Genomic DNA, 57,671 nt, shown 5'->3' with positions numbered 1-57,671 from the left:
ACGGTATGAAGCATCAAGCTGCAGCCCAGCAAATTTGTTGCTGTATTTGAATAAGCTATTGTCACGGCCTGTACCGTCATGATCTTTGCCTACACCCAGTGCCGCATTACCGTAAGCGTTAGTGTAAGCGCTATCTGTCATGTCAGCGACAAGTTCAACCGCACCGTATTGACGGCCAAAGCTAAATGCACCCACATCACTTTTAATACCAGCGTAAGCTAAACGGGTTTTAGTTTGATCTTGTTTCTCGCTTTCAGCTAAATCCCACTGTAGTTCATAGCGGCCAAATGCTGATAGCGTATCAGAAATTTCTGATGTTAATTTCGCGCCAAGTCGGATGTAAGAATCATTACCATAATTAGCATTTTTGTCTTCACCGCTAAAGTCATGACCTGCATAAGCACGCCCATATACGTCAACAGCTTGACCATCATCGTTATAAACTTCAACGGCGCCAACCGTTGATGCGAATAAACTTGGTAATACCAGTGCAAGTAGTGATTTTTTCATTTTAGGTTCCATTCCATTAGATAAAGGTAAAGATAATTTGTTGAGTAGTTGCTTTAATTGGAATCAATACTAAAGGGGATATATGACAAAGATGTGTGATAAAGATGAACAAAAAATGTAAGATAAATGACAGTTTAATTACGCATTACAACAAACTAAGTCTTTCGAATAATTTATTTCTAGTTATTAAAGGTAACCACACAATGCAAAACAACAAGCTCAAATACTTCCTGATAATATGTGCACTTTTAATGTTTACCAATATTCTCGTTGGGACATTAGGTGCACATTTATGGCATTCACAGCTGATGCTGAATAACGGCGTGGCTAATTTTGCGACGGCAAGAGACTACTTATTTATTCATACGTTAAGCATTTTATTTTTGGCACTATTAGATAATAAATTTCCAGAAGGACGTTTTAATTGGGTGGCGAGTTTACAATTAATCAGCATTATACTGTTCAGCGGTAGCCTGATGTTGTATGCATTAACGGGCGAGAAGTGGTTAAGTAACATCACGCCATCGGGTGGCAGCGGTCTGATGTTGTCTTGGTTATTATTCGTATGGCGTGCGTGTAAGATTAAATAATCGTTATCATCAATATGGTTCAAGACTGTATAAAACAGGTGCTACATTAGCACCTGTTTTATACTCGATTCGATTAATCTAATTGACTCACCGTCATCGTTTCAGAAGCTCGTTTCTCAGAAGAATAGCTGATCGCCTGTCCGTCATTAAAATCGACAGCGTTATTACCATCGATAGCTTCACCCGAGGTCGACGTCACCTTCACTACCGTTTTGTCTTTATTTAAACGTCGGCTTAAACGATCGCCCAATACCAACATACACGGCGTTAATATCAAGGTCAGTACCGTCGCAAACGTTAAACCACCCGCCACAGCGGTAGCCAATTGAGACCACCATTGTGTCGATGGCGCACCAAACGTAGTACTGCGATTAACAATATCGACATTCATCTGCAATACCATCGGCATCAAACCTAAGATAGTGGTGATCGTCGTCAACATCACTGGACGTAAACGTTGCGCCCCAGTGCGTAACACCGCGTCAACAGCCGTCAGACCCTCGCGTTTGAGTACATTGTAAGTATCAATTAACACGATATTATTATTCACCACAATACCGGCTAACGAGATCACCCCGATCCCAGACATCACGATACCAAACGGTTCTTGTACTATCATCAAACCGAGGAATACCCCCACCGTAGAGAAGATCACCGCGGTTAAAATTAAGAACGCTTGATAGAAAGAATTAAACTGGGTCACCAAAATAATCGCCATCACCGCTAATGCAATTAACAGCGCATTTTTAAGAAAATCAGCCGATTCTTGTTGGTTTTCGTTTTGACCACGTAAGCGTATTGCCACGCGTGGGTCGAGATCTAATTCTTTCATCAATGTCATTAACTTCGGCAATTGCTCATTTAAGTTATAACCCGGCAATAAATCCGCTTCAATCTTCAGTGCTTGGCGACCATCTACTTTACGCACCGCGTCTTTTTTCTGCTCTGGCGTTAAGGTTGAGAACACACTTAATGGTACTTGCCCTGCCGCTGTTTTCAAACGTAGGTCTTCTAACCGGTCGATGTGACGGTATTGCTCAGAGAAACGCACGCGAATATCCATCTCATCATCAACATCATCGGCGCGATAACCGCCAAGACGTAAACCCGTTGTCACAAATTGGACGTTGTTACCCACTAACAAAGCATCAGCACCATAACGGGCTGCGACACCGCGGTCGACTTTAATCTGCCATTCGATACCGGGTTTTGCGCCATTATCACTGACATTGGTAAAGATACCCTGCGTCGCCACAAAGTCTTTAATTTTCGCCAATGTCGGCTCTAATAATTCTGGGTAACGAGAGCTTAATTCCAACTGTAAGTCTTTACCTTGCGGTGGACCACTTTCATCTTTACGCGCTTCAATTTCAATGCCGGCTAACATCGACGTTTTCACTAAAATATCAGCAATGATCTCATCGGCTTTACGGCGCAGTTGCCAATCAACTAAGTTCACGCGTAGCGAACCTATCTGTTCGCCGTTTTGATCACTCTTACCGGTGCGGGCATAAAGCGTTTCAATCTCAGGCATACCCAGCAATTTAGCTTCGACTTGCTGCATTAACACGTCTTGCTCATAGATAGATAAATCACCTTGTGAGCGCACGATAATATTAAAACCCGGTGGTTCTACATTGGGAAAAAACTCCGAACCTTGACCATAAACGCCATAGGCTTTAATCACTAAAATAGAGAAGAGTACAGCGCCACCCAAACACCACCACGGTTTTTTAATCGCGCCATTCAGCACTTTAATATACCAACCAGTCATGCCCGGCATCTGGGTCACATCGCCGGTTTCAGATATTTCAGTTTGTTTCTGCTCTAATGCGGATAACTTGCGGCGACGACCAAAAATACCACCCAGTGTTGGTACAAAAATTAATGCCATCACTAACGATGCACTGAGGGTGGTGATCAGGGTTAACGGCAAGAACTTCATGAACTCGCCCATCATGCCCGGCCAGAACAACAACGGTGCAAATGCCGCTAATGTAGTCGCTGTCGAGGCAATAATAGGCCAAGCCATACGTTTTGCTGCAAGCGCATATGCTTCTTTATTACTGCGCCCTTCATTCATTTCACGGTCGGCAAATTCGGTCACCACAATCGCCCCATCCACCAGCATACCCACCGCCATAATCAAGGCGAATAGCACAACGGTATTAATGGTATAACCCCACATTGCTAGCATCAAAATACCAGCCAAAAATGACCCTGGAATAGCAATGCCGACGAGGAAGGCACTACGTGCACCCAAGCTCGCAATAATCACAATAACAACCAATATGACCGCTGACAGTACGTTATTTTGCAGGTCGCCGAGCATGTCTTTTACATCTTCAGAACTGTCGGCGGTAAAATCAACTTTGATCACACCTTGCCAATAAGCACTTTCTTGATTTACTAAGGCTTTGACCTTATCAACCGTCTCAATAATGTTCTCGCCCGGTCGTTTCTTGACTTCCAGTGATACAGCGGCTTGACCATCAATACGCGCAAACGAGACCGGATCTTTGTACGAGCGACGAACTTCTGCCACATCACCAAAAGTAATCACACGCGTGCCATCGACTTTGACGGGGAGATCTAATACATCTTTTAACGAATCAAATACCGAGGGCACTTTAACCGGAAAACGGCCTTGACCACTGTCTAGCGTACCGGCGGCAACCAATAAATTATTACGCGAGATAAGGTTATAAATATCATTCTGATCCAGGTTATAGCTTTCCATTAATAACGGATCGACTAAGATCTCAATCATGTCTTCGCGATCGCCACCAACACTGACTTCCAATACTTCGGTAAGCGCTTCAATTTTTTGTTTTAAGTCACGTGACACACTAATCAAGGCGCGTTCTGCCACATCACCCGACAAGATCACCGTTAATGCTGGTTTCTGCGTTGCCATGCTGATCTCTTTGACCACAGGCTCTTCAGAGTCATCCGGTAATTGCGCTTTGGCTAAACTGACTTTTTCACGCACGCTGGCCAAGGCAATATTACTGTCAATCCCGGCATGGAATTCCAGCTTGATGGAAGCATGGCCTTCACTGGCTGTGGAAGTCATTTCTTTAAGACCATCAATGCCGCGAAGTTCTTGTTCTAATGGCCGCAATAACGCCCGTTCACCATCTTCTGGGGAAATACCATGGTGATTAACTGACACGTAAATAAACGGGATCGGCACATCCGGTTCTGCTTCTTTGGGAATATTAAGATAAGTCACGCTACCAGAAATTAAAATAAGCAGCAGTAGCATGATAACGGTGCGACTATGGTTTAACGCAGCAGTAATAATACCGTTCATTATTGCGCCCTCGTTAAGACAGTATCGACTTGGTCACCCGCGCGTACAAAACCTTGACCAACAGTGATCACTTCAGGATTTTTACCTAAACCCGTTAACCAAGAACCTTGGGCATCGGCTTTAAGAATATCGACGGGCGTAAATACCACGTGTTTATCAACGACCGTTTTCACCCCAATCACGCCTTCTTCATCCAGCGCGAGGGTTGATGGTGATAACTTCACCGCCCACTCTTGGCGCAAGGGTAACGACAGCTCGGCACTGCCCCCTGCCGATAGGGTTAAATCAGTATTATCAATCGCGACTTCAATGCGGAAAGTATTGGTTGCGGCGTTTGCTACCCGAGAAATGTAACGTACTTTCCCTGTGATCTCTTGGCCACTGACCAAACGCACTTTAGCAACTTGCTGTAATTTAACGTTATTAACATCAAGCTCGGTGACATCCGCTTTGATAATCAGTGGGTTAATATCGGCGATAATGGCAATCGGATCACCTTTGGCTAAATAGTCGCCGACTTCGACATGACGTTCATTCAAAATACCGGAGATAGGCGCAATAATGACTGCTTTTTCTAACTGTAATTTAATTGTGAAGACATTGGTTGAGGCATCCATGAGTGCGCTCGCCGCTTCCGCTAACCGGGCTTTACCTTGAAAACCTTGGGCGGCAAGTTTCTTCGCGCCTTCATATTCAATTTCACGTTGTTTATATAACGTCTTAGCACGCATCAATAACTGTGGTAGATCGTTTTTTTCCATGCGCACAATAATGTCACCTTTATTGACAAAACTACCGCGTTTGGCCAGTACGGCCTCTACCCGACCAGCGATTTCAGCGCCAAGATTGGTTTCACGATCGGCAGCGGTGCGGCCATAAAGAGAGATAGAACGAGCGACCAACTGGGCATTAAACTGCTGAGTACGTACTTGGGGAATAGGTTTGGTGACGACTGCGTTGGCAGTGTTACTCGTGGCGTTGTCTGTTTGCTCGCCTTGTCCACCAGTCGTGCCCGTTGTCATCCATAACATAAAGCCAGCCGCAATCAGCGATGCTTGAAATAATGGCTTTTTAACAATAGCCAGCGCAGTAAAGTGAGTCATTATCATTCCTTTGAGCATTATTGAACCGATATCATGCAACAGATTTAATCAGATAGGAATGGTTATCATATAAAAATAAGACGATCGGTCACAAACATTAAAAAATAAGCTATAAGCACTAATTTCTTTATAATCAAAAAGCAGTAACAGGTAATGAGGGTATTAGCAGCACGATTAAGAACACGCTGAATAGCACTATTAATTGCAGACGGGAAGATATAGAAGACATCAAAAAAGAAGGCGTAAATAAAAAGTGCCGCACTTAACAACCGCTAAGTACGGACACTATTTTTAATTAAAACCAAGGCTTAGCTTAAAGCCAGAGCTTAAATTGAGAAGCTTGAACCACAACCACAAGTAGTTGTTGCGTTCGGGTTGTTCACTAAGAAGCGCGAACCTTCTAGGCCATCAATGTAATCAACAGTGCCATCAACTAAATATTGTAGGCTCATTGAATCAACAACCATCGTCACGCCGTTCTTTTCGATAACAGTGTCACCAAAATTAATTTTCTCATCAAAAGTAAAACCATAAGAGAAACCAGAACAACCACCACCAGTAACATACACGCGTAATTTAAGCGCGAGGTTTTCTTCTTCGGTGATCAATTCTTTCACTCGTGCTGCAGCGTTATCACTAAAATAAATAGGTAATACCATCTCATCTGCACTTGCTTCCACAGCAACAGGTGTAACAGCTTGTTCAACAATCTCGTTATTGTTAGCCTGAGTTGCACCAACGTCTGTAAATAGTTCCATATCTGATCTCACTTAAACTCGATTTATACATTCAATTATCTAATACCTGACTATTTCAGTCAACTATTCATTGTCGGCTCTTGATCACTGATGTCGATAATGGGCCTTTATTATCCCGAGATCACGTCACTGCTTTGCAATACAGCGCTCCAATCAAAGTTTTGTTTTAACTTGAGTCCTGAATTCCAACGATTCCCCTTTACCTTGCCAACGAAAGCCACACGCTCGGGTACAAAACCCAGCGGTAATTTTATTGATGCTTCTATGGTTTGGAAATAACGGAACGAGAATGTCAGTTTTTGCTCTTTTTCATCCACCAGTTCACTCCAACGGTATTCTGCTGGTTGACCTTCTTCACTGCCATAAAACACCAAATCGGCAGTGGCTTTAATGTGACGCTTTTTCTTTTGTACCTGCATCAATACAATTTGCACAAAATAATAGTTGTCGCTGATTTCGGGAATAAAGGTCAGGCTCTCTAATTTAACCCCATTAATCACGTCTTCAGGCGCCATGATACGTTGATAAAATAGCAGATCGCGTTTTAGTTCAGCATTTTCATTAAACAGAATACGTTGTTGTTCCGTTAGCTGGTCAACTAAAATCTGCGAGGTTTGCAGTTCAACTTCAACTTGCGCTTTAACTTTGCTGGTTTCTGCGAAGTCGGTATTAAGACGGGCAATTTCATCATCTTTCATGGTGATTTTGGCTGCTGATTCCATGCCTTTCAGATAAGAAAAACCATAACCCAATAATATAGCGAGCGCCAATAATACGATGTAACGCGGTTTAATAAATTTAAGCATGTCGGCCTTTTGCGTGAGGAAACATAAAAATAAAGCGCTATTTTAACGATTCTGCCGATGAAAACAAAGACAAGTTAAATGTAAGTCGCTAAAAATGTGAAAAAGCTACGTTTAAACGGGTTAACAGGTATAATAACGCCCTAAAATATTTTTACTATTTCTTACTATATTGTCTCTGACTGTAGATAAAAGGATTGCAGATGTCTAAATCAAGCCAACTTTTCACGCAAGCTCAAGCTATTATTCCTGGTGGCGTTAACTCACCAGTGCGCGCATTCAATGGCGTTGGTGGTAGCCCACTATTTATTCAACGTGCCGAAGGCGCGCGTATCTACGATGTAGACGGCAATGCCTATATTGATTATGTTGGTTCTTGGGGTCCAATGATCTTGGGTCATAACCACCCTGCAATCAAATCAGCGGTACTTGCTGCTGTTGAAAATGGCTTAAGCTTTGGCGCACCGACTGAGATCGAAGTGATCATGGCGCAAAAAGTCCAATCTATGGTGCCATCAATGGAGCAGATCCGTATGGTGAGCTCTGGTACAGAAGCGACGATGAGTGCGATCCGTTTAGCACGTGGTTACACCAACCGTGACAAGATCTTAAAATTTGAAGGTTGTTATCACGGCCATGCAGACTCGTTATTAGTTAAAGCAGGTTCTGGCGCACTGACATTAGGCCAACCTAGCTCTCCAGGTATCCCTGCTGATTTTGCTAAACATACATTGACGGCAACGTTCAATGACCTAGCATCCGTTGAAACACTTTTTGCTGAATACCCAGAAGACATCTCGTGCATCATTGTAGAACCGGTTGCTGGCAACATGAACTGCATTCCACCACAAGACGGTTTCCTACAAGGTCTACGTACCATCTGTGATAAATACAATGCAGTACTTATCTTTGATGAAGTAATGACAGGCTTCCGTGTTGCAACGGGCTGTGCACAAGCGCTTTATCAAGTAAAACCAGACCTAACAACATTAGGTAAAGTGATCGGTGGCGGTATGCCAGTGGGCGCGTTTGGCGGTAAACTTGAAATTATGCAACACATTGCGCCAACAGGTCCTGTATACCAAGCCGGTACATTATCAGGTAACCCAATTGCAATGGCTGCTGGCCTCGCTGCGTTAAACGAAATTGACAAGCCTGAAGTGGCAGCGCAATTAAGTGCGAGCACGAAGCAACTTGCTGAAGGTCTTAAGGCTGCGGCAGCACGTCAAAACATCCCATTAGCGGTAAACTATGTTGGCGGTATGTTCGGATTCTTCTTTACTGACCAAGCTGAAGTTACTGGTTTTGAAGGTGTATTCAAATGTGACGCAGAACGTTTCAAGCAATTCTTCCACCTTATGTTAGCTGAAGGTGTTTATCTTGCGCCGTCTGCATTTGAAGCAGGTTTCTTATCGACAGCACATTCCAATGCCGATATTGAAGCGACAATTGCAGCTGCTGAACGTTGTTTTGCTAAACTAGCTTAACAATCACACACCTAAAAGTATGATGAAAGTACCATTTTCATCATTTAATTAAGCCCTATTTTAGGGCTTTTTTTTGTATTTTTTTTACCTAGTAAAAGTACTAGTTAAAAATGAGCCTGGCTACTTTAGTTAAAATGACATAAATAGCGTATTAAACATGATTATTTAACTGCAAAATGTATAATGGCCAACAAAAATGACCGTAAACAAGCGGTTTCATAAGAAATTAATATTCGCGCTAAACTTTTTTCCTTCCCGGCCGAAAGTATTAACAACGACTTAATAACGTTAGGAATTAATGAATTAATGACTAATACTTATTAACTAAGGACGCTTGCTGTTACTTTGCGCGATATATTACATAAATGAACATGGACTCATTATGAAAAAACAACTACTTGCACTAACTCTTCTTACTGGTCTTTCAAACAACGTAATGGCAGACGCTATTGGTACCTATTTTGGTGCTGACGTATGGCAATCAGGCGTTGATGGCACAATTCAACTTGATAACCACTCTGCTGTTACTAGCTATGAAGATACTTACAACTACCGTATGTATGTGAAAGTGGAACACCCAATTCCATTAATTCCAAATGCTGCACTTAGCTTTTCAAATATAGATGTTGAAGGCAAAGGATCTAACGAAAAAATCAGCCTTAAAACTGTCGATTTCACGCTTTATTATGAATTCCTAGACAATGACCTAGTATCACTTGATGCGGGTGTTACATGGCGCCAACTGAACGGTACTTACGAAGATGGTACTACTGACGTGTCATTCTCGGGTCCATTACCTATGGGTTATGTTTACGGTGAAGTTGGCCTGCCAATGTTCCCACTTAAAGCATTCGCAATGGTAAATGCGATTGGTATCACTGGCGATGTATACGGCGATGCTGAAATCGGTCTAGCGTTCATGCTAAACCCAGGTTATGTATTAGATTGGTCTATCCGCGCGGGTTACCGTATTCAACAACTTGACTTTAAAGTTGATGACGTAAAAGCTGATGCAACAATTGACGGTGTATTCCTAGGTTTAGAAGGTCACTTCTAAACACCAAGCATAGTTAAATAAATAGCTAATATAGATAAAAGGCGAGCATCAAGCTCGTCTTTTTTGTTTTCAAATTTAGACCAGATCTCCCTACCTAATACAAACGCTTACGTTCAACACATTCGCTTACATTTCATCGATTGAATCGAATTTTCTTAAATGCTTTAATAATTATTCATCTTATTATAAGGATTTAAAATGAAAAACTTATTCGTACTATCTTTGCTTGTTCTTGGTTTATCTGGTTGTTCTGGTATTCGTCAAACAGACCAAACATTTGATACACATGCCGAGAATTTGAATCTATTGTTTATGCAGTTCCCAGGTGGTGATACCCAAGAGCGTGCAATGGAATTAACGCCGCAAAATGCTGAAATTGTGTCTATTAACTCAACCGTTTCAGACACTTCATCAGTGCTAGGTGTACTAAACCGCATCGTTGGTGTTGATCAAACTAAAGTTGCAGGCACGATCAAATAAAAAAACAGTTCTGGTTCGCTACACCCTGTATAGCGAACCAATACTCAAAGCGCTATTCTTAACTCACAATCCCTCAGCTTAATTCACCGCTAAACTATCTGCACCACGTAGCTTCATGTAATCGCCAAATACCGTCAATGCACCGCTCGAACCGGTTAATGTCGAGGTTTTGTTATCATCACGTCCCACCCAGACCGTGACGACATCGCGATTATCTAATCCGACAAACCAGCTATCACGCAGTTTATCGGTAGAACCGGTTTTACCGGCAAAATTAGTGCCAGGGAATTGCCAACTTAAACGGCGCGCGGTACCTTGTTTGGCGACCAAGGTCATATTATAAATCGTCAGGTCGGTATATTTACGATCAAAACGACGCTTACCTTTTAAGTCTTGTTGATAAACCAAATCGCCGTCTTCATCTACCACAGCCACCAGCGCGGTTAACTTGTGGTATTCCCCTGCTGTCGCGATGGTTTGATACATTTGTGATACTTGAAACGGTGACATATTTAACGCCCCTAACAGCATCGATGGATAGTGATTATCGACCTTTTTAATACCCAGACGTTTTAAACTTTCAATCACATTATCAATCCCCAGCGCCATGCCTAAATTAACGGTTGGCACGTTGAGCGATTGCATCAAGGCTTGATACAGCGGCACTTCACCACGGTATTTACGGTCATAATTTTTCGGTTGCCAATTATTACCATACTGATTATTTAAACGCAGCGGTTTATCTTCTAACGGGGAGTTAAGATCATAACCTTGTTCAAATGCGGTTAAATAAATTGCCGGTTTAACCACTGAACCAATCGAACGTGACGCATCAAGTGCACGGTTAAATCCGGCATACTGGGTATTACGCCCACCGACCAGTGCAGTCACCCGACCATAGTGGCGGTCAGTAACGACCATTGCCGTTTCTAAGCCCGAAATGTGACGGGCTTTCTCTAATCGTGGCAAACTTTGGGTTATCGCCTTTTCAGCAGCACGCTGCGCAAGGGGATCTAAACTAGTAAATATTTTCAATCCTGATTGATCATACAGCGCATCTCCAAATGTAGTTTTGAGCTGACGACGTAATAAAGACATAAATGCCGGGGCTTTAGATACACTCATGTGCCCACGCGGAATAATACCCAATGGACGCCCGATTGCAGCGCGATATTCAGCAGTACTGATTTTACCGTTTTTAGATAATAAGCGGATGATCATGTCACGACGTTCAAGCGCACGTTCAGGGTAACGCCATGGGTCATAAAACGACGGACCTTTAACCACGGCAACCAAGAATGCCATTTGATCTATGCTCAATTCCGGTACCGGTCGACCAAAATAAAAGTAACTCGCTAAACCAAAGCCATATACACCATCACTGTAATTTTGGCCTAAATACACTTCATTAAGGTAACCACTTAATACCGCATCTTTACTTAAACGATAATTAATTAATAACGCCATGTAGGCTTCGTTAAACTTACGCCAAAAGCTACGCTGACGGGTTAAAAAGAAGTTTTTGACTAATTGCTGCGTTAAGGTACTGCCGCCTTGCACAGTGCGCCCGGCATTCATATTGGCAAATGCAGCACGTATAATTGCAACGGGTGATACACCGCTGTGATGGTAGAAATTACGGTCTTCCACCAGCAATAAGGTATCAATTAATAGTTGTGGGTAATTTTGTAATTCCACCAAGATACGGTCTTCTTGGTTAGGTGCTTGCAAGGTATCGAGTAACATAGGATCGAGATTAACTGAATTAAGGTATTTACCGGTTTTCTGATCGCGAATACTGACTAAGTGGTTATCTGCAAAGGTTAAAAATAGCGCTTGATTAGGCTCGATGCCATCAAGATAGGTGAAGCTGCGGCGTAATAATTCGACTTTAGTCTTCGACACGGCAAACTGTCCCGCAGTGCGTGGCTTTGCGACTTTTAAATAATTCAGCAATACCAGTTCTTCAACCAGCTTGTCGTGGGGTAAAAACATGCCGGGGGTCAGTTCAAGACTGCGCGCATAGATCTGCGCAGGGGTTTTCCAAATAGGACCAGAGAATCGCGCTTGGATCTTGCTGTCTAAATACATGCCATAAAGCACAAAGATGGCCGAAAATGCCAAGCTAAATTTAAACATAAAAATGGCAAGACTGCGTGTCCAAGGTCGTTGTTTAGCTTTACTGATTTTTTTCTTGGTGGTTTTTTTTACGGTCGGTTTTTTAGCTGCTGTTTTTGCTGCTGAAAGTTTTGCGACTGGTTTTTTTGTTGCCGGTGCTTTGCGTTTGCTGACCGGTTTTTTTGTGTCATCAGTTACGGGACGTTTAGCCAAGAGAAAGGGTCCTAGAAATTGCATCAAATACGGTCAGACTTGACCTAATACGCTGAAAATAAAAACGCGTAATAAAGAATCGTTAGTTTACCCTGTTCCCTCGCCCCAACTCAACTAGTCCGAGGTTATTTAAACGGCCTTAAGCATATATAATTCATTTTCCGTTAACGCGTCAACCATCCCAAGGGGCTTTACAGCTTGTAGTTTAAACCCAGCCTTTTTATAAAATGCTATCGCGTTTTTATTGTCTATCATGACGGTTAATTCAAGCTGTTTTAATTTATGCAGCCGCGACCACGCCTCAACATGCAGTAATAATTGCCGACCGAGTCCCATGCCTGTGCTCGCTTGCTCAATACCGATCACCAAAGATACACTATCGCTATTACCAGTAGTATCACCGCTAATATAACCGATAATACCAATCGCGAAACCCAGTAGCTTGGCGCAGTCTCCTTCGATCACATACAGCACTTGAGTTGCTGAATTGATGAATAATGTCAGATGTTCACAAAGTTCAGCGGCGCTATTTTGTTCACCCATCGCCATAAACGGGGTTTCGTCATTCAGTTGCGAAAATAGCGCGGTCAAAGCTTGCGCATCACTGACTTTGACGGGTCGGATTATCATGATAAATACTCTCTACTAACACCGAAGGTTATAACGCCTGAAAATGACGAATTAAAAATTGAAAGTTGAAAATTAGCAATTGCAGGAAACAAGCGTATCATAGGCGCATACCCAAGCTACTTCAAGATACGCAGTAAGTCAGACGAGCGCGATTACACAACAACGTAACGTTCGCTCTGCTCTTTAGCGTATTGTAAAATAACACCAAGGTTTATTAATGCTCGTAATCTCTAGCAATGTATCAATTCCCGATTCAGAAATTGATATTCAAGCCATTCGCGCACAAGGTGCCGGTGGCCAAAACGTCAATAAAGTATCAACGGCGATCCATTTACGCTTTGATATCAAAGCGTCGTCATTACCTGAATTTTATAAAGAAAGGTTGTTGGCATTACGTGATCACCGCATCACCAAAGATGGCGTAATCATTATTAAAAGTCAGGAATCTCGCAGTCAAGATTTTAACAAACAGGTAGCGTTTGAACGCTTAGTTGAATTGATTAAACAGGCGACAGTGATCCAAAAGGCCCGCCGCGAAACCAAGCCAAGTCGTAATGCCAAAAAGAAACGTATGGACACTAAGACTCAGCGTGGCAAGACCAAAAATATGCGCGGAAAAGTGAGCCTTTAACTTTGCGCCCAAGCCGCATGATAATTACTTAACGCCAGTTTGAATGCTGCTTGTTGCTTTTTCTCAATCGCAGTGGCGATCGGTATATCCGCTGTCATGGCATTCACCGCACGGCCTCGCACATGTAGTTCATAATGCAGATGCGGTCCAGTAGTACGGCCTGTATTACCTGACAGCGCAATTTTCTGGCCACGTTTAATTCGTTGACCTTTTTTCACTAATATCTTACTTAGGTGTAAGAAACGCGTACGGTATGTTTGGCCATTAGTGATCTCGATATACAAGCCGGCATACTTATGATTAAGCACACGCGATACCACACCATCGCCAGTAGCATAAACAGGCGTGCCAATAGGTACAGCAAAGTCAGTACCATTATGCGGACGTAACAACCCAGTCACCGGATGTCTACGGTTGGGATTAAAGCTGGATGATATACGGTATTTACTGCTAACAGGACGACGTACAAAGGCGCGTTCAATACTTAAACCCGCTTCATCATAATAAGCACCTTCATACAAATAGGCGCTAATATTACGACTGCGGTTATTAATACTCACCGCGTCAATACGATTTTCACCAGTACGTTCATCACCGATATATTGACGCGATACCAATACTTTGAAAGTATCTCCACTACGTAAATCACGGCTGAAATTAATTTTGTCTTTTAATAAGCTGGCAATAAATTGCGCTTCATATAACGATAATCCGGCTTTTTTAGCTGAGCCGGCAAAACTGTATTCAACCTTGCCAATATAACTGTGCTCACGCCATTCACCCTCTAGGGTTATTTGCTCGAACTCAAAACCATCATCACCCGAGCGTTTATAAACCACTTGATGCGCGAGACTGATGTGTAATTCAAGGCGTGTTAATTCACCTTCAAACTCGGTAAAGACTAACGTTTGCCCAGGTTTAATACTGTCCAGTGCCAGGACGTTTAAATCCACTTCCAGAATTTGATATAAACTCATTTGGCTTAAATCTAACTGCTCGAAAATACCGCCTAAAGTATCACCCTTTTGAATCACGTAATTAATTGTTTTTGGATACGACTTAGCCAGTTCAGCCGCGATTGATGCTACAGCTGATTCAGTCACCGTTGCACCCTGTGCATTGGCATCATAAAGCCGTGATGCTGGATCATAGGTAAGATCGGTTGCCGCAGGTATCGTGCTATCAACTGAAACAACAGGCGTAACAGATACAGCTTCTGTTTCTGCTTCTGATTCTGATTCTGATTCTTTATTCGATTTTTGATTAGATAGCAGCGCAGCACTCGTTATTTCTGGCTCCTCTGCGGTCATAGGCGCAGCCTTTATCTCAGCACTTGCTTCGACTTTATCACCCACAGGTAATAACGCGACAATGCCCAACAATACGCTGGTTAATAGCACCCACGTCAGCACTAATTGTAATTTACTGTTCTTAATTAACGACATTAATGAATACCCAATACTCGTTCGAAATAGCCGTAATTAGCATAATAAGGCCGAAATGGTATACCACAATAAAACAAAGGCATAGTATAGATAGCGTAAAAGTGTGTAAATCAGTTGAAAAATTCGCAGTTGACTATTAACTCACAACCACATAGCTCGGATCTATTTGGAAAATGCCCAGTACTATGAGTAGATTACCAACAACCGTTAACCAAAAAATGCGCTTGAAGCTAATTTTACTTATTTTATGCGAAAACAATTTTTGGCCGAGCAGCGCGCCAGGCCAACCGCCTAGCAATGCCAGTAAGTGTAATGTTCGCTCAGGCGTGCGCCATGCTTGTCGCTTCGCAGCCCATTTGTCTTTGCCATATACCAGCAGCGTGATGATGCTTAATACTACATAGCTGTAACCTAGCCATACCAACATGTCATTATCCCCTTAAGTTCAAACTAGCTCTGAAGTCGATACCATTTCAAATATAAAAATCGCAGATACAAAAACGGCAAGCGCGATGCTTGCCGTATTAATCTACCTAATTATAACCTGCTCTACCAGTCTGTTTAACAAATACCAGCCTGTTTAACAAAATAGTCGTTTCAACGTTAGTAAGCAGTAGCGTTTACCACTGATCGGCAGCCCACTGTTGTTGCTCGTCAGCATCCATAAAGCTCCATGCTAATATACGGCTGACTTTTTGGCCTTGTGACATAGGTATCACGCGGATTTGTTTTACATCTAGCGTATTTAAATATTCTTCAAGTTCTTCGATATGTTCGCCCTTTGAGATAAGGCTGGTAAACCAACATACTTGCTCAGTAAAGTCTTTACTCTCTTTGGCCATGTCTTTCACAAAACGAAGTTCGCCACCTTCACACCAGAGTTCCGAGTGCTGACCACCAAAGTTCAACTTAGTGGTATTGGTTGGCGCTGCTTTACCTTTGTGTAAATTGATAATTTTACGTTCAGTGCCTGCGGCAGCGGCTTCCATTGATGCATGGAACGGAGGATTACACACAGTTACTGAATATCTATCACCATGCTTAATCACACCTTTGAACATACTGCCTGGTGTTTTCTTCAAGACAATTTTAATGGCTTTGTTTAGACCTGGATTTGCTTGTACGATAACGTTAGCGGTTTTTGCAGCCACTTTATCAACATCAGTACCAACAAAACCCCAGCCATAGCTGCGATGACCAAGAATAGGGTAAATACAGTTAGCGCCTGTACCTATGTCTAATGCTTTCACACGTTTACCAGTCGGCACTTCGCCATTATTCATTTCTGCCAACAAGTCAGCAATATAGTGAATATAATCAGCACGACCTGGAATAGGTGGACATAAGTAGCCCGCAGGGATCTGCCAATTCGGTACTTGGTAAAAATGTGCTAATAAGGCAGCGTTCAAACATACAACGGCTTTATCATCACTAAAATCAACCGTTTCTTCTCCACTCGGATTTTGCGTTATGTGCGTTTGTAACGCTGGATATGTTTTAACTAAGGCAGTTAAATCATAACGTCCCTGATGTGGATTACGGGGATGCAATGTGGCAATTTTTTTAGTCATGATAAATCTTCTTTTATTTTGCTGGAACGAACACGGGCGGATAATAGCAGATTCCGATTAATTATGGCTGCTTTCCTACATATGTTTTTTAACCCGGCGGGTCGGCATCGCTTCCAGTGGATTATCTGGCCAATAATGTTTCGGATAACGACCCTTCATTTCTTTTTTGACGTCGTTATAACTGCCACTCCAAAAACCGAGTAAATCTTGGGTTATTTGTAACGGACGTTGAGCGGGAGACAATAATTCGATCACAATCGGCACCCGACCATTAGCCACTGCTGGTTTATTCGCTTGGCCAAACATCTCTTGAATACGCACCGGTAAACTCGGGGCATTGTTATCGTTGTAACGTAGTTTAATTTTTGAGCCTGTCGGCACGGTAAAGTGAGTCGGCAACTCTTTATCTAAACGCTGTTGTAGTGACCACTCCAAACGTGATAATAACGCATCCGTTAACGGTATTTTTTTCATCTGTGCAGGACCAGTCACGCCCGTTAAGTAAGGTAACAACCAATTTTCTAAATCGTCAATCAAGGCCATTTCACTGTAATCAACAAAACCTAATTCAGGTAGCCATTGATGTGCGCAACGTAAACGTGTCAGTAAGGCTTTATTTTGCTCGTTCCACGGCAATACCGACAAACCCGCTTTGCGAATACCGGCCAGTACGGCAGTTTGCTTTTGCGCTGGGGTAATATCCGTTAATACTTTACGGGATAATACTAACTTGCCTAAACATTGACGCTGCTCAGCAATTAATTTCTGCGCTTTTAAATCCCATTGTACAAACGCCTGCTGGCTAAACAGTTGCGGTAACCAAGTTTGTAGTTCCGCGAGATCGATGGCACAGGCGTTATACACCATGGCATCGGCGCCTTGCTCGGTTAATGACAAGTCCGCTACAACCATTAACTCGGTATTGGTAAGGCTGGCGTCGTTCATCAATTTAACTCCGAGCCCGTTACTTAACATATACGGTACATCTGAACCGTGGCCAGCTTGCCCCCGTCCCGTACTATCACGACGCTGAGCGATACGATCTGGATACGCTAACGCTAATAACAACCCAGTATAGGCATTAGTATCTGCGCTATTATTGCTAGTATGGCTGCTACTTTTGATAAAACTAAAACGCTGAGCCCATTGCTGCGCTTGACGCTGTGCTTGTTTAAAGTGTCCCGCTGCCATTTGTTGCAGGCCAAAGTCTAAATCAAGCGGTAAGCGTTCACTGCCTTCCAATAAGGCGATTAAACGACAAGCTAACCAGCTAATACCCGGTAATTCATCTTCCCATGTTTGCGCCGTTAATAACATGTGCGCTAACCGTGGTGACATACCAAATGCAGCTAATGCTTGGCCATGTTTACTGCAATTTCCCGACGCCAGCGCGCCTAAATCAGTTAACAAGCCTTCGGCATAATCGACGTTTGCCTGCGAGGGTTGATCCAATAGCGCCAATTCGGCAAAACTATTAACGCCCCATACCTTTAACTCTAAACAGGTTGAGGTTAAATCTGCGGCGAGAATTTCTGGTTCTATTTGTGGTTCTAAACGGCTGTGGTCTTCTTCGCGCCATAACCGATAACAATGTCCAACTTGTAGTCGCCCTGCTCGTCCAGCACGCTGGGTGGCTGATGCTTGGCTAATACGCTTTGTTTGTAAGCGGCTGACACCAGAACGTGGCGAGAAACTCACTTTACGCTCGAGACCGGAGTCAATCACCACCGAAATACCTTCAATGGTTAAAGATGTTTCCGCAATATTGGTCGCCAATACAACTTTACGTTGCCCTGCGGCCAAGGGGTTAATAGCCGCTTGTTGCTGTTGTTGCGTCAATTGACCATATAACGGCAACACATGCAGACGTGCATTAACCAGTTCTTGTAACTGTTGCTGACAACGTTTAATTTCACTCACGCCAGGCAAAAACACTAAAATATTACCGTCTTGCTGCTGCAATGCTAATTTAACGGTTGCCGCAATCGCGCCCGGTAATGCTTGTTTAATGGTACTGCGCTTTAAATCCACCGGATGATAACTATACGTCACCGGAAAACAGCGGCCTTCCGCCGTCAACAGTTGTGCATCAGGTAGCATCTTTTGCAACCCAGCACTGTCGAGTGTCGCTGACATGACTAATAGTTTTAAATCATCACGCAAGCCTTGTTGCACTTCTAATGCAAAGGCTAAACCAATATCAGCATTCAGTGAGCGTTCATGAAATTCGTCAAAAATAATTAAATCGTAATCGCTGAGTTCCGGATCTTGCTGGATCATCCGCGTTAAGATCCCTTCCGTGACAACTTCCAATCGCGTTGATTTTGATACCTTGGTATCGCCACGCATACGATAACCGACATCTTCACCGACTTTTTGCTGCAGCTGCGAAGCCATATACGTGGCAATATTGCGCGCGGCAAGGCGGCGCGGTTCAAGCATCAGAATACGGCCGCTGAAGATATTTTCTTGCAGCAGCTTTAACGGTAATAGCGTTGACTTACCCGCCCCAGGTGGTGCTTGCAAGATAACTTGATTGGATGATGTTAAGGCCGTAAATAAGTCGGCTAATACAGAAGTGATCGGTAACGCTGCCACAAAGGCCTCTCAAGATAAAATAAATTAATCAGTAATAGCTGTATTTTACCCTAAAAACACCATCCATTAAATTTAAGTCTATTATTTATAAGGAATAGCAAAAGGAACTTACTATGCGCCTACCGATGCCAATTGTTTTATCTTTATTACTGATGTTCAGTTATAACCACTCAGCGCTTGCCCATATCGGCTTTTGGTCAAAAACCTATACCATTACCCACCAGCTAACCAATGGTGAAAGTATTGCCAGTGCCAAGCAAATAATGCTGGAAAAAGCACGGATCAAAGCCAGTTTTGATGTGCGTGATTATCAATTAATGAACAAACCAGTCGACCTCACCAACTACAAACAATATGTACCGATTATTCAAGCCGCCTATATCAAGATCACCCCACAAAACAAACCACAGATAGTCAAAGATAAAGATGTCTATAAAGGCCAAGTTTTTGTAGTCCAGCAAATACGGGCAACTTTTGACGAACATTACATTGGTGAGAGTATGGCGATATTACGCGAAAATCTCAGTATCGAAAAAAGCCTGATCACGCTGGATAACGAGTTCGATAACAATTTGAAAAATCTCGGTGAGATAAAATTAGCGATTGCCGAACAACAAATTTCAACGCAGCAAAGCGCGCGTTTAATTCGCCAACAAGATCATGAAGTCATGCAGCTAACATCGGTACTTGATGATGTGAAACGATTGTTTTCAGCGCACGGTCGCAGCCCGCAATTCAACCTCGCGCAATTATTGAAAGTACGCAGCAGTATTGATACAGACGTCATCGAACCCATTCTCAATACGAAAGTACAAACCCGTATTACCGACGTTGAAGAACTGAGTAATGGTGACGTAAAAGTGCAAGTGCAAGTGGGCTGGACACTCCCTACTCACCATATGCGTATATTACATAAGTACGTCCGCGCTGCCGATGTCACAGCGCCTGGAGGTAGCTCGACGTATTTAAAGCTATCGCGGTTTTATAACGAAAAAGAACGTGCCCCATCGGCGCTTTCAGCTAATATTTATCATTACCTTGCCAGTCAGAAAATTTACTTTGATGTCTCTATCGGCAGCCAACATCAACGATTAGCGGTATTGTACCCGAACGGCGGTGACGTCATGAACAATTGTAATAACCCGCTAGCCCGTGATGCCGACAGTCCCGATAAAACCTCTGTGTGTATCGTTGAACAAGTATTTAACGACCAACAGATTTTATCGCAACCCAATATCGCCAACCCGCTCACGTTCACACTCAATGCCAATGAAATTGATGGTCAACTTAGCGTGAATGTAAAACAAATATGGCAGAAGGCTGGCGCTGAAGAAGATAAACAATGGCGCCGAGACTTATCTAAATTCAAATAATTGTTAAAACATAACTAACCGTTGTAATAGCCAAAAACTAGCGGTGCAACCAATCACATAAGCAGGGATTTGAGCTGTCCAATTGGGCAGCTTAGTGAATCTATTTTTACAGCGCGACATCAGCGTCAGCACAACCAGCACAAACGTTAATTGCCCCAATTCGACACCAACGTTGAATGAGAATAGTGCCATAAACACTTCATTCTCAGGAACGCCAATGTCACTCAATGCACTGGCAAAGCCCATACCGTGCAATAAACCAAAAATAAAAGCCACTAACCAAGGATATTGAGCCGTTGTGCTTGGTTTGCCACGGTGCACGATGATAATTTCGTTGGCTAAAAAAATAATGGATAACGCAATGACAGCTTCTACGGGGGGACCAGGAAAATACAACCAATCGAGTGTTACCGCGGCCAATGTAATACTGTGGGCTAATGTAAAACAGGTAATCGTCCAAATTAGTTTTTTTCTACTCACCACAAGAAGAATCAGAGCAAATACAAATAATAGGTGATCTAGACCAGCTAAAATATGCTCAAACCCTAATGTGACATAACTAACAAACACCCCGTTCGTGGCAATATTTTGATTTTCGGGTACGATAAAAAATGGCTCATCCGAATTCAATATTTTAGTTAATGTATTACTGTTTTTTTGGTTGCTTTGGTTATTGTTAGTATTATTAGTATAAGTACCATTAGTGAGCACTCTGAAAATAACTTCATAACCCGAGCCTTTTAAACCCTCAATGCTGACGGTAAGACCTGAAAGGTTATGTTCACGAGAAATCAACCAAGATTGAACATAGGCACCGTCAACAGAACGCGAACTTTTAGGTAAATATTCCTGCGTTAAAGCATCAAACTTTACATTCAGTTGCGGAAGTTGACGATTTTTTATCGGTACTTTCCAGGTCACTTTAAATTGATTATCAATCAAAGGTTGTAGCGTAAGGGATGCTGGGCGAAAATCATCTGCAACCCCATAGGCGCTAAAAAACAGGGTGAGTAACACCAATAATTTTTTCACTACGAGGCCTTGTCTGACTTAGGCTTACGGATATCAATGTCGTAACGCCGCATCAGTTCTTCTTCATAAATCTGTTTAAATTTCTTTCTGCGCTGATATTGCCAATCGTCTACTAACTCTGCTTTTATACTCAAGAATGGTTTTGGCGTGGCTTCTATTTTTTCTGTTATATATACGAAATGCTTACCTAAACCTGAATCAATAGGGCTTGACCAAGTTTTAACCGCAAGTTCTTTTAGCTTAAGCATAAAAAACTGACCAAATTTGTGTTCAATTTGTTGGCTAGATTGCAGAGATATTTGCTGAGGCAGCATGCTGGTATCAGCAAAAGGCGTTTGCCCCTCTTCAATAAGTCGCCACAGGTCATCAATATACTTATTTAATAGCGCTTTAGGTCGATCGGTTGATACATAAATTTGAGTGAAACTATACGTGACAGGTGATTTATATTGCTCGATATTCTCTTGGTAAAAACGATTTAGTTCAGCAGAGCTTGGCTCTTGAATCGATGCCATTTCATCTAATAGATATTCCATTTTTTGACGTAATCGTCGTTCAATTATTTTATCACCATGATGTAAGCCTAATTCACGCGCTTCTCTTAAATAAATTTCATTAAGGGCAAAGCTTTCAATGGCAATATCAATTTCTTTGGCAACAGGTAATCGACTTTTTGAATTCAGAATTTCATTGGTTAATTGTTCAATTCGACTTTCACTGATCAATATTTTATGGGTATTTATCGATTCTTTATTGAGGGCGTCATAAATAAAAAAAATGATACTGGCAATAATAACAAAATGGATGAGTGGTTCTTGAATAAGCTTTTTTAGCATAACGTCCTTACTTTTATTTTTATATGCGGATGAGGGAGCAACGAAGCGCCCTCATTTTTATGCATTAAATTGTCTTATCTACTTAGGTGAATACCAAATAGGTGAAGAATAAGCACGTTCTTGAGCCACTAACTCCGCGGCTTTAGGCACTTTTGCACCTAATCTTACTTTGTCATAAAGCACCCAACGCGGTGTTGGAATTTCTAAGACGCGTACATAATAAAAAGCCGATTCGTTTTTATCAAAATTGGGATCTGTCCAAACCGTTGATAATTGTGAATCACCAATGCTATTGCTCCAAGTAGCCGTGTTTAAATCAACCGTATTACCGACCGGTTTTGTGGCACGGCCGTCTTGGTTTATTTGGCGGTCATCTGATACTGCAACATCGTAAACTCGTTCGTGGAGTTCCCCTTTATTATCCATCCAACCTTTAATGATTTGCACTCGGTCTAAGTTGCCACTTAATGGATCTTTCATTACTGAAACCATAAAGGTTGGCGCTGTATTACCTGAAGACGGCTGCAAATCGCCGCCCATTGGCACACCTTTACTATAACCAATTTTTACCGCATTACTTGCCGATACGTCCGTCGCCTTATAATCCCAACCACCAAAAAATCTAACGGTCATTCTTGGGCCTGTCGTGGCGTACGTTTCTTTTCTTTCCATCGCATCAAATAACGCTTCACGGGTATTTTCATGTGCCCAAATACCGGTATATCCAGAGGCAACTAAGGTATAACCTTCAATCGCGCCTAGTTTTGATTCTATAAACGGGTGATTAACACGGCCGACACTGGGTTCAACACTGGGGGATTTACCAAAGAAGTTTTCTTCTTCAGCGGTAACGAGTGATGTGTGGCTATCGGTCGCACCACCGACACCAAATTTGTATGGGTTAACACCAAACTGTTTCTCGAGTAATAAGCCTTGTTTAAGAGCTTCACGCGCGTATTCACCTTTTAACATTTCTGGCTTTTTAAGTTCGGAGATATCTAAATTACCGACATCCCAATTTTCATAATCAGCGAACTCATCTTTTGGGGACAGGTCAGGATGTGCTTCCCCATCACCTTTTATTTGAGTAACTTCGTAATGTGGTTCCCATTTAGCGCGAGCTTCGACATACGCTTTATCGACCACACCGCCGTGGTATGTTTTTTTAGTTGGAAACATCCAGCCATTAGATAAATTACCATTGTGAGCAAAAGCAAATGCTCTACCGCCGGTGTCTTTTTCATAAGCCGCTAGCCATTTATATAAAGATTTAGGGTCGGTACTGCCGTAAGGCGAAAGTGTCGTCGCGGGTTGAACCTGTAGTGCTTTATCGGCATTATCTCTAAAAATAACGTTACGATGAAGATTGAATCCTTTAGGCACTGAGGTCCACTCATAACCGATAAATGCGGTAAATAAACCCGGTTCATTATGTTTCTCCGCGGCTTCGACAATATCTTTCCATACCCCGTTAAACACTTTAGACCCGGGGCTGTAATCCTCTAAAAATGATTTCGGTAGTGTGCCTTGGGAAAAGTTTTGAATTAAATCAAATGCTGCTTTTCCTGCTTCTTGACCGCCTTTTTGAAAAGCGGCGTTATATTCTTTGCCTTTGTCTACAGCGAGGATGTTAGGTGTACCTGATTTTATATCCGCAGCAATGCCCATTAAGTCGGTATGGTCGGTAATGACCATCCAATCAAGGGGACGAGATAATTTAACGGGTAGGCCCGTTGATGAGGTGATTTCTTCGCCTTTAGCTAAACGGTAAGCTTCATCAAGACCAACGGTATTACCAAATAAGCCTGCATCGAGTGATAAACCAGTATGTAAATGTGAGTCACCCCAATATACATTTACAGGCATCGTTGATGAGGCATAAGGAGAGTAGCTTTGCTCTGCAGGACTTTTGTTTACGCTGGAATCTGCAATTACGATACTTGAGGCTAGCCCTATTTGAATTGCGACTGTAAGTTTTAATAACTTAATGGTTTTCATGTAATTTCCTTACTATTTAATGTCTATTACCTAGTAATTCATTTCACGCCAAAATGTACTTTACGTTATAGACAATAAGGCCTACAACTTGATATTCATTACCTTTAATTAACGATGACGCCCTAACTAACAAGTCACTAACCAATCAGCAAACGATAAACTATAGATTAGTATTTATTTAATATTTATCTATCAATACTAAAATTATTTTATGAAATAAATGCTTGAAACCGTCCTAAACGCAATGTGGTTATGAAAGTAGTTAATATGTTAAAAATAATATCGTAGAATAAGTAATCTTATCCAAAGTTCATAATCTAATGAAAATTCAACTACAAAAAGCCACTTTAATAAAACGCTACAAACGCTTTTTAGCCGATGTCATTCTTGAAAATGGTGAAGAAGTCACAATCCATTGTGCCAATACTGGCGCAATGACCGGGTGTGGCGATGCTGGCGATACCATTTGGTACTCGACATCGGATAACCCGAAACGTAAATATTCACGCTCTTGGGAACTAACCGAAAAAGCCAATGGCGATAAGATCTGTATTAATACCGCCAGAGCCAATCAACTGGCTAAAGAAGCCATTGAGTTATCGGCAATTCCACAATTAATCGGCTATGAAACACTGACAACTGAAGTTAAATACGGTAATGAAAACAGTCGCATTGATCTTTTGCTCGACGACGCTAAATTGGGCAAATGTTACATCGAAGTCAAAAGTGCCAGTTTGTTAGAAGATGGCTGTGGTTATTTTCCCGATACCGTCAGTGTGCGTGGCCAAAAACACCTCAGAGAACTGATGGCTGTAAAGGAAAACGGACACCGAGCGGTATTATTATTTGTGGTACAGCACACCGGAATTCACACTTTAAAACCTGCGAAACACTTAGATAAGGACTATAGTGATCTTGTTAAGCAGGCCATTAACCAAGGAGTAGAAGTATTCGCATACGCGAGTACAATAGAAACAGACAAGATTTCACTGGTAGAACAAATTTCATTCAACTGTGATGAGGATCACAACTAAACTAACCCATAAGAGGGGGTTAGTGAACGATTTGCCAGTTTAGTTTGCGCAGTTTGTGTGTTTCTGGTATTTATATCGCCCATAAATATTGCTTAGCAGTGCTCGGCAATATTACGGCGTAATGCGGACTAGGAGAGATAGCATGCCTGAAGCGAAAAAATTACTCGGTGTTTTAGCCATCGCAGGTGTAGAAGCTTACCAAGAACAACCTGGTGAAGAATACATGGGCGAGAAGCAACGCGATCACTTTAGAACAATTTTAAGTGCTTGGCGTAATGAACTACGTGAAGAAGTTGATCGCACAGTGGTTCATATGAAGGATGAAGCGTCAAACTTCCCAGATCCAGTGGATCGTGCAGCCCAGGAAGAAGAATTTAGCTTAGAACTTCGAGCACGTGATCGTGAAAGAAAACTGATCAAAAAAATCGAAAAAACACTTCAATTAATTGAAAATGATGAATTCGGTTTTTGCGATACTTGCGGTATCGAAATTGGTATCCGCCGCTTAGAAGCTCGACCAACTGCAGACAAATGTATTGACTGCAAAACGCTTTCTGAAATTAAAGAAAAGCAAATGGTTGGCTAATCAGTTTTACTGACATGATGTTATTGAGGGCTTTTTAGCCCTCTTTCTATTTGTAGCCTTTTTTAATTTAAGCTCTCTATTTAAGAACTCTATTTATGTCCAATAGCTATGTAGGACGCTTTGCGCCCTCACCTTCAGGACCATTACATTTTGGTTCCCTGATCGCTGCTGTTGGCAGCTACTTACAAGCAAAAGCCAACCAAGGCACTTGGTTAGTACGAATGGAAGATCTAGATCCGCCACGCGAAGTCGCTGGTGCGGCAGCCAATATTTTAACCACGCTTGAAGCCTTTGGCTTACATTGGGATCGCGAGGTTATCTATCAAAGCCAACGCAGTTCCGCTTATCTCGATGCAATTGCCCACCTCAGTCAGCAAAATTTAACCTATTACTGCAATTGTACCCGTAAACAGATCCACACTCAGGGTGCTTTTTATCAAGGCCAATGCAAACATAAGCAACTGGCTGCAGACAATGCCGCGTTACGGTTAACGACAACAACACCGGTTAATTATTTTATTGACGAACTGCATGGTACAATCGAAATTAATCAAGCATTAGCGGCAGAAGACTTTATTATTCATCGTAAAGATGGTCTATTTGCTTACAATCTTGCGGTCGTGGTTGATGATATTTACCAAGGCATCACCGAAGTTGTACGTGGCGCGGATTTAATTGACCCCACAGGTCGTCAGTTGTATCTGTTTGAACAATTTGCGCAACCGGCACCGTCCTATTTACATTTACCTTTGGTCAGTAATGCCGATGGTTCTAAATTGAGTAAGCAAAATCACGCGCCCGGTTTAGACAGCAGTCAGGCTAAAACGACGTTAATTGCTGCGTTTAGATTTTTAGCATTGCCTGTTTGCCATGAGCTTGAAGATCTTTCTATCCCTCAGCTATTAAAATGGGGCACAGAACATTGGTCCGTCAAAAACCTACCCAGACAGAAATCAATCGTATTAAGCCTATAAGGCAAGATTAATACTAAATTTCTTCAACAATCTTTGTCATTTTACCAGTGCAGCGCTATGATATGGCGGCACAAAAAATTCAACCTATTTTAATATTAATTCGAGGTGTACCATTTTCACTCAAATCACTAAATTCTGTAAAAATATACTGAGCAGAAAGCAGATAGATCAAACGCCAGATGTGCAAGAAACGGCTTCTGCAGCAGCGCCAAAGGCGCGCAACGATCGTGATACACAGAGTAAAGACGCACCTGAAAATACTCGCTCTACTAACGCTATTGCGCCTGTACCTGCGTCAGTTGTACAACCAGATGCACAGAATCTAGGATTAAATGAGCTGAAGTTGGAAAAGGGTCAACACCCGGTAAGCCATAACTTAATTAGTGAAAACGCCCTGAAAGTTCTCTATCGTTTACACAAATCAGGTTACCAAGCTTATCTAGTCGGTGGTGGTGTACGTGATATCTTTATTGGTCAAGAACCAAAAGATTTCGATATTGCGACCAATGCTGAACCTGAACAAATCAAAAAACTATTCCATAATTGCCGCTTAGTTGGCCGCCGCTTCCGCCTTGCTCACATCCTATTTGGCCGTGACATGATTGAAGTAGCAACCTTCCGTGGTCATCACGTCGAAGAAGAAAACCAACAAACATCAAAGCAGTCTGATGGTGGCATGTTATTACGCGATAACGTCTACGGTACTATCAGTGAAGATGCTGAACGTCGTGACTTTACCGTTAATGCATTGTATTACAACATTGCTGACCGCGCGGTTTATGACTACGCTGGCGGCCTTGCAGATTTACAAAGCAAACAACTGCGTTTAATTGGCGATCCAGAAACGCGTTACCGTGAAGACCCGGTACGTATGTTACGTGCTGTACGTTTTGCCGCGAAACTGGACATGCAAATTAGCCCAGATGCTGCTGCGCCAATCAAACAACTTGCTAGTTTGCTACAAAGCATTCCATCTGCACGTTTATTTGAAGAAACCTTAAAGCTGTTTTTAAACGGTAAAGGCTTAGCAACATACAAATTGATGAAAGAATACGGTTTATTCCAACCATTATTCCCACTCGTCAGTAAATATCTTAATGAAGACGGTTCAAGCAACGGTGATAAGTTCATCGAAATTGCACTAGAGAATACCGACAGCCGTATTAATGCTGGCAAGCGTGTAACACCGGCTTATTTATATGCCGCTATGTTATGGTATCCACTGGAAGCGTTAGCTGAAGAGCGCGTAATTGACAGTGGTCTTAACTACAATGACGCCTTGCTACTAGCGATGAATGACGCACTTGATTCTCAAACCAAGAGCATTGCTATTCCACGTCGCTTTACTTCTACGATCCGTGATATCTGGCATTTACAAAGCCGCTTACCACGTCGCCAAGGTAAACGTGCAGAAAAAGCCTTTGAACACCTCAAATTCCGTGCTGGTTTTGACTTTTTAGAAATGCGCGCCGATATCCAAGGTGGCGATTTAGTTGAAGTAACACAATGGTGGTCTGATTATCAAAGTGCGAATGCCACTGGTCGTTTGAACTTAGTTAAAGAATTAAATGCACCTGCAGTTAAAAAAACACGCCCACGTCGCGTGAAAAAGAAAAAGCCTGCAGGCGAAACGATTGAGCAGAATAACGATCAAAGTAATGATTAATAGCGTCGAGCAAAATAGCAATCAGGGTTATACCCGTTGCTATGTGGCGATCGGCAGTAACCTTGCCGATCCCGTCACACAAGCGCAAGAAGCGATTGTGTCGCTACAAACATTAGCCTTGAGTCGTTTGGTTTCGGTATCCTCGCTTTACGCAAGTAAACCTATGGGTCCGCAAGCACAACCTGACTATATTAATGCTGTAGCTTGTATTGATACATGTTTAGCACCCATTGATTTATTGGATGCCCTACAGCATATTGAAAATGAACAAGGCCGTGTACGTAAAGAGCATTGGGGGGCAAGAACCCTGGATTTAGATATCTTACTATACGGTAATGAAATTATGAGTACGCCACGCTTAACGGTGCCGCATTACGGCATGAAAGAGCGTGAGTTCGTACTTTATCCCTTAGCAGAAATAGCACCACAATTGCAATTACCTTGTGGCCAAGCATTGTCGGAATTACTTGCGGGCTGCCCCCGTAACGACTTAGCTATTTATCAAAACATAGAGTAATGTGAAGAAGGATTTCCAATGAGTAAAGTTACCGTATCTAAACTGCTTAAGATGAAAGAAGCAGGACAAAAGTTTGCTAGTATTACCGCTTATGATGCCAGTTTTGCGGCATTATTTGACGAAGTCGGCGTACCAGTATTATTAGTTGGTGACTCGATGGGCATGGTATTACAAGGCCACAATGATACGCTACCTGTTACCGTTACAGATATTGCTTATCATACTCGCTGTGTACGTGCTGGTGCGACGAAGGCACTGCTTATTGCTGATATGCCGTTCATGAGTTATGCCACCAAAGAACAGACCTTAATCAATGCCACAACGCTAATGCAAGCGGGTGCAAATATGATTAAAGTCGAAGGCGGTGAATGGTTAGTTGATAGCGTTTCAGCACTGACTGAACGTGGTATTCCAGTATGTGGTCATCTTGGCTTAACACCGCAATCAGTACATGTATTTGGTGGTTTTAAAATACAAGGGCGTGCGCAAGATAAAGCCGATGAAATGGTTGAGCACGCACTATCATTACAAGCCGCTGGCATCCAACTGTTAGTAGTAGAGTGTATCCCTGCGCCACTAGCAAAACGTATTACTGAAGCGTTAACTATCCCTGTGATTGGTATTGGCGCTGGTCGTGATACCGATGGTCAAATCTTAGTGATGCATGATGCATTCGGCATTTCGAAAGGCTTTGTGCCTAAATTCTCGAAAAACTTCTTAGCTGAAACCGGTGATATGCGTAACGCGGTTAGCGCTTATATCGATGAAGTCGCAGCGCAGACTTTCCCTGCCGATGAGCACATGTTTTCATAAATAATGTTTTCATAAATTACGCTTCGCATAAGTACACGTGTTCTCACCGTTCACATGTCCGCATAAAAGAACGTGGGGTCGATAAGCAAATAATTTAAATTTGCACGCCCCTCTTTCACCATCCCTCTCATTTATTAGGTAATTCATATATGGATATTATTGCAAATATTGATGTGCTGCGAGAGCAAATTATCGCTTGGCGTCGTCAAGGTCTATCTACCGCATTCGTACCGACTATGGGTAATTTGCATGATGGTCATTTGACCTTGGTAAAAGAAGCGCAAAAATTCGCAGACCGTGTAGTAGTCAGCATTTTTGTTAATCCGATGCAATTTAACCAAGCTGCCGATTTAGCCGCTTATCCACGCACACTCGATGCAGATTGCCGTGCATTGCAAAGTGTTGATACTGATTTGGTATTCACACCTGCTCCAGAATTAATTTATCCACACGGTTTAGCCGCACAAACTTTTATTCAAGTACCGGTTATTTCTGAAGTACTCGAAGGTGCACATCGCCCTGGTCACTTTAATGGTGTATCGACTATCGTGGCGAAGTTATTTAATTTAGTCCAACCTGACGTAGCATTATTTGGTGAAAAAGATTTTCAGCAATTAGCCTTGATTCGTCACATGGTCGCTGATTTAGCCATGCCGATTCAGATTGTTGGCGTACCGACCGTACGCGAAGAGTCAGGTTTAGCGATGAGTTCACGTAATGGTTTATTAACGGCTGAAGAGCGTACTGTCGCGCCACTATTAGCAGAAGTGATGACTACCATTGCTAGCCAAGTATCAGTGGATGAGCAAGCCAATCAAGCCTTAATCACACAGGCGACAGCACAACTTAATGCTGCCGGTTTCAATACCGACGCGATTGATATTGTTGATGCCGATACGTTAGCGATGCTCACCAAAGACAGTGCACAAGCCGTGGTGTTAATGGCTGCATTCTTAGGTAAAGCCCGTTTAATCGATAATGAAGTAATTAAATTGCGCTAACGATTAGCGTATTTCAGCTGGCCATTAAGGTAAATTAGTCTAACAAATAGTACAAATTTAGCTTACCGCTAGTACAATTGCGCTAATTAAACAAATACGCTACTATGGGCGCCGGTACATAATGTGTACGGTATGTCGTCGGTAAATAATTCGTACGGTATATAGTCATAAACTTTAATGGAATGGGTTTTAGAACAATGCAAACCACAATGCTAAAAGGTAAGTTACACCAAGCGCGTGTAACACATGCCGAATTAAACTATGAAGGTTCATGTGCAATCGATCAAGATATGCTTGATGCATCAGGGATCCTAGAATATGAAGCAATCGATATCTATAACATTGATAATGGTGAGCGCTTTTCAACTTACGCTATCGCTGGCGAACGCGGTTCGAAAATCATTTCTGTGAACGGTGCAGCAGCACGTAAAGCAGCAGTAGGCGATCGCATCATCATCTGTGCTTATGTACGCATGGATAATGAAGCAGCTAAAAAACACAAGCCAGACCTAGTTTATCTTGATCAAGCGAATGATATTGTTCGCACAAGTAACGATATTCCAGTACAGGTTGCGTAGTTAGCAATTCGATACGGAATAATAAAAAACTAGCGTGATGCTGGGCAGATAGATAGGGATCTAAATGGTCCCTATTTTTATTTGAATATAATAAATATCTTACAAATAAAAATCCTCTTAAAAACACTGCAACCTTACTTATTTACCATCCATAAAAGCAACTCGCTATCGCTCCCAAAGCGACTTATAAATATCACTATATATTCTAAACAATGTTCATAATGACTACTTCAGCCACTTCAATTTACCTTTAATCCCCCCCCCTCCCTTTCAGACTTATTTATTTTTACAAATATGTGAATTACAAAAATGAATTTCTCTAATTCATCGGTTTATTGCCCAGTTTATTGAATACTAGTTGCATATTAAAGCAGGGGATACACATGAAAAAATTTATTCTATCGATTGTTACTACCAGTATTATTGCCACAACGGCATATGCCCACAACCACAATGATTCTAACTTTACCTACCCACAAGGTGTTTACAACGGTGAAGAAGTTAAGCATGCCACATACGACAATGGTGGTATCTACAATGCAAGAATGGGCGAACAACTAGCACAAACTCAGCCTGTAGAACCTTACATTGAAAAAATTGAAGACGGCGTATGGGCTGTTGTTGGTTATCACTGGGGTTATAAAGCGATCATCGAAGGCGAAAGCGGGTTAATCATCTATGATACTGGTGATGATATCGAAGAAGCACAAGAGATTATTGAACTGGTTAAAACAATAAGTGATAAACCGATTACAACGGTTATTTACAGCCATGCTCACTATGCTTTCGGTACTCAAGCTATCGTTGATGCATACGGCGATGATATTGTTATTATCGGTCACCCTGATTTAAACATGAATATTCTTGAGAGTGGTGGTCTAGGTGCTGCAATTCCAGAATTAAGCCCTGTTTTGTTAGCAAGAACTGTTGAGCAATTCTCTTTGCTTTTACCAGAAGAAGGGCCTGATGCACGCGCAGCGACACCTATAGGTAAAACCAAAGGTTTTGTTCCTGTTAATACCCCAGTCACTCACGGTCAAGAAATGACTGTTGATGGTGTTGATATGGTGTTCTACACCGATTTTGACAGTGACACAAATGATCAAGTTATTGTTCATATTCCAGCATCTAGCACAGTATTAAATAACCACTTATGGCCTGCATTCCCTAACGTATATACGTTACGTGGTTCTGTTTACCGTGACCCAACAGATTGGGCGGCTGGTGTGCAACTAATTCGAGATCTTAAGCCTAAACACCTTATCAACACGCACTCTATTAACATTAGTGGTGAAGATAAAGTACAGGAAGCACTAACGGGTTATTACGATGCGATTATGTACCTTTATGACCAAACGATCCGTGGCATTATGCACGGTAAAACACCAGAAGAGTTACGTTATTGGGTGCAAATGCCAAAAGATCTGGCAGAACAACCAAATAACCAAATGACTTACGGGGAATTATCTTACTACCCTGCTTACATCTACAACTACGCATTAGGTTGGTTTGGACGAGATACTGAAGTATTAAACCGTATCGCTCCGAATGAGCAAGCACAGAAAATAGTTGCAGGTTTTGGTGGTGTTGACGCCGTTAAAGCGGAGCTTAAAAATACATTAGCATCAGCGCAATACGCTTGGTCAGCTGAATTAGCAGGATACCTTGTTAAAGTTGAGCCAACTGACCAAGAGTCTCGTCAATTATTGGCTGATGCGGTACGTCAAATGGGTTACAACACTAGCGCAAGTATCCCACGTTCTTTCTATCTTTCTAAAGCATTAGAGATGGAAGGCAATCTACATATACCAGCGCTCATGTTTACAGGTCCAGAGTCTGTTTTAGGCTTCCCTGCTGCAAATTCAGTTGAGCAGTATCGTGTACGCCTTGATCCGAAAGTAAGCTACGGTAAAAACCAATTACTCTCTATCGAAGTTGAAGGTGATGATTCAGGCGTAATGGGAATGCATGTGCGTAGTGGTATTGCTGAGTTTATTTCCGACCTTAGCACATATCCACACGAAGCAGACCTAACCATCAAGATGTCTAAAGACGCTTGGGCTGGTTACTTTGTTGGTGAGTTCACACTTGACGATTTAATCACACACAAAGACGTTAAAGTGAGTAATAAAGCTGATGTGAAAAGCTTCTTCTCATTGTTCGACCAAGTTCATCCAAGCAAAGCTGCACTTATTCCAGCATCTTCTTTGTAATAAACAACAGGAATCAAGGGAGCCCCTTAAGAGGCTTCCTCTTGTCTCCTTTTGTGCCTATCAATAGGAAAGTCTGATTATGAATAAATTTAAATACTTGCTAACAATATTATTTGTTGGTGTGTTCAGTACATCAGTGATCGCTGATAATAATAACCCAGTAAAAACACCGAATAGAAAAATTACTAACCCAGACGATGCAAGCCAATTTAATCATCAATTTGCTCAGATCAATGGCATTAAAATGCATTACGTTGATGAAGGCCAAGGCCCTGCTATTGTTTTATTGCACGGTTTTCCTTTGACATGGTACTCGTGGAGAAATCAAATCCCTGCGTTAGTAGCAGCAGGTTATCGCGTGATCGTACCGACTCAACGTGGCTACGGACAAACTGAGGCGCCTGAACATATTGAAGATTACGCTTTAACCACGCTTGCGGGTGATGTTGTTGGCTTATTAAATCACCTAGAAATTGATAATACTGTCGTCGCTGGTTGGGACTGGGGTAGCCCTGTTGCTTATACAGCTGCGCTGGTACGTCCTGATTTATTTAGCGGTTTAGTCATGATTAGCAGCCCTTACGCACCTCGCAGTGATCAGTTACCTTCTGATATGTGGAAAACAAGGTTTAGAGACAATGGCATGGTTTTCTACCAAGATTACTTTCAACAGCCTGGTGTAGAAGACAGCGATTATAAAGATTCTGCGTACTCCATGCGTTTCATCCTTAATTCACTAAGCGCTACAGCTGGCCCAGATGAACGTTGTGGATTTATTTTAAAACCAGGTCAAGCAGTTGCAGACATAATGGTTGAGCCTAAAAAATTACCTGAATGGTTAACGCCACAGGTACTTGAATATTATGTTAGCGAATTCGAAAGCTTCACTGGTGCATTAAACTGGTATAGAGCCGTTGATCTAGGTTGGAAACATACGTCATTTTTAGCCGGTGCTAAAGTTCAACAACCTGCATTATTTATCGCTGGAGAGCAAGATCCGGGCATCATCTATGGCAAAGCAGTTTATGATAAATTAGCAGAAAATGTACCTAACTTATATAAAAACGTTTTGATTCCAGATGCTTCTCATTTAACACCAGAAGAAGCGCCTGAGGCAGTGAATGAATTACTTATTGATTTCCTCAACCACGTTAAATAAAACTAACATTGATGATAACTTATAGGATAAATACAATGATGACTAAACTGCCATACAACCTCGATGATTTTGGTGTTACCTCACGACGCATTACGACCAACGGTATTGAATTAAATGTTTTTGAAGCAGGAGAAGGTCCATTAATTATCCTGTTGCACGGATTCCCTGAAAGTTGGAGCGTTTGGGGTCCACAAGTACCCATGTTACTGAATAAAGGTTACAAAGTTGCCATGCCTGAGCAACGTGGATATGGAGAAAGTGATGCGCCTAGTGATAAATCTAGCTATAACACCATTGAACTAGCGGCTGATGTTGCTGGTTTAATTGAGGCTTACGGTGAAGAAGAAGCCATTGTTATTGGTCATGATTGGGGTTGTATCGTTGCCTGGCATACAGCTTGGTGCCATCCAGATAAAGTGAAGGCTGTAGGTGGTTTATCAGTACCTTGGTTTGGTCGTGGTGAGCAACCGCAGATCGACACCTTCAAGCAACAATTTGGCGATAACTACTTTTATATTCTAGATTTCCAGCGTGATGAAACAACAGCTTTGTTAAATGAAGATAAGTACAAAAGTATCAATATGGTTTTCCGTGGTGATATGGATATCCTTAATCAAGGCGCTGAAGACGCTAATTTCTTTGAGCGCATTACACTTGACGAGGCTAAAAACGATTTTGTTTCCGATGAGCTGGTTAAATATATGGCCAGCCGTTATGAATTTAATGGTTTTGAAGGCCCGCTTAATTGGTACCGCAACTTTCCAGAGACCTTTAAGTTGACTGAAGGAAAAAGCGATCTCATTCAGCCTCCAGCGATGTATTTAACAGGCTCACGAGAGTGGACGCAAGAATATATAGAAAGTATTGGCTTTGACATGAGCACACTGTTTGCAGACTTACGCATCAATGAATCAACCGATGCTGGCCACTGGCTATCTCAAGAAGTACCTGAGTGGGTAAATGAGCAACTTAGCAAGTTCTTGGACTCGCTAGAGAAATAATCCGCCTTACTTTTCGTATTTTGATTTTGCCCACTCGATTTAATCAAAAATCGGGTGGGAAATAATAATGATCCGCCATCGATAAACCTGCAAATTTGAATTTCTGTAATTCCTATTCAAAGCACGCTTTGACCGATAAAATTTCTGTTATTAGCCTTACTTCTAACCAGGATATTAACATGAAACTAAATATTATCACTAGCATCACCGCAGGGCTACTCCTTACCAATGTAAGTTACGCACAAGTTGACTTAATGTCAGATGAAGAGGCGATCGATTTTGCAAATCCAACCGTTATCTACTCTTCAGTAGAAGCCGCCTACAGCAATGAAGGGACGACATTAGGGCTAGGTTTAGCAACATCTATCAACGATAACTGGGGGGCGCTTGCTAAATATGAAGCAAAAGAAGATTTACAGTTACACCGTTTACGCGCCGCTGCTACAAATACCAATGTAGGCGCTGGTTTTATGGTGGATTATATCTGGGATACTGATTTTGCAGATGCTGGTGCAGATTCTCACTCACTGGTATTAAACGCGTTACAAGTATTATCCTTTGGTGATAAAGCGATGATTGTGCCGATGTTAGGCGCGGGTTTTACGAGTAATGACTTCTCGGAAAATAACGCCTATATAGGGATGGCGCAAGCGATGATGATTTATAACTTCACTCCTGAAATTTGGGTCAACATGATCCCGCAGTATACTTATAGTTTTAATCCACTAGAGATGACAAACAGTGCCGATGTGGATATCCGTAAATTTGAATTTGAAACAATTGTTGGTTACCGATTTAACGGTAATCAAAATCTGAAATTAATGTACAAATACAACGAAGATAAAGATCACGAAACAACCTTTAGTTATACCTATGCATTTTAAATGCAGCCAGGCATAAAATAAGTGACATTGTGCTTAATCAATGAGGCCTGGAAATCGTAACGGAAATCCAAGCACAGATTCGAGTCGCACCTTCTATTTCCCAACACCACAAAAAGCGATAACCCTGCTTTGCTTTGACGCAGGGTATTCCCATCCAAGATAAACGACCATCATCTTTACTTTAAAGCCAAAAACATTCCAAAAAAACAGTGTGCTAATACAAGCATTACAGTATATTTAATGGATTGTTTTTAGGAAGGGATTAAAGCATGGATAAGCAACTAGCAACGTTAGATTTAAACTTAATGAAGCTATTAAAAGCAGTGGTTGAAACTAAAAACACCCATCAAGCCGCAGAGATCTTAGGTATTTCTCAGACCAGCGTCAGCCGTGGTTTAGCTAAGCTACGTGAAACCTTTGGTGAACAGCTATTTTTACGTAAGGCACATGGCGTAGAACCCTCTGAACTTGCCGAAAAACTCGCCCAAGCAGCAGATGAAATGTTAATCCCCATCAATAAAGTAATGGAATCTTACAACAATTTTGATCCACTATTATTTACAGGGAAAGTATCCCTTTCTGTTAACACTTATTTATTAGAGGTGTTTGGTGAGCGATTAATACAAACTTTGTCAGCGGCATTACCCAAAGCAAGTTTTGAGCTTGACTATTGGCAAGCACATTCACTCGCTGACATGCTTAGTGGCCAAATCGATTACAGTATTCAACTCTCTAGCTTTCACTTTCCCCAAGATATCTATAGCCATAGAATTAAAAGCATCAAACTTGCCATTGTCGCACGTAAAAACCATCCCATTTTAAGTCAAGGTAGTGATTGGGAAATATTGCATGAGCTTCCAGTTGTGCAACTGTATTTGTCAGGTGTAAATTATAATAAAAGTGCATTACATGACATGTATAAATCGAAAGGGTATAAAGCGAATGTGGTTTTAAAAACGCATAGTTTAAAGGCCGCATTATATACCTTAAAAAACACAGACTCACTCTGCTACTCAAGTAGTTACATTAGTGAGTTAGATAATGATTTAGCTATTTATCCTATGCCTATCCTACCAGATTCAGTGACAAAATCAGACATTATCGGGGGTTATCTACAGACGCGACGTGGTTATCCACTGAATCAATTTTTGCATCAATTATTGCAACAGTTTTTTGACGAAATTAAACAGTCTTAACGTAAACAGTGTGATGTTGAAACCCTAGACACAATGCAGGCTACACTGCACAGTGTACATAGAGCCTGAAATAAAAATGTTCGATTCCCCCTCACTCTTCGACGACGCGTCAACATCTTTCAGTTTCAGGTAATAGGTCATAGCTAAATATCAGGCAATAAAAAAGAGCACCGCAGCGCTCTTTTTTGATATCAATATATGTCACTCATCATAATCAAATCGGACATAACACAGGTTATGCCGATTGCATTATTATAGTGATTCAGCCGTTGCAACTACGTTAGCAACAGTGAAACCGAACATTTCAAACAGTTGCTCAGCAGGAGCTGATTCACCGAATGTAGTCATACCGATGATAGCACCGTTAAAGCCAGTGTATTTGTGCCAGAAGTCAGCAATACCCGCTTCAACCGCAACACGTTTAACAACGTCTGACGGTAAAACTGATTCGCGGTATGCTGCGTCTTGTTTGTCAAATACGTCTGTAGCAGGCATAGATACAACGCGAACCTTACGGCCTTTCGCTGTAAGTTCTGCTGCAGCTTTAGTACAAAGTTCAACTTCAGAACCCGTAGAGATAAGGATAAGCTCTGGTTTGCCATCGCAATCTACCAGCGTGTAACCACCTTTAACAACGTTTGCTAATTGTGCTTCGTCACGCGGCATAGGTGCTAGACCTTGGCGGCTGAAGATAAGTGCAGTTGGACCGTCTTTACGTTCAATTGCATATTTCCAAGCAACCGCTGATTCAACAGAATCACATGGACGCCATGCGCTCATGTTTGGTGTTAGACGTAAGCTTGCAACTTGTTCTACTGGTTGGTGAGTCGGACCATCTTCACCAAGACCGATTGAGTCATGTGTATAAACTTGGATGTTTTGCACTTTCATCAATGCAGCCATACGCATTGCGTTACGCGCATATTCCATGAACATCAGGAATGTAGCACCGTATGGCGTGAAACCACCGTGTAGAGACATACCGTTGATGATTGCAGTCATACCGAACTCACGTACACCATAGTGTAAGTAGTTACCAGACGCGTCATCAGCAGTGATTGCTTTAGTACCAGACCACATTGTTAAGTTAGATGGTGCTAAATCTGCAGAACCACCTAGTAGTTCAGGTAATATTGCACCGAACTCTTCAATACAGTTTTGTGATGCTTTACGTGTTGCTACTTTTGTAGAATCAGCTTGTAGCTGTTTGATGTAAGCAGACGTTTTAGCTTCCCAGTTAGCAGGTAATTCACCAGCAGTACGACGTGCGTATTCTGCAGCTAGCTCTGGGTATGCAACTTCATAAGCCGCAAATTTTTCATTCCATGCCGCTTCCGCTTGTGCGCCAGCTTCATTAGCATCCCATTCAGAATAGATATCTGCAGGGATTTCGAATGCAGGGTGTTTCCAACCTAATTTTTCACGTGTAGCAATGATTTCGGCGTCACCTAGAGGAGCACCATGACAGTCATGCGTACCTTCTTTGTTTGGTGAACCAAAACCGATTACTGTTTTACAACAGATAAGGCTTGGACGTGATGTTTCTGCTTTAGATGCATCAATTGCCGCTTGGATTTCTGCAGGGTTGTGACCGTCTACAGAAACAACATGCCAACCGTAAGCTTCAAAACGTTTCACAGTATCGTCTGTGAACCAGCCATCAACTTCGCCGTCAATTGAAATACCGTTGTCATCCCAGAATGCAACTAGCTTGCCTAGGCCTAATGTGCCAGCAAGTGAACATGCTTCGTGTGAGATGCCTTCCATTAGACAACCATCGCCTAGGAAAGAATAAGTGAAGTGATCAACAACTTCATGTGCAGGTTTGTTGAACTGTGCTGCTAATGTTTTTTCAGCAATCGCCATACCAACAGCATTAGTAATACCTTGGCCTAGTGGACCAGTGGTAGTTTCAATACCCGGTGCATAACCGTATTCTGGGTGACCAGGTGTTTTTGAATGCAATTGACGGAAGTTTTTCAACTCTTCAATCGGTAGTGCGTAACCTGTTAGGTGTAGCAGTGAGTAAATAAGCATTGAGCCATGGCCGTTTGAAAGAATAAAGCGGTCACGGTCAACCCAGTTTGGATTTGCTGGGTTATGGTTTAGGTTCTTACGCCATAATACTTCGGCAATATCTGCCATGCCCATAGGTGCGCCGGGATGGCCTGAATTTGCTTGTTGAACTGCGTCCATACTTAAGGCACGAATCGCGTTCGCTAGCTCTTGACGAGATGGCATATTTTGCTCCTGCTAAAATTAATTTAAAATACTTTTAAGCTGTTATATTGTCATAAAATTATCTTATGTATAACAAGTTTTTTTAGTTTATTTATATTTATCGAGTTTTAACATCACGATTACGCTTTAACATTCTAAGCTAACCACAAGTGGTTTCGAATGAAACCATTTTAGCACTCAAACGAATTTCAATGTGCACTTTTATTCGTAATTATGTGAGCGTCACACAGAAAATATATTTTTTAATCGCTATTACTTTTTATTCGGCCTATCTAAAAAGAAATACTATCCCCGCTGTTTATTCGCTATACTGCTTTGGCATTAATCCTCCACAACGATTTAACTACAAGCTATTACACAACGATAATAAATAACGCGGCAACACCGCTATATTTACCTTGCGCTAACGCCTAGTTTTTATAATTCGATCCGAGCTTATTTGCACTCCTCTCACTCGAACAGGTGGCACATGCGAATGGCTAAATCACCCAAGTTAACATTTTTAAAAACAGCATTACGTAAACACCGCACCAGTCCGAAATTACTTTCTGCCAAACATGATCACATTGTTTTACCTATTATCTCGGCATTGGTCGGAGGGGTGACGGGATTAATGATTGCCTTATTTGAAGCCGCCGTATTATGGACGAATAGCCAAAGATTAGAGATATTCAATCCTTTAGATCTACCTTCAAGTCTCAACATACTGTTAATCATGTTATTAAGCGGTGCCATGGTTGGCTTTTCTTTTTGGCTAACGTTACGTTTTGCACCCGAAGCGTCTGGTAGTGGCATTACCCATATTGAAGGTGCGCTTGATGATATGTATGACATTCGTTGGCGACGTTTATTACCGGTAAAATTAGTCGCGGGAACCTTAGCCATCGGGTCAGGAATGATCTTTGGTCGTGCTGGTCCAGCCATTCAAATCGGTGGTACGATCGGACGTATGTTTGCAGATACCGCTAAGCGCTATACCAACTCTACCCATATTTTGGTCGCTGCGGGTGCTGCTGCCGGTCTTGCCGCTGTGTTTAATGCACCACTCGCCGGTATTTTATTTGTTATTGAAGAAATGCGCCCGCATTTTCGCTACAACATGACATCGATTAAGTGCGTCACCCTCGCCGCTGCAATGGCAACCATTGTCATGCGTGCTTTTCATGGTCAAGATGCGGTCATGCCCCTTGTTCACTTTGATGTGCCACCACTGACTTCACTGTGGTTGTTTCTATTATTAGGCAGTATTTTTGGCGTCATTGGTGTGTACTTCAATCGTTGGATAATTAGTAGCACTAAACTATTGAAACGAAAGCAGGATAATAAAATGAGCCGGATCATTATTACCGGTATTTTATTTGGCTGCTTGTTTGCACTACTACAGTCGTTTGCACCCGATACCGCAGGTAATGGTCGCGACTTAATGGTGCGAATGCTCCAAGAGCCAAGTACTTGGGCTATTTTAGTGGGATTATTTGTGGTCCGCTTATTCGGTACTATAGCTTGTTTTGCATCTGGAGCGCCCGGTGGTGTATTCACCCCAATGCTGACATTAGGCACTTTATTTGGTTTGGCGTTTGGTGTAGTGGCTGCAGAACTCTTTCCCAGTTTTGTGGCAGAGCCGACCGTCTATGCGATTGCAGGGATGGGCGCATTATTTGCCGCGACGGTGAGAGCCCCTGTAACCGGCATCGTATTAGTGGTCGAAATGACGGACAGTTATGAGCTTATTTTACCCTTACTGATCACGTGTTTGGGTGCCACTTTTGTCGCTCAAGCCATCGGCGGAAAACCGCTTTATGCGGAGTTATTAAAACTGTCATTACCAAAGCAAGAAGCCGACGAAAATATAGATAAGGATCCCGTTGTAACAACCTCTCCTGCTGCTTAGATTAGCCTCACCATTTTGATGCCAAAGAAATCTATATCCCAGAAACAACAAAAGCACCTACATAGGTGCTTTTTTACGTACTATTAACTAGGTACTAAGTTTAAATACTTAGAATACCCACGCTAGACCAAATAGAATGTCACTTGTTAGACGTTCTTCAGGCATACGGTCATACTCAACAGTCGTATGATTATACTCAACAAATAAATCTGCTGTTGGCATTAACTCATAGTTAGCACGGAAAACCCACTGCGTGTAGTTTTCAGTATCGCCAAATGCGAGTATTTCTGGGCTGTAATGGAATTCAGCTTGCAAGCTAAACTCTTCAGTTAAACGTAAACCACCTAAGCCACCAAATGCCAATGCATAACCATCACCATTATCGTTATCCATTCTTAGGGCTTTCGCGCCAAGTTCAAAGAATGTAGCACCCGCATCTTGAAACGCATAAACACCTGTATCTAAGGTATAACCGTTATCGATAGTCTGTAGGTAATCACCTTTAATTTTGAGTGCTTCTTGCAGTTCAATATCATAACCCAACACGATATTATCGTTATTGAAAGCAAGTGATACGTTTGATGCTGCACTGCTAAAACTAGTAATGCTAGCAAGTAATCCGGCGGTGATAACTAATGATTTTTTCAATGACACTTTATTCTTCCCAATGGCAAATGAGTGGTCGTTATATTTATATGATAGTGATCTAATATTTATTTTCAGCTAAAAAAAGCTCGTCACTTCATACTTTTAATACTTTAGCACTATGCTACTGCATATTGCCTGTTTATAACATATATACATAAATAAAAACCTGTGGAAAAAGGGTGTTTTTAAACAATTTACAAAATTAATATGACCTAGGGTCTATCTTAATACAGGTAAGTTAGTTTAGAATAGCCGTCTAGATGTTAAAACTTCTACACATATGAACGTACATCACGTCGATTGTGTTTAAATTAAGAGAGAATTAAAACCATGGCTAAACACTTGTTTACCTCTGAGTCAGTATCAGAAGGTCATCCTGATAAAATTGCAGACCAAATATCCGATGCTGTACTTGATGCAATCATCGCTCAAGACCCTAAAGCACGCGTAGCCTGTGAGACTTATGTTAAAACAGGTATGGTTATGGTTGGTGGTGAAGTAACGACTAACGCTTGGGTTGATATCGAAGAAATCACCCGTAAGACAGTGCGTGAAATCGGTTACATCAACTCAGAAATGGGCTTTGACGCTGACTCTTGTGCTGTATTAAACACAATTGGTAAGCAATCTCCAGATATCAATCAAGGTGTAGACCGTGATGATCCACTAGAGCAAGGCGCTGGTGACCAAGGTTTAATGTTTGGTTATGCAAACAATGAAACTGAAGAGTTAATGCCTGCTCCTATCACTTACTCGCACAAACTGGTTAAACGCCAAGCTGAAGTACGTAAAAGTGGCACACTGCCTTGGTTGCGTCCTGATGCAAAAAGCCAAATTACATTTGCTTATGATGACGGTAAGATTGTTGGTATCGATGCCGTTGTTCTTTCAACTCAGCATTCAGAAGACATCAAACAAGCTGACCTTATTGAAGCTGTGATGGAAACAATCATCAAGCCAGTTCTACCTGAACGTTGGTTAAACAAAGACACTAAGTTCTTCATTAACCCAACAGGCCGTTTTGTTATCGGTGGCCCAGTAGGCGATTGTGGTCTAACTGGTCGTAAAATTATCGTTGATACATACGGCGGCATGGCTCGTCACGGCGGCGGCGCATTCTCTGGTAAAGATCCTTCAAAAGTAGATCGCTCAGCAGCATACGCAGCACGTTATGTAGCTAAAAATATCGTAGCAGCTGGTCTTGCAGACCGTTGTGAAATCCAAGTTTCTTACGCTATCGGTGTTGCTGAACCAACGTCAATCTCTGTTGAAACATTCGGTACAGGTAAAGTAAGCGAAGAGTTATTAATTAAGCTGATTCGTGAACATTTTGAATTACGTCCACACGGTCTAATCAAAATGCTTGACCTTATGCGTCCAATCTACCAAAGCACAGCTGCTTATGGTCATTTCGGTCGTAGCGAATTCCCTTGGGAAGCAACAGACAAAGCTGAAATCTTACGTGATGCAGCAGGTCTTTAATCAACACTAGCGTTTAGCTAACAGTTGATAACTTTTAATTAGACAGTAAGGGGCGCTTTTGGTAATTTAACCAAAGCGCCTTTTTTATAGATATCGATAATGTCTGACGACTTACAGCAAGCAAGCCCAACAACCAAAATGCTAGAACAATTAGTATTAGATAAGATCAGCGCTTGTTATCAACAAGCCGAACAACGCTTAAACCGAAGCTTCTCCCGTCCCATTATCAATTTCAATCAACGCGGTAAAGCAGCCGGTAGCGCTAGATTACAAACCAATGAGTTACGCTTTAACTCTATTTTACTGCAAGAAAACCAGCAACACTTTATAATGCATACAGTTCCTCATGAAGTTGCTCACCTACTAACGTATCAACTTTATGGTCGCACTAAGCCACACGGTAAAGAGTGGCAGCAAATCATGAATCAAATATTTGACCTCGCAGCCAAAACAACACATCAATACGACATATCCAGTGTGAAAGGCAAAAGCTTTACCTATGCTTGTCAGTGCACTGATCACCAACTAACTATTCGTCGTCACAATAAAATTGTGCGTGATAATATCAAATATATCTGTCGTTTATGCAAACAAAGTTTAAGCCGAAAACATTAAATCATATATAATAACAATAACTTAACTTAAGGCTAAAAATGTGACAACTTGTTTGTTAATAATCTAAATAATTAGCTTATATAGGTGTATTTATCTAATATCATCAGATAAAATGAGGCTATACATACCACTGTGATAGGGAACTAGGTTATGACTCACACGTTAGATACTGCGAAATCAACCGATTATGAAATGGAAAAACTGATAACAGCAGTTTTAAAGCGTAACAAAGATCAAGCAGAGCAAATTGCTCGTAAACTCGACCTTAGCGCTTTATCGATCTCTCAACGTATTTTCATGGCGAAGTCCGGTGTATTAAAAGAAAAAATGCTAATCGATTCTGATATCGCCGTCCGTTACGCTGCGTCTCGCGCAAACTAATTACGTCGAACTCGAATCTAAAGAGCAGCTGTTATCATCTGCTCTTTTTTTATATCTACTTTTTAGCGCTCCTTTTTATACCGTCACGCCCCTCCGTAGACAAAAATTTAGTTTAGCCTGCCCCCATTTTTCAAATCACCTATTTAAAATCAATGATTTCAACATCATCATGCGTTGTTATTAAATAACCCCACAATCTTAAACCACACTTACCTCATCATCCAATCGTCTTGTTTTAGCTGTGCTACAATGTTGAATTATTACATTGGAGCAGTCTGTAATGTTAAAGCAACTCAGTATTATGGTTATATCAACCACGTTATCACTCCCTCTTTTCGCTTATGCTTCTGACGGCGGCAATCAAACCAACCAATCTTTTAGTAAAGCCAAAAAGATGCTCGAGCGACAGGTATACAATGATGTACCTAAGCTGACTATCTATTGCCAAGCTGATTTCAATAGTAAAAAGAAGATCACCGACCATAATGGTTTTTCATCGAAAAAGCATGTAAAGCGTCAAGCAAAAGTAGAATGGGAACATGTGGTTCCAGCAGAGAACTTCGGGCGTAATTTTAAAGAATGGCGTGAAGGTGATAATGCTTGCGTGAACAGTAAAGGGAAAAGCTTTAAAGGTCGTCGCTGCGCCGAAAAAATGAATATTCCTTATCGTTACATGCAAGCAGATATGTACAACCTCTACCCTGCGATTGGCGCTGTAAATGCCCTGCGCAGTAACTACAATTTTGCATCTCAGGTATCAGCCGAGAAGAATCAATTCGGCAGCTGTCCCATCAAAATTAACAACAAAACGGTACAGCCACCAAACTATGCCAAAGGTGAAATAGCCCGCGCGTATCTGTATATGGAATCAGCTTACCCTGGATACAAAATAGGTAGACAGAAACGTGAGTTGCAAGCCTGGGATAAACAATACCCAGTGACTAGCAGCGAATGTCGACGCACTCAGCTAATCGAAAACTTACAAGGTAACGAAAACCGAGTGGTTAAATCGGCCTGTTTAGACCGTGGATTGTGGTAGGAAAATAGGAGTTACCCAACCTTATTCCACTCTAACTGCAAGCGATGATAGTTATCGCCAATCCATTTTTGTAGTTCATATAACTGCTTAAAAGGTATGACACCACTGATAACACTGCCGTCAGCAATCGCGACACGGCAGTTTCTTTCTTTATATTGCGCTAATACATGCGGTATGTTCACTTTACTTGGATGACCGACTTGGGTTGAAATACCAAGAAATATTGTACTCGACGCCATGAGTGACCTTTAATATAACATCTAATTTTTAGTGATTATCGATAATTAATACTAAAAATGAAGAGCACAAATAAATATATTAGTAAAAAAATGCCTAGTTAGCGCTATTTAATATTGATAATTAACGTAATCTATTCATATATGTTTGGTCGATGTAATGTCATATAAATATCTGGGTCAGCTAAGGCTTTAAAACCGAATTGTTGATACAGACCATGCGCGTCACTGGTTGCTAGCAGCATACGCCTAAGTCCCTGCAATTCAGGGTGAGCAATTATAGCGGTCATTAGCAATTTACTTAACCCTTTACCTTGATGTGCTTCGAGTACAAACACGTCAGATAAATAAGCAAAGGTTGCTTTGTCTGTGATCATTCGAGCAAACCCCACTTGCTCACCACCTTGGGTAAACACACCAAAACATAATGAGTTTTCTAGCGAACGCTGCAACGTGGCCATCGGAATTCCTTTTGCCCAATATGACGCTGAAATAAATCCATGGATAACATCTAGATCCATATCAGTAAAATTAGTGCTGACGTTATAAGCTTCATCCATCATTATTACCTTCCTTATTACTTAAATTGCTAGCAGCCATTAATACTTAACACCCATTTAAGGTTACAATAACCTATATAATAACTTTATTGTTAACAAAGGATTGCCATGAAAATTGATCTCACATTAAGCGGCTTAGTTGCACAGAAGCACACATTCACCTTGCCACTTGATTACAACAAACCTGACGGTGACAAGATTGAGGTATTTGTACGTGAACTTGTCGCATCAGATAAACAAGATCAAGACCTGCCATATTTGGTTTATTTTCAAGGTGGTCCAGGATTTGGCGCGGTACGTCCAATGGCTAATGGCGGCTGGATAAAGCGTGCATTACAAGAATATCGTGTATTGCTGTTAGATCAGCGTGGCACTGGGTTATCAACACCTATCAGTTCTGTGAGTCTTGCCCACTTAACACCAAGTGAACAAGCGAACTACCTTGCCCATTTTCGCGCTGATAATATTGTTCGTGATGCCGAAGCTATCCGCGCACAATTATCGCCGTTTAATACCTGGAGTATTATTGGCCAAAGCTTTGGTGGTTTCTGTGTATTACGTTATTTAACTGCCGCACCAGAAGGTTTAACACAAGCTTTTGTGACTGGCGGATTACCCTCACTAACGCGTCCAGCTACAGAAGTTTATCAAGCAACGTATAAACGAGTGTTAGCAAAAAATAATGACTTCTTTAACCGTTTTAATGACGCGCAAGATCTTGTAACGGCATTAGCGACACATATTAGTGAACACGATACTTATCTTGCGACAGGCGAGAAACTGACGGTTGAAATGTTGCAACTACTTGGTGTCAACATTGGTATGGAAGAAGGCCCTGAAGCGGTTTATTATTTACTTGAACAAGCACTTATCACTACGCCAAGTGGCACACAAGTCAACCCACTGTTCTTAGCGCAGTTCTGTCAGTTCCTTGATTTCAATACCAACCCGATCTTTGCCGTGCTGCACGAATCTATCTATTGCCAGCAGCAAGCATCAGCTTGGGCTGCGCATACAGTTCGCGCTGATTATGATGAATTTAATTATAAGCCAGGTCAGCCGTTCTTATTCACTGGTGAAATGATTTATCCGTGGATGTTCGAACAATTTAATAACTTAAAACCACTGCAAGCAGCGGCGCAACAATTAGCTGGTAAACAAGATTGGTCAGATCTTTACGATCTTGATGTCCTTAAAAACAATCAAGTACCCGTGGCAGCAGCTATTTATAGCGAAGACATGTATGTAGAAATGCAATACAGCCTAGAAACCGCCGCGCGCGTTAATAACCTCAAATACTGGTTAACGTCAGAGTTCGAACACAACGGTATTCGTATGGACGGTGATAAAGTATTGAGTAAGCTTATCGACCTAAATAATGGCGTTACGCTGCGCTAACCACATTATTAAAACTTTTCAGCCTGCTGCTGTAACCAAGCTAATAACACCTTAACGCGCGGGTTAGGTGTTATGTCTGCGCTATATACGGCGTGATATTGATACGTGGCAGGGCTAATGAGCGCAGGAAAGGGCGCGATTAATTCACCACTGCGTAAATGTTTATCAACTAGACGCTTACGGCCAATAGCCAAACCTGCATTATTGATCGCGGCGACCATCGCCAAATCAGAACGATCAAAACTTAAACCGCGATTATAATTAACCCCACTTATCTGATGACGCTCAACCCATTCTAACCATTCCGCATTATAAGCCGCTTGGGGCCAAGCTTTGCAATCATGTAATAAACTGCAATGACGAATATTGTCGGGGTTATCTATCAGATTATGTAGTTCAGCATAAGCCGGAGAACAGACTGGCGTGACTTCCTCTGACATTAGTTCAATGTTTGATAATCCCGGAAAAGGCCCCGAGGTATAATAAAGCGCAACATCAATAAATTCAGTTTGAAAATTAATATCATCATTACCGGTCAGAATATCCAACTGAATAGCCGGATATTGACGATGGAAATCATGGATACGTGGTACTAGCCAACACAATGAAATAGACGGTCGAGCATAGATTGTCAGACGACCAGATAATTCATTACTGCGAATATCATTTAACTCTTCATCCAATGAATTAAATAACTGCTCGCAACTGCGGCATAAGCGTGCACCCTCGCCCGTCAATTTAAGCTGTTTATGCAAACGATGAAACAGCTTAAAACCAAGTTCTTGCTCCAGCTTGGCAATGCGATGACTCACGGCGCTAGGGCTGAGGAAAAGCACCTCTGCCGCTTGCGTAAATGAACCATACTGCGCTGCTTTAACAAAAGTATCTAGGTTAGCTAATTGACTACCGCTAAATTTTTTATGACTACCGAATGTTAATTCCATGACTAAAATGCTTCCATTATAAACAAAACCGAGTCCTAAGAGACCGTCGTTGAATTTAACAGATCGCATATCAAAAGGCTCAACTTTTAGCTTGTTGTAAATAGGCTGTCATTTCCGCCTCTGGCACCATACCGCCGCCAGTAGCCCAGACTAAATGGGTAGCATTCACCAATTTATCAGTAAGTTGCATTCGTTCAAGGTAATCCGCATTGTTGGTAACATGAACAATACCCGGCATGCCTGCCAGCGCAGAAGGCTCTAATTTAAGCAGTTCAGTCTCATGTACCAGCCCTAATAACTGATACATGTCCGCATCTGTTAAGGTGATATAACCATCTAACATCCGCTCCATCGCTTTACCGATAAACCCTGAAGCGCGACCAACAGCAAGACCATCTGCAGCAGTGACATTATCTATACCAAGATCTTGCACCGAGATCTGATCATGCAACCCAGTATAAACGCCTAACAACATACACGGTGAATGAGTCGGTTCCGCAAAAATACAATGCACATGATCGCCAAAAGCTAATTTAAGACCAAACGCAACGCCACCAGGACCGCCACCAACACCACAAGGTAAATAAACAAATAACGGATGCTCGACATCAACAACGATGCCTTGCTCATCAAACTGCTGCTTTAAGCGCTCTCCAGCAACGGCATAACCTAAGAACAGCGACGTCGAGTTTTCATCATCAACAAAATGACAGAACGGGTCTTGCAGTGCTTCTTCACGACCTTTTTCAACCGCAATGCTGTAGTCAGATTGATACTCAACCACATTCACGCCATGCTGACGCAAGCGATCTTTTTTCCACTGTCTTGCATCGGCAGACATATGCACACTAACTTGAAAGCCTAAACTGGCACCTATAATACCAATCGATAAGCCTAAGTTGCCGGTTGAGCCAACAGCAATTTTATATTGGCTGAAAAATGCCTTAAATTGTGGCGAATTAATTTTACTGTAATCATCATCGACATGCAGTATACCTGCTGCAAGGGCCAATTTCTCTGCATGCTGCAGTACTTCATAAATACCACCTCGCGCTTTAATTGATCCCGATATTGGTAATTGCGCATCAAGTTTAATCATCATCCGGCCTGGTAAGTCACTCTGATAATGTTTACCCAACGCCGTTTGCATCAGCGGTATAGCCTGCAACGGAGACTCTATAATACCGTTACTTTTTTGTGTTTCAGGAAATGCCAGGCATAGAAAAGGCGCAAAACGTAATAAGCGATCACTGGCATCTTGTACATCAAGCGCGGTTAAACCAACATAAGGTAAAGCCTCGACATAGCTCGTTACCTTCGGATTGAACCAACTCAGCGGTTGAAGATCTATCAGTAATTCCAGCAATGGAAACTCATTTATTAGTTGTATTATTCGCGTATTGTTCATCATATGCTCTTCATTAAACGATTAAAAATAGTATGCATTGACTCTACTAGTACGAACAAAGGATCAATTTTTAGCCTTAGGATGAATCTGACGATGCCATAAATGAGACAATCATCACCTCGATGACAGCGTCCATAAGCAACTATTTTTTTTGTTAACCGATAAATTTCATCTGCTCATAAAAAAAGTGGGTATAATCATTTTATTAACTACATATTTAAATAAAGGTAACCAGCATGCGTCATCCTCGCATCTTCGAATCCGGCGAACTAATCGTGGGTTCTAGCTTTGAATTATCACCAGACGGCGCAGGCCACGTTGGTCGTGTATTACGCATGACAACTGGTGATACGCTAACTTTATTTAACGGTAAAGGTGGCCAATACCAAGCCACAATTGAACAAACCACAAAAAAATCAGTGACAGTTCAGATTGACGAATTCCAAGATATTAACAGTGAATCACCATTAAAGATCCACCTTGGTCAAGCGATCTCGCGTGGCGAAAAAATGGATTTCACCATTCAAAAATCGGTCGAACTGGGTGTAACAACTATCACGCCACTGTTTAGTGAGCGTTGTGGTGTTAAGTTATCTGGCGAACGTTTAGAGAAAAAAGTACAGCAATGGCAAAAAATTGTCATTTCTGCGTGCGAACAAAGTGGCCGTAACTTCGTGCCACAAGTATTAGCACCAAAACAGTTAAAAGACTGGGCGGCAGAAGAAACAACAGAACTTAAATTAAATCTGCACCCACGCGCAAAATACAGTATTAATACCTTACCCGAGCCTAAAAATGGCGTGCGTTTGTTAATTGGCCCTGAAGGCGGTTTATCTGCGGATGAAATCAGCATGACAGAGCAATTTAACTTTGAAGAAACGTTATTAGGTCCTCGAGTATTACGAACTGAAACAGCAGCATTAACGGCGATCACCGCACTACAATGCCGCTTTGGCGATTTAGGATAGGATAAAGAATATGACAATTAAACTTGGCATCGTGATGGATCCCATTGCAGACATCAACATTAAAAAAGACTCTAGCTTTGCAATGTTAATGGAAGCGCAAAACCGTGGTTACGAACTTTTCTACATGGAAATGCAAGACCTATTTATGCTTGAAGGCCGTGCATATGCTGCTTCTCGTTCATTGAAAGTACAACAAGACCCAGCAAGCTGGTACGAACTAGGTGAAGAAACAAATCACCTATTATCAGATCTTGATGTGGTATTGATGCGTAAAGATCCTCCGTTCGATACTGAATTTGTTTACGCAACTTACATGCTTGAACGCGCTGAAGACGAAGGCACATTAATCGTTAACAAACCACAAAGCCTACGTGATGCCAATGAAAAACTGTACACGGCATGGTTTAACGAATTCACGCCTACAACGCTAGTAACACGTCGTAAAGACAAATTACGTGCATTCCATAAAGAACACAAAGATGTGATCTTAAAACCACTTGATGGTATGGGTGGCGCATCGATCTTCCGTCTTAACGAGCAAGATAAAAACGTTAGCGTGATCATCGAAACATTAACAGAACATGAAACGCGTTACTGCATGGCTCAAAAATTCATTCCTGATATTAAAGATGGCGACAAACGTATCTTAGTGATTGATGGCGAACCAGTACCGTATTGCCTAGCTCGTATCCCAGCAAGTGGTGAAACGCGCGGTAATATCGCAGCTGGCGGTCGTGGTGTTGCACGTCCACTGTCTGAAAGTGATTGGAAAATTGCTAAAGCATTAGGCCCTAAGTTAAAAGAAAAAGGCCTGATCTTTGTTGGTCTAGACGTGATTGGCGACAAGCTAACTGAAATCAACGTCACTAGCCCTACTTGTATCCGTGAAATCGAAGCGGCTTATGATGTTAGCATCACTGGCATGTTGATGGATGCGATTGAAGTACGTTTAAACAAAGCGTAATAGACCTACCCACTCTTAAATAAAGAATCAAAATAAAGAGTGAATAAATCATAGCTTATAGTGAATTTAACCGCTTAAGCTATGATTGTCTGCCATAATAAATTCACTGCTAACAACAAAAGATAGGCCTATGGACTCTTTACAAGATCACTTCCTTATCGCAATGCCAAGCATGAAAGATGGTATTTTCGAGCGCGCTGTTATCTATATTTGTGAGCATAACAATGAAGGTGCAATGGGTATCATCATCAACCTACCCGTTAATATTTCTATCGACGAGTTGTTATCACAAACTATCGAAGCTGACCTTGATGATGAAGCAGCCTCACTAGCAAAGCCGAAAAACGTCATCAATGACCCGGTATTTAAAGGTGGTCCTGTATCTGAAGAGCGTGGCTTTGTATTACATACTGCCTCACCTGGGTTTAGCTCTAGTTTACAAATCAATGATGAGTTGATGATCACCTCATCACTTGATGTATTAGCAACACTCGGCACCAACAAGCAACCTGACAATTACATTGTCGCGTTAGGTTATTCCGGTTGGACTAAAGGCCAGTTAGAACAAGAAATAGCTGACAACAGTTGGCTCACCATTAATGCCGACGAAAATATTCTATTTAACGTGCCCGTACACCAACGCTGGGAACAGGCCGTACAGAAAATAGGTATCGACGTTAGCCAATTATCTAGTCAGGTAGGACACTCTTAATATATCTAAGTAATTAAAAGTGCCTACGGAGAAGAATATGAGTAATGCAGAAAGCGGACAAAGAACCTTACTTGGTTTTGATTTCGGAACAAAAAGTATTGGTATTGCTGTAGGCCAAGAGATCACTGGCACAGCCCGCCCGCTTGTGGCTTTTAAAGCCAATGATGGTATTCCAGATTGGGATTTGATCGAGCAACAAATTAAAGAATGGCAACCAGATCTGGTTATCGTCGGTAAACCACTGAACATGGATGGAACCGAGCAAGAGATCACCAAGCGTGCCATTAAGTTTGCTAACCGCTTAACCGGTCGTTTTAATGTCAAAACAGAAATGCATGACGAGCGTCTAACAACCAAAGATGCCAAAGCCCGTTTATTTGAAGAAGGCGGTTTTAAAGCCCTGCAAAAAGGCGCAATTGACAGTGCCTCAGCCATGGTTATCTTAGAAGGCTGGATGGAATCACAATACGGCGCTGAGTTATAAATAGGATACGCACGACATGACGTTTATTAATGGATTATTACAGCGCTTATTATTCACTTTTGGCGTCATGTTATTTATGCAACTACCGCAGTTTATTGATCATTACAGCCAGCAATTTTCTGGTTATTACCTTGCCCAGCAAACCCAGCTACAACAATTTCAATTCATTGCCGATACTAATTTTAGTGGTCAGCTCGATACACTGATTGCCGACTTTAATGCTAGCCCTGCACCTGCAGTGCAACAAGTGGGTAAGCAAGTATTCACTTTACAACAATCATTACCAGTACTCGCCGCAGATTTAGCGATTCTGACCGACGGTAGTTATGTACATAAACTGGGTTATTTTATTACCCGAGCCGACAGTAAATTAGCTGAAAATACCTTATCACTGTTTACCCCAGGTATCCCTTTGAGCCAAGCGGCGATAGCGACTGGGTTAATTGGCGGCATAAGCTTAAACCTATTTTGGTTATTCAGCTTAAAACTACTCTCGATTATGTTCTCGCGTTTTCGTCTTTTAACGAACAAGCCTGCTTAACGGCACAGTGCGGTCATGAATAAAGGAAATACCATGAAAAACGTCATTATTGTTGGTGCCACTGGCGCAACAGGCAACCAGCTCATGCTGCAACTAATCAATGATGCGACGGTTGAAAATATCTACGTAGTGCATTATCGCGTAACGCCTTTCGCACATCTCGACAAAGTGACTGAAATCACCCTCGATTTAGCCAATTTTGATAATTTAGATGTTGAAAAAAATATAGACTGCGCTTATTGCTGCCTGGGTACGACACGTAAAAAAGCGGGCTCGTTAGCCGCATTCAGACAAGTAGATAAAGATTACATTGTTAACTTTGGCACTTGGGTCGCAAACAATACTAACGCACAACTACACGTCATTAGTGCTGTTGGTGCCAATGCTAAATCGGCAAGTAGTTACTTACAAACTAAAGGCGAGACAGAGCAATTGCTACGTCAATTACCGCTCCCTGCTTTATACCTTTATCAACCGACATTGTTGCACGGTAAGCGTGACGAATTTAGATTAATGGAAGCCGTGGCTTATTACCCACTGGCGATATTATCTCTGTTGCCTTTGCTGTTATTAAAGCAGCAAAAGCCGATAGCCATCGAGCAACTTGCCAATGCTATGTATGAACTAAGCCAGCAAGTAACTGATGGCCACCACGTGATCAGCAGCCTCGAGATCCAACAGTATTAAACTTATTTGATAAAGCGCTAACGTCGGTCCCAGTACTGATTAATTAAGTAACTACAACTATTATTGTCTGCGCTATTTATTATCAGCGCGCAACTCTGTGGCCGCTTCAAGTACCAGCTGGCGGAACCAAATGTGGCTGGCGTCATGATGCAATAGCGGACTCCAGATCATCTTTAATTCAATGTTCGGGATCGGAAATGGGGGTTCCAGCAAAGTATAGCTGCTGTTATTTTTATGAACCAGTGCAGCTTGAGTCGGTAATGTCGCAATCAGTTCATCTTGCAACGCCAATTGCATAGCGACATTATAGTTACGGGTAAATACCTTGATATCGCGTTTCTTACCTAAGCGATTAAGTGCTTCATCCACCCAACCCAACTTCTGCACATCGTGCGGGTTCATGCCAACACCAACGCCAAAACCTGTCTTCGATACCCACACGTGTTTCGAGTCTAGATAATGGTTAAGGTTAAACTTATTCACGATCGGGTTATCCGCATTCATCATGCAAGTAAACGAGTCATGCCATAAGGTCTTTTGATAAAACGATTGCGGTAATTCATCAAAGCGGTTAATCGCCATATCAATCTTACCTTCCTCGACATCATGGAAGGTCACATCCGATGGCGTCATGATATCGACCGTCATATTTGGCGCAACCTTACTCAACTTACTCAGTAAGCGCGGGATCAGCGTCGATTCAGCATAGTCACTGGCCATAATACGAAAAACACGCTGACTGCTCTGATCAAATTCTTTTTCTTCTTGTAAGGCTTCTTCGAGTTCCAACAGTAATTTTCTGATCACTGGGGCTAATTTACGAGCCTTTTCAGTTGGGGTCATGCCACCAGAGGTACGTACTAAAACTGGATCGTCCAGTAGAGTCCGTAATCGGCGTAAACCGTTACTCATTGCTGGTTGGGTAATGTTAAGCATACTCGCCGCGCGGGTTACATTCTTCTCACGCAGTAAAACATCGAAGTAAATCAATAAATTAAGATCAATCCCTGATATATTCATAAAATAAATACCTACAATAAAAAAGTAATAAAGCTTTAATGAAACAACGCTAATTCAATAAGATAAAGCTAACACCTCGTCAAAACTCATCATATCTAACAACTTTAACCAGAATACACCATAAATAAGCTAAATGAACAGTCACAATCATTCACAGTGTGAATGGCGACTATAAAGATTATAAACTAACTAAATATCAATTAAGCGTTTAATATTAACTCATCAAAACGCAAACGAATAAAAGGCTTTAGTCGCTGCGTTTCAATTTAATTAATCATCATTTGATCACTGAAAGGGATTTGCTATGTCAACATACAACACTGATATCGATTCGGTTGCTACACTTAAAGCTGAACAAGGTTCTAAATGGGCTGCAATTAACCCAGAATATACGGCGCGTATGCGTGCTCAAAACCGTTTCAAAACGGGTATTGAAATTGCACAGTACACAGCAGACATTATGCGTGCTGATATGGAAAACTACGATAATGATTCTTCACTGTATACGCAGTCTTTAGGTTGCTGGCATGGTTTTATCGGTCAACAAAAAATGATTTCTATTAAGAAACATTTTGAAAACAATACTGACCGTCGTTATCTTTACCTTTCAGGTTGGATGGTTGCTGCACTACGCTCTGAGTTCGGTCCACTACCAGACCAATCAATGCATGAAAAAACATCTGTTTCAGATCTAATCGAAGAACTATACACTTTCCTACGTCAAGCAGATGCACGTGAACTAGGCGGTTTCTTCCGCGAACTAGACGCTGCAAGAAAAGCGGGCGATACAGCGAAAGCAGCTGCGGTACAAGACCAAATTGATAACCACGTTACGCACGTTGTGCCAATCATTGCAGATATCGATGCTGGTTTTGGTAATGCAGAAGCAACTTACCTAATGGCTAAGAAAATGATTGAAGCGGGTGCATGTTGTATCCAAATTGAAAACCAAGTATCTGATGAAAAACAATGTGGCCACCAAGATGGTAAAGTAACGGTTCCACATGAAGATTTCCTAGCGAAAATCAATGCTGTTCGTTATGCATTCCTAGAACTTGGTATCGACAACGGTGTTATTGTTGCGCGTACTGACTCATTAGGTGCTGGTCTAACAAAACAAATTGCTGTAACGAATGAACCAGGTGACCTTGGTGACCAATATAATTCATTCCTTGATTGTGATGAGATCACTCAAGATGAACTAGGTAATGGTGATGTTATTCTGAAGAAAGACGGTAAATTATTACGTCCTAAACGCCTACCAAGTAACTTGTTCCAATT

53 protein-coding genes (1 of these 53 running past the window's edge) are annotated in these 57,671 nt (G+C 41.8%); 32 read left to right on the top strand and 21 right to left on the bottom strand.

Annotation, left to right across the window (positions count from 1 at the left end; translation table 11 throughout):
• On the bottom strand, positions 1–510 hold the 5' portion of the coding sequence (locus A923_RS0103195; RefSeq protein ID WP_017220203.1) for a porin. Its footprint begins 468 nt before the window's first position; 510 of the gene's 978 nt are visible here — the first part of the coding sequence; its start codon is at positions 508–510; its stop codon lies off the left edge, out of view.
• Between the two features lie 251 nt (positions 511–761).
• Between A923_RS0103195 and A923_RS0103190 the strand changes: the two genes are divergently transcribed.
• Positions 762–1,100 (top strand): DUF423 domain-containing protein, encoded by a 339-nt coding sequence (locus A923_RS0103190; RefSeq protein ID WP_237716164.1) that lies wholly within the window; start codon positions 762–764, stop codon positions 1,098–1,100.
• Between the two features lie 73 nt (positions 1,101–1,173).
• Here the strand turns inward: A923_RS0103190 and A923_RS0103185 are convergent, their stop codons facing one another.
• The 4 genes from A923_RS0103185 to A923_RS0103170 all read right to left on the bottom strand — a co-directional run bounded on the left by A923_RS0103185 (position 1,174) and on the right by A923_RS0103170 (position 7,083).
• Positions 1,174–4,416: an efflux RND transporter permease subunit gene (locus tag A923_RS0103185; protein WP_017220201.1), complete on the bottom strand. Its 3,243-nt coding sequence runs from the start codon at positions 4,414–4,416 to the stop codon at positions 1,174–1,176.
• Positions 4,416–5,519, bottom strand: a complete 1,104-nt coding sequence (locus A923_RS0103180; RefSeq protein ID WP_017220200.1) for an efflux RND transporter periplasmic adaptor subunit — start codon at positions 5,517–5,519, stop codon at positions 4,416–4,418. The genes A923_RS0103185 and A923_RS0103180 overlap by 1 nt, the downstream gene beginning before the upstream one ends.
• Positions 5,520–5,845: 326 nt before the next feature.
• Entirely contained in the window at positions 5,846–6,178 is a 333-nt protein-coding gene (gene erpA / locus A923_RS0103175; protein ID WP_192810667.1) for an iron-sulfur cluster insertion protein ErpA, read from the bottom strand.
• A gap of 209 nt (positions 6,179–6,387) precedes the next feature.
• Entirely contained in the window at positions 6,388–7,083 is a 696-nt protein-coding gene (locus A923_RS0103170; protein WP_017220198.1) for a DUF6776 family protein, read from the bottom strand.
• 200 nt (positions 7,084–7,283) lie between these two features.
• Between A923_RS0103170 and hemL the strand changes: the two genes are divergently transcribed.
• The 3 genes from hemL to A923_RS0103155 all read left to right on the top strand — a co-directional run bounded on the left by hemL (position 7,284) and on the right by A923_RS0103155 (position 10,104).
• Positions 7,284–8,567 (top strand): glutamate-1-semialdehyde 2,1-aminomutase, encoded by a 1,284-nt coding sequence (gene hemL, locus A923_RS0103165; protein WP_017220197.1) that lies wholly within the window; start codon positions 7,284–7,286, stop codon positions 8,565–8,567.
• A 382-nt stretch (positions 8,568–8,949) separates the two neighbouring features.
• Complete coding sequence (locus A923_RS0103160) at positions 8,950–9,624, top strand: TIGR04219 family outer membrane beta-barrel protein (protein ID WP_017220196.1); 675 nt, start codon at positions 8,950–8,952, stop codon at positions 9,622–9,624.
• Between the two features lie 198 nt (positions 9,625–9,822).
• Entirely contained in the window at positions 9,823–10,104 is a 282-nt protein-coding gene (locus tag A923_RS0103155; protein ID WP_017220195.1) for a hypothetical protein, read from the top strand.
• A gap of 78 nt (positions 10,105–10,182) precedes the next feature.
• Here the strand turns inward: A923_RS0103155 and mrcB are convergent, their stop codons facing one another.
• Both mrcB and A923_RS0103145 read right to left on the bottom strand, forming a co-directional pair.
• On the bottom strand, positions 10,183–12,435 hold the full coding sequence (gene mrcB / locus A923_RS0103150) for a penicillin-binding protein 1B (protein ID WP_017220194.1): 2,253 nt from the start codon (positions 12,433–12,435) through the stop codon (positions 10,183–10,185).
• A 129-nt stretch (positions 12,436–12,564) separates the two neighbouring features.
• A complete protein-coding gene (locus A923_RS0103145; protein ID WP_017220193.1) occupies positions 12,565–13,065 on the bottom strand; it encodes a GNAT family N-acetyltransferase in 501 nt (166 codons plus the stop codon).
• A gap of 217 nt (positions 13,066–13,282) precedes the next feature.
• Between A923_RS0103145 and arfB the strand changes: the two genes are divergently transcribed.
• Positions 13,283–13,696: an alternative ribosome rescue aminoacyl-tRNA hydrolase ArfB gene (gene arfB, locus A923_RS0103140; RefSeq protein ID WP_017220192.1), complete on the top strand. Its 414-nt coding sequence runs from the start codon at positions 13,283–13,285 to the stop codon at positions 13,694–13,696.
• Here the strand turns inward: arfB and A923_RS0103135 are convergent.
• The 4 genes from A923_RS0103135 to hrpB form a co-directional block, all read right to left on the bottom strand.
• Positions 13,693–15,141: a peptidoglycan DD-metalloendopeptidase family protein gene (locus A923_RS0103135; protein WP_017220191.1), complete on the bottom strand. Its 1,449-nt coding sequence runs from the start codon at positions 15,139–15,141 to the stop codon at positions 13,693–13,695. The two genes, arfB and A923_RS0103135, sit on opposite strands and share 4 nt — an antisense overlap.
• A gap of 136 nt (positions 15,142–15,277) precedes the next feature.
• Entirely contained in the window at positions 15,278–15,568 is a 291-nt protein-coding gene (locus A923_RS0103130; RefSeq protein ID WP_017220190.1) for a DUF1294 domain-containing protein, read from the bottom strand.
• 193 nt (positions 15,569–15,761) lie between these two features.
• Positions 15,762–16,712, bottom strand: coding sequence for a 23S rRNA (adenine(1618)-N(6))-methyltransferase RlmF (gene rlmF / locus A923_RS0103125; protein ID WP_017220189.1), 951 nt, complete (start codon positions 16,710–16,712; stop codon positions 15,762–15,764).
• 75 nt (positions 16,713–16,787) lie between these two features.
• The gene (hrpB, locus tag A923_RS0103120) at positions 16,788–19,310 is read right to left on the bottom strand and encodes an ATP-dependent helicase HrpB (RefSeq protein WP_017220188.1); all 2,523 of its coding nucleotides are present in this window, start codon (positions 19,308–19,310) and stop codon (positions 16,788–16,790) included.
• 113 nt (positions 19,311–19,423) lie between these two features.
• Between hrpB and A923_RS0103115 the strand changes: the two genes are divergently transcribed.
• Positions 19,424–20,683, top strand: coding sequence for a hypothetical protein (locus tag A923_RS0103115; RefSeq protein ID WP_017220187.1), 1,260 nt, complete (start codon positions 19,424–19,426; stop codon positions 20,681–20,683).
• 3 nt (positions 20,684–20,686) lie between these two features.
• Here the strand turns inward: A923_RS0103115 and A923_RS0103110 are convergent, their stop codons facing one another.
• The 3 genes from A923_RS0103110 to A923_RS0103100 all read right to left on the bottom strand — a co-directional run bounded on the left by A923_RS0103110 (position 20,687) and on the right by A923_RS0103100 (position 24,549).
• Positions 20,687–21,715 (bottom strand): HupE/UreJ family protein, encoded by a 1,029-nt coding sequence (locus tag A923_RS0103110; RefSeq protein ID WP_017220186.1) that lies wholly within the window; start codon positions 21,713–21,715, stop codon positions 20,687–20,689.
• Positions 21,715–22,551, bottom strand: coding sequence for a peptidyl-prolyl cis-trans isomerase (locus A923_RS0103105; protein ID WP_017220185.1), 837 nt, complete (start codon positions 22,549–22,551; stop codon positions 21,715–21,717). Before A923_RS0103105 ends, A923_RS0103110 begins: the two co-directional genes overlap by 1 nt.
• Positions 22,552–22,629: 78 nt before the next feature.
• Positions 22,630–24,549, bottom strand: a complete 1,920-nt coding sequence (locus tag A923_RS0103100; RefSeq protein ID WP_017220184.1) for a DUF3604 domain-containing protein — start codon at positions 24,547–24,549, stop codon at positions 22,630–22,632.
• 320 nt (positions 24,550–24,869) lie between these two features.
• On the opposite strand from A923_RS0103100, the gene sfsA reads away from it, so the two are divergent.
• The 13 genes from sfsA (at position 24,870) to A923_RS0103035 (ending at position 38,171) form a co-directional block, all read left to right on the top strand.
• The gene (gene sfsA, locus A923_RS0103095; RefSeq protein WP_017220183.1) at positions 24,870–25,583 is read left to right on the top strand and encodes a DNA/RNA nuclease SfsA; all 714 of its coding nucleotides are present in this window, start codon (positions 24,870–24,872) and stop codon (positions 25,581–25,583) included.
• A 142-nt stretch (positions 25,584–25,725) separates the two neighbouring features.
• A complete protein-coding gene (dksA, locus tag A923_RS0103090; protein ID WP_017220182.1) occupies positions 25,726–26,169 on the top strand; it encodes an RNA polymerase-binding protein DksA in 444 nt (147 codons plus the stop codon).
• Between the two features lie 95 nt (positions 26,170–26,264).
• Entirely contained in the window at positions 26,265–27,143 is an 879-nt protein-coding gene (gene gluQRS, locus A923_RS0103085) for a tRNA glutamyl-Q(34) synthetase GluQRS (RefSeq protein ID WP_017220181.1), read from the top strand.
• Positions 27,144–27,324: 181 nt separating this feature from the next.
• The gene (gene pcnB / locus A923_RS0103080; RefSeq protein WP_017220180.1) at positions 27,325–28,809 is read left to right on the top strand and encodes a polynucleotide adenylyltransferase PcnB; all 1,485 of its coding nucleotides are present in this window, start codon (positions 27,325–27,327) and stop codon (positions 28,807–28,809) included.
• On the top strand, positions 28,802–29,326 hold the full coding sequence (folK, locus tag A923_RS0103075) for a 2-amino-4-hydroxy-6-hydroxymethyldihydropteridine diphosphokinase (protein ID WP_017220179.1): 525 nt from the start codon (positions 28,802–28,804) through the stop codon (positions 29,324–29,326). Before pcnB ends, folK begins: the two co-directional genes overlap by 8 nt.
• 18 nt (positions 29,327–29,344) lie before the next feature.
• Positions 29,345–30,139, top strand: a complete 795-nt coding sequence (gene panB / locus A923_RS0103070) for a 3-methyl-2-oxobutanoate hydroxymethyltransferase (protein WP_017220178.1) — start codon at positions 29,345–29,347, stop codon at positions 30,137–30,139.
• Between the two features lie 149 nt (positions 30,140–30,288).
• The gene (gene panC / locus A923_RS0103065; RefSeq protein ID WP_017220177.1) at positions 30,289–31,140 is read left to right on the top strand and encodes a pantoate--beta-alanine ligase; all 852 of its coding nucleotides are present in this window, start codon (positions 30,289–30,291) and stop codon (positions 31,138–31,140) included.
• Between the two features lie 197 nt (positions 31,141–31,337).
• Positions 31,338–31,718, top strand: coding sequence for an aspartate 1-decarboxylase (gene panD, locus A923_RS0103060; RefSeq protein WP_017220176.1), 381 nt, complete (start codon positions 31,338–31,340; stop codon positions 31,716–31,718).
• A gap of 383 nt (positions 31,719–32,101) precedes the next feature.
• Positions 32,102–33,931 carry an alkyl sulfatase dimerization domain-containing protein gene (locus tag A923_RS0103055; protein WP_017220175.1) on the top strand — a complete coding sequence of 610 codons (1,830 nt, stop codon included), beginning with the start codon at positions 32,102–32,104 and terminating at the stop codon, positions 33,929–33,931.
• 79 nt (positions 33,932–34,010) lie between these two features.
• Positions 34,011–35,090, top strand: a complete 1,080-nt coding sequence (locus tag A923_RS0103050; RefSeq protein WP_017220174.1) for an alpha/beta fold hydrolase — start codon at positions 34,011–34,013, stop codon at positions 35,088–35,090.
• A gap of 35 nt (positions 35,091–35,125) precedes the next feature.
• Positions 35,126–36,091 carry an alpha/beta fold hydrolase gene (locus tag A923_RS0103045; RefSeq protein ID WP_017220173.1) on the top strand — a complete coding sequence of 322 codons (966 nt, stop codon included), beginning with the start codon at positions 35,126–35,128 and terminating at the stop codon, positions 36,089–36,091.
• Between the two features lie 179 nt (positions 36,092–36,270).
• Positions 36,271–36,975, top strand: a complete 705-nt coding sequence (locus A923_RS22605; RefSeq protein ID WP_017220172.1) for a hypothetical protein — start codon at positions 36,271–36,273, stop codon at positions 36,973–36,975.
• Between the two features lie 269 nt (positions 36,976–37,244).
• Entirely contained in the window at positions 37,245–38,171 is a 927-nt protein-coding gene (locus tag A923_RS0103035) for a LysR family transcriptional regulator (RefSeq protein WP_017220171.1), read from the top strand.
• A 252-nt stretch (positions 38,172–38,423) separates the two neighbouring features.
• Here A923_RS0103035 and tkt read toward each other — a convergent pair whose 3' ends face one another.
• Positions 38,424–40,412 carry a transketolase gene (tkt, locus tag A923_RS0103030; RefSeq protein WP_017220170.1) on the bottom strand — a complete coding sequence of 663 codons (1,989 nt, stop codon included), beginning with the start codon at positions 40,410–40,412 and terminating at the stop codon, positions 38,424–38,426.
• Between the two features lie 475 nt (positions 40,413–40,887).
• On the opposite strand from tkt, the gene clcA reads away from it, so the two are divergent.
• Positions 40,888–42,303, top strand: a complete 1,416-nt coding sequence (gene clcA, locus A923_RS0103025; RefSeq protein WP_017220169.1) for a H(+)/Cl(-) exchange transporter ClcA — start codon at positions 40,888–40,890, stop codon at positions 42,301–42,303.
• A gap of 108 nt (positions 42,304–42,411) precedes the next feature.
• Here the strand turns inward: clcA and A923_RS0103020 are convergent, their stop codons facing one another.
• The gene (locus A923_RS0103020; RefSeq protein ID WP_017220168.1) at positions 42,412–42,957 is read right to left on the bottom strand and encodes a YfaZ family outer membrane protein; all 546 of its coding nucleotides are present in this window, start codon (positions 42,955–42,957) and stop codon (positions 42,412–42,414) included.
• A gap of 324 nt (positions 42,958–43,281) precedes the next feature.
• On the opposite strand from A923_RS0103020, the gene metK reads away from it, so the two are divergent.
• From metK to A923_RS0103000, 4 genes are all read left to right on the top strand, one after another.
• Positions 43,282–44,433, top strand: coding sequence for a methionine adenosyltransferase (gene metK, locus A923_RS0103015; RefSeq protein WP_017220167.1), 1,152 nt, complete (start codon positions 43,282–43,284; stop codon positions 44,431–44,433).
• A 99-nt stretch (positions 44,434–44,532) separates the two neighbouring features.
• Positions 44,533–45,048, top strand: a complete 516-nt coding sequence (locus A923_RS0103010) for a SprT family zinc-dependent metalloprotease (protein ID WP_017220166.1) — start codon at positions 44,533–44,535, stop codon at positions 45,046–45,048.
• Positions 45,049–45,198: 150 nt separating this feature from the next.
• Entirely contained in the window at positions 45,199–45,429 is a 231-nt protein-coding gene (locus tag A923_RS0103005) for a hypothetical protein (RefSeq protein WP_017220165.1), read from the top strand.
• Between the two features lie 280 nt (positions 45,430–45,709).
• Positions 45,710–46,468, top strand: coding sequence for an endonuclease (locus A923_RS0103000; RefSeq protein ID WP_017220164.1), 759 nt, complete (start codon positions 45,710–45,712; stop codon positions 46,466–46,468).
• 11 nt (positions 46,469–46,479) lie between these two features.
• On the opposite strand, the gene A923_RS0102995 is transcribed toward A923_RS0103000, so the two are convergent.
• Both A923_RS0102995 and A923_RS0102990 read right to left on the bottom strand, forming a co-directional pair.
• Positions 46,480–46,707 carry a DUF4160 domain-containing protein gene (locus A923_RS0102995; protein WP_017220163.1) on the bottom strand — a complete coding sequence of 76 codons (228 nt, stop codon included), beginning with the start codon at positions 46,705–46,707 and terminating at the stop codon, positions 46,480–46,482.
• Between the two features lie 131 nt (positions 46,708–46,838).
• Positions 46,839–47,267 carry a GNAT family N-acetyltransferase gene (locus A923_RS0102990; protein WP_017220162.1) on the bottom strand — a complete coding sequence of 143 codons (429 nt, stop codon included), beginning with the start codon at positions 47,265–47,267 and terminating at the stop codon, positions 46,839–46,841.
• Positions 47,268–47,372: 105 nt separating this feature from the next.
• Between A923_RS0102990 and A923_RS0102985 the strand changes: the two genes are divergently transcribed.
• On the top strand, positions 47,373–48,662 hold the full coding sequence (locus tag A923_RS0102985) for an alpha/beta fold hydrolase (protein WP_017220161.1): 1,290 nt from the start codon (positions 47,373–47,375) through the stop codon (positions 48,660–48,662).
• An 8-nt stretch (positions 48,663–48,670) separates the two neighbouring features.
• Here the strand turns inward: A923_RS0102985 and dsdC are convergent, their stop codons facing one another.
• The gene (gene dsdC / locus A923_RS0102980) at positions 48,671–49,606 is read right to left on the bottom strand and encodes a DNA-binding transcriptional regulator DsdC (RefSeq protein WP_017220160.1); all 936 of its coding nucleotides are present in this window, start codon (positions 49,604–49,606) and stop codon (positions 48,671–48,673) included.
• A 79-nt stretch (positions 49,607–49,685) separates the two neighbouring features.
• The gene (gene dsdA / locus A923_RS0102975) at positions 49,686–51,014 is read right to left on the bottom strand and encodes a D-serine ammonia-lyase (protein WP_026006034.1); all 1,329 of its coding nucleotides are present in this window, start codon (positions 51,012–51,014) and stop codon (positions 49,686–49,688) included.
• Between the two features lie 236 nt (positions 51,015–51,250).
• Between dsdA and rsmE the strand changes: the two genes are divergently transcribed.
• From rsmE to A923_RS0102945, 6 genes are all read left to right on the top strand, one after another.
• The gene (gene rsmE, locus A923_RS0102970; protein WP_017220158.1) at positions 51,251–51,982 is read left to right on the top strand and encodes a 16S rRNA (uracil(1498)-N(3))-methyltransferase; all 732 of its coding nucleotides are present in this window, start codon (positions 51,251–51,253) and stop codon (positions 51,980–51,982) included.
• Between the two features lie 10 nt (positions 51,983–51,992).
• Complete coding sequence (gshB, locus tag A923_RS0102965) at positions 51,993–52,946, top strand: glutathione synthase (protein WP_017220157.1); 954 nt, start codon at positions 51,993–51,995, stop codon at positions 52,944–52,946.
• A gap of 130 nt (positions 52,947–53,076) precedes the next feature.
• Positions 53,077–53,658 (top strand): YqgE/AlgH family protein, encoded by a 582-nt coding sequence (locus A923_RS0102960; protein WP_017220156.1) that lies wholly within the window; start codon positions 53,077–53,079, stop codon positions 53,656–53,658.
• 37 nt (positions 53,659–53,695) lie between these two features.
• Positions 53,696–54,142, top strand: coding sequence for a Holliday junction resolvase RuvX (gene ruvX, locus A923_RS0102955; protein WP_017220155.1), 447 nt, complete (start codon positions 53,696–53,698; stop codon positions 54,140–54,142).
• 16 nt (positions 54,143–54,158) lie between these two features.
• The gene (locus A923_RS0102950; protein ID WP_017220154.1) at positions 54,159–54,683 is read left to right on the top strand and encodes a DUF2937 family protein; all 525 of its coding nucleotides are present in this window, start codon (positions 54,159–54,161) and stop codon (positions 54,681–54,683) included.
• 33 nt (positions 54,684–54,716) lie between these two features.
• Positions 54,717–55,370: a Rossmann-fold NAD(P)-binding domain-containing protein gene (locus A923_RS0102945; RefSeq protein WP_017220153.1), complete on the top strand. Its 654-nt coding sequence runs from the start codon at positions 54,717–54,719 to the stop codon at positions 55,368–55,370.
• 72 nt (positions 55,371–55,442) lie between these two features.
• Here A923_RS0102945 and A923_RS0102940 read toward each other — a convergent pair whose 3' ends face one another.
• On the bottom strand, positions 55,443–56,390 hold the full coding sequence (locus tag A923_RS0102940) for a LysR family transcriptional regulator (protein ID WP_017220152.1): 948 nt from the start codon (positions 56,388–56,390) through the stop codon (positions 55,443–55,445).
• 304 nt (positions 56,391–56,694) lie between these two features.
• On the opposite strand from A923_RS0102940, the gene A923_RS0102935 reads away from it, so the two are divergent.
• The coding region (locus A923_RS0102935) for an isocitrate lyase (RefSeq protein WP_017220151.1) at positions 56,695–57,671 on the top strand (977 nt) is incomplete at its 3' end.

Source organism: Moritella dasanensis ArB 0140 (genome assembly GCF_000276805.1).
GTDB lineage: Bacteria > Pseudomonadota > Gammaproteobacteria > Enterobacterales > Moritellaceae > Moritella > Moritella dasanensis.
Note: the sequence above shows the minus strand (reverse complement) of the source record. Positions and strands in the feature narration are given on the sequence as shown.

What these genes read in the sequence shown, in the direction of transcription:
- A923_RS0103190 (WP_237716164.1), top strand. Translation starts at nt 762, where the DNA reads ATGTTTACCAATATTCTCGTTGGGACATTAGGTGCACATTTATGGCAT.
- A923_RS0103185 (WP_017220201.1), bottom strand. Translation starts at nt 4,416, where the DNA reads ATGAACGGTATTATTACTGCTGCGTTAAACCATAGTCGCACCGTTATC.
- A923_RS0103180 (WP_017220200.1), bottom strand. Translation starts at nt 5,519, where the DNA reads ATGACTCACTTTACTGCGCTGGCTATTGTTAAAAAGCCATTATTTCAA.
- erpA (WP_192810667.1), bottom strand. Translation starts at nt 6,178, where the DNA reads ATGGTATTACCTATTTATTTTAGTGATAACGCTGCAGCACGAGTGAAA.
- A923_RS0103170 (WP_017220198.1), bottom strand. Translation starts at nt 7,083, where the DNA reads ATGCTTAAATTTATTAAACCGCGTTACATCGTATTATTGGCGCTCGCT.
- hemL (WP_017220197.1), top strand. Translation starts at nt 7,284, where the DNA reads ATGTCTAAATCAAGCCAACTTTTCACGCAAGCTCAAGCTATTATTCCT.
- A923_RS0103160 (WP_017220196.1), top strand. Translation starts at nt 8,950, where the DNA reads ATGAAAAAACAACTACTTGCACTAACTCTTCTTACTGGTCTTTCAAAC.
- A923_RS0103155 (WP_017220195.1), top strand. Translation starts at nt 9,823, where the DNA reads ATGAAAAACTTATTCGTACTATCTTTGCTTGTTCTTGGTTTATCTGGT.
- A923_RS0103145 (WP_017220193.1), bottom strand. Translation starts at nt 13,065, where the DNA reads ATGATAATCCGACCCGTCAAAGTCAGTGATGCGCAAGCTTTGACCGCG.
- arfB (WP_017220192.1), top strand. Translation starts at nt 13,283, where the DNA reads ATGCTCGTAATCTCTAGCAATGTATCAATTCCCGATTCAGAAATTGAT.
- A923_RS0103135 (WP_017220191.1), bottom strand. Translation starts at nt 15,141, where the DNA reads ATGTCGTTAATTAAGAACAGTAAATTACAATTAGTGCTGACGTGGGTG.
- A923_RS0103130 (WP_017220190.1), bottom strand. Translation starts at nt 15,568, where the DNA reads ATGTTGGTATGGCTAGGTTACAGCTATGTAGTATTAAGCATCATCACG.
- rlmF (WP_017220189.1), bottom strand. Translation starts at nt 16,712, where the DNA reads ATGACTAAAAAAATTGCCACATTGCATCCCCGTAATCCACATCAGGGA.
- A923_RS0103115 (WP_017220187.1), top strand. Translation starts at nt 19,424, where the DNA reads ATGCGCCTACCGATGCCAATTGTTTTATCTTTATTACTGATGTTCAGT.
- A923_RS0103105 (WP_017220185.1), bottom strand. Translation starts at nt 22,551, where the DNA reads ATGCTAAAAAAGCTTATTCAAGAACCACTCATCCATTTTGTTATTATT.
- A923_RS0103100 (WP_017220184.1), bottom strand. Translation starts at nt 24,549, where the DNA reads ATGAAAACCATTAAGTTATTAAAACTTACAGTCGCAATTCAAATAGGG.
- sfsA (WP_017220183.1), top strand. Translation starts at nt 24,870, where the DNA reads ATGAAAATTCAACTACAAAAAGCCACTTTAATAAAACGCTACAAACGC.
- dksA (WP_017220182.1), top strand. Translation starts at nt 25,726, where the DNA reads ATGCCTGAAGCGAAAAAATTACTCGGTGTTTTAGCCATCGCAGGTGTA.
- gluQRS (WP_017220181.1), top strand. Translation starts at nt 26,265, where the DNA reads ATGTCCAATAGCTATGTAGGACGCTTTGCGCCCTCACCTTCAGGACCA.
- folK (WP_017220179.1), top strand. Translation starts at nt 28,802, where the DNA reads ATGATTAATAGCGTCGAGCAAAATAGCAATCAGGGTTATACCCGTTGC.
- panB (WP_017220178.1), top strand. Translation starts at nt 29,345, where the DNA reads ATGAGTAAAGTTACCGTATCTAAACTGCTTAAGATGAAAGAAGCAGGA.
- panC (WP_017220177.1), top strand. Translation starts at nt 30,289, where the DNA reads ATGGATATTATTGCAAATATTGATGTGCTGCGAGAGCAAATTATCGCT.
- panD (WP_017220176.1), top strand. Translation starts at nt 31,338, where the DNA reads ATGCAAACCACAATGCTAAAAGGTAAGTTACACCAAGCGCGTGTAACA.
- A923_RS0103055 (WP_017220175.1), top strand. Translation starts at nt 32,102, where the DNA reads ATGAAAAAATTTATTCTATCGATTGTTACTACCAGTATTATTGCCACA.
- A923_RS0103050 (WP_017220174.1), top strand. Translation starts at nt 34,011, where the DNA reads ATGAATAAATTTAAATACTTGCTAACAATATTATTTGTTGGTGTGTTC.
- A923_RS0103045 (WP_017220173.1), top strand. Translation starts at nt 35,126, where the DNA reads ATGATGACTAAACTGCCATACAACCTCGATGATTTTGGTGTTACCTCA.
- A923_RS22605 (WP_017220172.1), top strand. Translation starts at nt 36,271, where the DNA reads ATGAAACTAAATATTATCACTAGCATCACCGCAGGGCTACTCCTTACC.
- A923_RS0103035 (WP_017220171.1), top strand. Translation starts at nt 37,245, where the DNA reads ATGGATAAGCAACTAGCAACGTTAGATTTAAACTTAATGAAGCTATTA.
- tkt (WP_017220170.1), bottom strand. Translation starts at nt 40,412, where the DNA reads ATGCCATCTCGTCAAGAGCTAGCGAACGCGATTCGTGCCTTAAGTATG.
- clcA (WP_017220169.1), top strand. Translation starts at nt 40,888, where the DNA reads ATGGCTAAATCACCCAAGTTAACATTTTTAAAAACAGCATTACGTAAA.
- metK (WP_017220167.1), top strand. Translation starts at nt 43,282, where the DNA reads ATGGCTAAACACTTGTTTACCTCTGAGTCAGTATCAGAAGGTCATCCT.
- A923_RS0103010 (WP_017220166.1), top strand. Translation starts at nt 44,533, where the DNA reads ATGTCTGACGACTTACAGCAAGCAAGCCCAACAACCAAAATGCTAGAA.
- A923_RS0103005 (WP_017220165.1), top strand. Translation starts at nt 45,199, where the DNA reads ATGACTCACACGTTAGATACTGCGAAATCAACCGATTATGAAATGGAA.
- A923_RS0103000 (WP_017220164.1), top strand. Translation starts at nt 45,710, where the DNA reads ATGTTAAAGCAACTCAGTATTATGGTTATATCAACCACGTTATCACTC.
- A923_RS0102995 (WP_017220163.1), bottom strand. Translation starts at nt 46,707, where the DNA reads ATGGCGTCGAGTACAATATTTCTTGGTATTTCAACCCAAGTCGGTCAT.
- A923_RS0102990 (WP_017220162.1), bottom strand. Translation starts at nt 47,267, where the DNA reads ATGATGGATGAAGCTTATAACGTCAGCACTAATTTTACTGATATGGAT.
- A923_RS0102985 (WP_017220161.1), top strand. Translation starts at nt 47,373, where the DNA reads ATGAAAATTGATCTCACATTAAGCGGCTTAGTTGCACAGAAGCACACA.
- dsdC (WP_017220160.1), bottom strand. Translation starts at nt 49,606, where the DNA reads ATGGAATTAACATTCGGTAGTCATAAAAAATTTAGCGGTAGTCAATTA.
- dsdA (WP_026006034.1), bottom strand. Translation starts at nt 51,014, where the DNA reads ATGAACAATACGCGAATAATACAACTAATAAATGAGTTTCCATTGCTG.
- rsmE (WP_017220158.1), top strand. Translation starts at nt 51,251, where the DNA reads ATGCGTCATCCTCGCATCTTCGAATCCGGCGAACTAATCGTGGGTTCT.
- gshB (WP_017220157.1), top strand. Translation starts at nt 51,993, where the DNA reads ATGACAATTAAACTTGGCATCGTGATGGATCCCATTGCAGACATCAAC.
- A923_RS0102960 (WP_017220156.1), top strand. Translation starts at nt 53,077, where the DNA reads ATGGACTCTTTACAAGATCACTTCCTTATCGCAATGCCAAGCATGAAA.
- ruvX (WP_017220155.1), top strand. Translation starts at nt 53,696, where the DNA reads ATGAGTAATGCAGAAAGCGGACAAAGAACCTTACTTGGTTTTGATTTC.
- A923_RS0102950 (WP_017220154.1), top strand. Translation starts at nt 54,159, where the DNA reads ATGACGTTTATTAATGGATTATTACAGCGCTTATTATTCACTTTTGGC.
- A923_RS0102945 (WP_017220153.1), top strand. Translation starts at nt 54,717, where the DNA reads ATGAAAAACGTCATTATTGTTGGTGCCACTGGCGCAACAGGCAACCAG.
- A923_RS0102940 (WP_017220152.1), bottom strand. Translation starts at nt 56,390, where the DNA reads ATGAATATATCAGGGATTGATCTTAATTTATTGATTTACTTCGATGTT.